The 55235-nt window shown below is 70.2% G+C and carries 61 protein-coding genes and 2 tRNA genes (2 of these 63 cut by a window edge); 36 read left to right on the top strand and 27 right to left on the bottom strand.

Translation table 11 applies throughout. The features are described from left to right. Window positions 1-302, top strand: the 3' end of a protein-coding gene (locus J2Y42_RS16855; protein WP_309860790.1) for a DeoR/GlpR family DNA-binding transcription regulator. It extends 484 nt beyond the left edge of the window; the window shows 302 of its 786 coding nt (coding positions 485-786); its start codon lies beyond the left edge, outside the window; it ends in the stop codon at window positions 300-302. 16 nt (window positions 303-318) lie between these two features. Further along, complete coding sequence (locus tag J2Y42_RS16850; RefSeq protein ID WP_309860788.1) at window positions 319-1254, top strand: aldose 1-epimerase family protein; 936 nt, start codon at window positions 319-321, stop codon at window positions 1252-1254. On the opposite strand, the gene J2Y42_RS16845 is transcribed toward J2Y42_RS16850, so the two are convergent. Further along, a complete protein-coding gene (locus J2Y42_RS16845) occupies window positions 1233-1937 on the bottom strand; it encodes an SDR family oxidoreductase (protein WP_309860785.1) in 705 nt (234 codons plus the stop codon). The two genes, J2Y42_RS16850 and J2Y42_RS16845, sit on opposite strands and share 22 nt — an antisense overlap. Window positions 1938-2028: 91 nt before the next feature. On the opposite strand from J2Y42_RS16845, the gene J2Y42_RS16840 reads away from it, so the two are divergent. Further along, on the top strand, window positions 2029-2604 hold the full coding sequence (locus J2Y42_RS16840) for a TetR/AcrR family transcriptional regulator (RefSeq protein ID WP_309860782.1): 576 nt from the start codon (window positions 2029-2031) through the stop codon (window positions 2602-2604). An 81-nt stretch (window positions 2605-2685) separates the two neighbouring features. Here J2Y42_RS16840 and J2Y42_RS16835 read toward each other — a convergent pair whose 3' ends face one another. Next, complete coding sequence (locus J2Y42_RS16835; protein WP_309860779.1) at window positions 2686-3780, bottom strand: ionic transporter y4hA; 1095 nt, start codon at window positions 3778-3780, stop codon at window positions 2686-2688. 105 nt (window positions 3781-3885) lie between these two features. Between J2Y42_RS16835 and J2Y42_RS16830 the strand changes: the two genes are divergently transcribed. After that, window positions 3886-4491, top strand: a complete 606-nt coding sequence (locus J2Y42_RS16830) for a DUF4232 domain-containing protein (RefSeq protein ID WP_309860777.1) — start codon at window positions 3886-3888, stop codon at window positions 4489-4491. 12 nt (window positions 4492-4503) lie between these two features. Here J2Y42_RS16830 and J2Y42_RS16825 read toward each other — a convergent pair whose 3' ends face one another. Then, window positions 4504-5052: a transporter gene (locus J2Y42_RS16825; RefSeq protein WP_309860774.1), complete on the bottom strand. Its 549-nt coding sequence runs from the start codon at window positions 5050-5052 to the stop codon at window positions 4504-4506. A 90-nt stretch (window positions 5053-5142) separates the two neighbouring features. On the opposite strand from J2Y42_RS16825, the gene J2Y42_RS16820 reads away from it, so the two are divergent. Genes J2Y42_RS16820 through J2Y42_RS16795 form a run of 6 tightly spaced genes read left to right on the top strand, consistent with a single transcriptional unit; the run spans window position 5143 to window position 10156 of the window. Then, window positions 5143-6420 carry a chloride channel protein gene (locus tag J2Y42_RS16820; protein ID WP_309860772.1) on the top strand — a complete coding sequence of 426 codons (1278 nt, stop codon included), beginning with the start codon at window positions 5143-5145 and terminating at the stop codon, window positions 6418-6420. Window positions 6421-6474: 54 nt separating this feature from the next. Beyond that, complete coding sequence (locus J2Y42_RS16815) at window positions 6475-7104, top strand: hypothetical protein (protein WP_309860769.1); 630 nt, start codon at window positions 6475-6477, stop codon at window positions 7102-7104. Between the two features lie 44 nt (window positions 7105-7148). Further along, entirely contained in the window at window positions 7149-8042 is an 894-nt protein-coding gene (locus J2Y42_RS16810; protein ID WP_309860766.1) for a DUF6578 domain-containing protein, read from the top strand. A gap of 52 nt (window positions 8043-8094) precedes the next feature. Beyond that, entirely contained in the window at window positions 8095-9297 is a 1203-nt protein-coding gene (locus J2Y42_RS16805; protein WP_309860762.1) for an AAA family ATPase, read from the top strand. A 34-nt stretch (window positions 9298-9331) separates the two neighbouring features. Next, entirely contained in the window at window positions 9332-9691 is a 360-nt protein-coding gene (locus tag J2Y42_RS16800) for a hypothetical protein (RefSeq protein ID WP_309860760.1), read from the top strand. A 45-nt stretch (window positions 9692-9736) separates the two neighbouring features. Beyond that, complete coding sequence (locus J2Y42_RS16795) at window positions 9737-10156, top strand: hypothetical protein (protein WP_309860758.1); 420 nt, start codon at window positions 9737-9739, stop codon at window positions 10154-10156. Here the strand turns inward: J2Y42_RS16795 and J2Y42_RS16790 are convergent. Continuing rightward, window positions 10111-10569, bottom strand: coding sequence for a hypothetical protein (locus J2Y42_RS16790; RefSeq protein WP_309860755.1), 459 nt, complete (start codon window positions 10567-10569; stop codon window positions 10111-10113). The two genes, J2Y42_RS16795 and J2Y42_RS16790, sit on opposite strands and share 46 nt — an antisense overlap. Beyond that, window positions 10566-11102, bottom strand: a complete 537-nt coding sequence (locus tag J2Y42_RS16785) for a barstar family protein (RefSeq protein WP_309860753.1) — start codon at window positions 11100-11102, stop codon at window positions 10566-10568. Before J2Y42_RS16785 ends, J2Y42_RS16790 begins: the two co-directional genes overlap by 4 nt. Before the next feature lie 89 nt (window positions 11103-11191). On the opposite strand from J2Y42_RS16785, the gene J2Y42_RS16780 reads away from it, so the two are divergent. Further along, entirely contained in the window at window positions 11192-11686 is a 495-nt protein-coding gene (locus tag J2Y42_RS16780) for a hypothetical protein (protein WP_309860750.1), read from the top strand. Further along, on the top strand, window positions 11670-12212 hold the full coding sequence (locus J2Y42_RS16775) for a hypothetical protein (protein ID WP_309860747.1): 543 nt from the start codon (window positions 11670-11672) through the stop codon (window positions 12210-12212). Before J2Y42_RS16780 ends, J2Y42_RS16775 begins: the two co-directional genes overlap by 17 nt. A 138-nt stretch (window positions 12213-12350) precedes the next feature. Here the strand turns inward: J2Y42_RS16775 and J2Y42_RS16770 are convergent, their stop codons facing one another. The 3 genes from J2Y42_RS16770 to J2Y42_RS16760 all read right to left on the bottom strand — a co-directional run bounded on the left by J2Y42_RS16770 (window position 12351) and on the right by J2Y42_RS16760 (window position 15067). After that, on the bottom strand, window positions 12351-14591 hold the full coding sequence (locus J2Y42_RS16770; protein ID WP_309860744.1) for a CBM35 domain-containing protein: 2241 nt from the start codon (window positions 14589-14591) through the stop codon (window positions 12351-12353). A 204-nt stretch (window positions 14592-14795) separates the two neighbouring features. Next, window positions 14796-14942, bottom strand: a complete 147-nt coding sequence (locus J2Y42_RS16765) for a hypothetical protein (RefSeq protein ID WP_309860742.1) — start codon at window positions 14940-14942, stop codon at window positions 14796-14798. Between the two features lie 52 nt (window positions 14943-14994). Further along, window positions 14995-15067 (bottom strand) — tRNA-Lys (locus J2Y42_RS16760). 56 nt (window positions 15068-15123) lie between these two features. On the opposite strand from J2Y42_RS16760, the gene J2Y42_RS16755 reads away from it, so the two are divergent. The 3 genes from J2Y42_RS16755 to J2Y42_RS16745 all read left to right on the top strand — a co-directional run bounded on the left by J2Y42_RS16755 (window position 15124) and on the right by J2Y42_RS16745 (window position 17349). Continuing rightward, window positions 15124-15753 (top strand): DNA-directed RNA polymerase subunit beta, encoded by a 630-nt coding sequence (locus J2Y42_RS16755; RefSeq protein WP_309860739.1) that lies wholly within the window; start codon window positions 15124-15126, stop codon window positions 15751-15753. 244 nt (window positions 15754-15997) lie between these two features. After that, window positions 15998-16558 (top strand): ECF RNA polymerase sigma factor SigK, encoded by a 561-nt coding sequence (gene sigK, locus J2Y42_RS16750; protein WP_309860737.1) that lies wholly within the window; start codon window positions 15998-16000, stop codon window positions 16556-16558. Further along, window positions 16555-17349: an anti-sigma factor domain-containing protein gene (locus tag J2Y42_RS16745; protein WP_309860734.1), complete on the top strand. Its 795-nt coding sequence runs from the start codon at window positions 16555-16557 to the stop codon at window positions 17347-17349. The genes sigK and J2Y42_RS16745 overlap by 4 nt, the downstream gene beginning before the upstream one ends. Window positions 17350-17452: 103 nt before the next feature. Here the strand turns inward: J2Y42_RS16745 and pstB are convergent, their stop codons facing one another. The 9 genes from pstB to J2Y42_RS16700 form a co-directional block, all read right to left on the bottom strand. Next, window positions 17453-18232: a phosphate ABC transporter ATP-binding protein PstB gene (pstB, locus tag J2Y42_RS16740; RefSeq protein WP_018191823.1), complete on the bottom strand. Its 780-nt coding sequence runs from the start codon at window positions 18230-18232 to the stop codon at window positions 17453-17455. Window positions 18233-18267: 35 nt separating this feature from the next. Continuing rightward, window positions 18268-19359, bottom strand: coding sequence for a phosphate ABC transporter permease PstA (gene pstA / locus J2Y42_RS16735; protein ID WP_018191822.1), 1092 nt, complete (start codon window positions 19357-19359; stop codon window positions 18268-18270). Further along, on the bottom strand, window positions 19359-20306 hold the full coding sequence (pstC, locus tag J2Y42_RS16730; protein WP_309860727.1) for a phosphate ABC transporter permease subunit PstC: 948 nt from the start codon (window positions 20304-20306) through the stop codon (window positions 19359-19361). The genes pstA and pstC overlap by 1 nt, the downstream gene beginning before the upstream one ends. A 99-nt stretch (window positions 20307-20405) precedes the next feature. Further along, on the bottom strand, window positions 20406-21500 hold the full coding sequence (pstS, locus tag J2Y42_RS16725) for a phosphate ABC transporter substrate-binding protein PstS (RefSeq protein ID WP_309860725.1): 1095 nt from the start codon (window positions 21498-21500) through the stop codon (window positions 20406-20408). A 153-nt stretch (window positions 21501-21653) separates the two neighbouring features. Beyond that, complete coding sequence (locus J2Y42_RS16720; RefSeq protein WP_309860722.1) at window positions 21654-22520, bottom strand: L,D-transpeptidase; 867 nt, start codon at window positions 22518-22520, stop codon at window positions 21654-21656. A 137-nt stretch (window positions 22521-22657) separates the two neighbouring features. After that, window positions 22658-23446 (bottom strand): hypothetical protein, encoded by a 789-nt coding sequence (locus tag J2Y42_RS16715; protein ID WP_309860719.1) that lies wholly within the window; start codon window positions 23444-23446, stop codon window positions 22658-22660. A gap of 99 nt (window positions 23447-23545) precedes the next feature. Then, entirely contained in the window at window positions 23546-24484 is a 939-nt protein-coding gene (locus J2Y42_RS16710) for an NUDIX domain-containing protein (RefSeq protein WP_309860716.1), read from the bottom strand. Then, the gene (locus J2Y42_RS16705; protein ID WP_309860714.1) at window positions 24481-26691 is read right to left on the bottom strand and encodes an RNA degradosome polyphosphate kinase; all 2211 of its coding nucleotides are present in this window, start codon (window positions 26689-26691) and stop codon (window positions 24481-24483) included. The genes J2Y42_RS16710 and J2Y42_RS16705 overlap by 4 nt, the downstream gene beginning before the upstream one ends. A gap of 111 nt (window positions 26692-26802) precedes the next feature. Further along, on the bottom strand, window positions 26803-27555 hold the full coding sequence (locus tag J2Y42_RS16700) for a DNA-binding response regulator (protein WP_396427170.1): 753 nt from the start codon (window positions 27553-27555) through the stop codon (window positions 26803-26805). Window positions 27556-27660: 105 nt separating this feature from the next. On the opposite strand from J2Y42_RS16700, the gene J2Y42_RS16695 reads away from it, so the two are divergent. The 6 genes from J2Y42_RS16695 (at window position 27661) to J2Y42_RS16670 (ending at window position 33862) form a co-directional block, all read left to right on the top strand. After that, window positions 27661-28014 carry a hypothetical protein gene (locus J2Y42_RS16695; protein ID WP_309860711.1) on the top strand — a complete coding sequence of 118 codons (354 nt, stop codon included), beginning with the start codon at window positions 27661-27663 and terminating at the stop codon, window positions 28012-28014. 137 nt (window positions 28015-28151) lie between these two features. Further along, the gene (locus J2Y42_RS16690; RefSeq protein WP_309860708.1) at window positions 28152-28748 is read left to right on the top strand and encodes an FABP family protein; all 597 of its coding nucleotides are present in this window, start codon (window positions 28152-28154) and stop codon (window positions 28746-28748) included. A gap of 12 nt (window positions 28749-28760) precedes the next feature. After that, on the top strand, window positions 28761-29894 hold the full coding sequence (locus J2Y42_RS16685) for a glycine cleavage T C-terminal barrel domain-containing protein (RefSeq protein WP_309860706.1): 1134 nt from the start codon (window positions 28761-28763) through the stop codon (window positions 29892-29894). A gap of 79 nt (window positions 29895-29973) precedes the next feature. Further along, window positions 29974-30816 carry an ABC transporter ATP-binding protein gene (locus J2Y42_RS16680; RefSeq protein WP_309860703.1) on the top strand — a complete coding sequence of 281 codons (843 nt, stop codon included), beginning with the start codon at window positions 29974-29976 and terminating at the stop codon, window positions 30814-30816. Continuing rightward, window positions 30813-31790, top strand: coding sequence for an iron-siderophore ABC transporter substrate-binding protein (locus tag J2Y42_RS16675; RefSeq protein ID WP_309860700.1), 978 nt, complete (start codon window positions 30813-30815; stop codon window positions 31788-31790). Before J2Y42_RS16680 ends, J2Y42_RS16675 begins: the two co-directional genes overlap by 4 nt. Next, window positions 31787-33862, top strand: coding sequence for an iron ABC transporter permease (locus J2Y42_RS16670; protein WP_309860697.1), 2076 nt, complete (start codon window positions 31787-31789; stop codon window positions 33860-33862). Before J2Y42_RS16675 ends, J2Y42_RS16670 begins: the two co-directional genes overlap by 4 nt. Window positions 33863-33890: 28 nt before the next feature. Here J2Y42_RS16670 and J2Y42_RS16665 read toward each other — a convergent pair whose 3' ends face one another. Beyond that, complete coding sequence (locus J2Y42_RS16665) at window positions 33891-34712, bottom strand: class I SAM-dependent methyltransferase (RefSeq protein ID WP_309860694.1); 822 nt, start codon at window positions 34710-34712, stop codon at window positions 33891-33893. Window positions 34713-34781: 69 nt separating this feature from the next. Here J2Y42_RS16665 and J2Y42_RS16660 point away from each other — a divergent pair, with 69 nt between their 5' ends. Together J2Y42_RS16660 and J2Y42_RS16655 are read left to right on the top strand one after the other, a co-directional pair. Further along, the gene (locus J2Y42_RS16660) at window positions 34782-35531 is read left to right on the top strand and encodes a phosphoglyceromutase (protein ID WP_018191805.1); all 750 of its coding nucleotides are present in this window, start codon (window positions 34782-34784) and stop codon (window positions 35529-35531) included. A gap of 53 nt (window positions 35532-35584) precedes the next feature. Beyond that, window positions 35585-36058 (top strand): 2'-5' RNA ligase family protein, encoded by a 474-nt coding sequence (locus tag J2Y42_RS16655; RefSeq protein ID WP_309860691.1) that lies wholly within the window; start codon window positions 35585-35587, stop codon window positions 36056-36058. 75 nt (window positions 36059-36133) lie between these two features. Here the strand turns inward: J2Y42_RS16655 and phoU are convergent, their stop codons facing one another. Next, window positions 36134-36790, bottom strand: coding sequence for a phosphate signaling complex protein PhoU (gene phoU / locus J2Y42_RS16650; RefSeq protein WP_309860688.1), 657 nt, complete (start codon window positions 36788-36790; stop codon window positions 36134-36136). A 193-nt stretch (window positions 36791-36983) separates the two neighbouring features. Here phoU and J2Y42_RS16645 point away from each other — a divergent pair, with 193 nt between their 5' ends. Continuing rightward, window positions 36984-38135 carry a cell wall metabolism sensor histidine kinase WalK gene (locus J2Y42_RS16645; RefSeq protein ID WP_018191802.1) on the top strand — a complete coding sequence of 384 codons (1152 nt, stop codon included), beginning with the start codon at window positions 36984-36986 and terminating at the stop codon, window positions 38133-38135. Beyond that, window positions 38132-38815, top strand: a complete 684-nt coding sequence (locus J2Y42_RS16640) for a response regulator transcription factor (RefSeq protein WP_018191801.1) — start codon at window positions 38132-38134, stop codon at window positions 38813-38815. The genes J2Y42_RS16645 and J2Y42_RS16640 overlap by 4 nt, the downstream gene beginning before the upstream one ends. 91 nt (window positions 38816-38906) lie before the next feature. Here the strand turns inward: J2Y42_RS16640 and J2Y42_RS16635 are convergent, their stop codons facing one another. Further along, window positions 38907-39413 carry a hypothetical protein gene (locus J2Y42_RS16635; protein ID WP_309860684.1) on the bottom strand — a complete coding sequence of 169 codons (507 nt, stop codon included), beginning with the start codon at window positions 39411-39413 and terminating at the stop codon, window positions 38907-38909. A gap of 139 nt (window positions 39414-39552) precedes the next feature. On the opposite strand from J2Y42_RS16635, the gene J2Y42_RS16630 reads away from it, so the two are divergent. From J2Y42_RS16630 to rlmB, 4 genes are all read left to right on the top strand, one after another. Beyond that, window positions 39553-40035 (top strand): CarD family transcriptional regulator, encoded by a 483-nt coding sequence (locus J2Y42_RS16630; protein WP_018191799.1) that lies wholly within the window; start codon window positions 39553-39555, stop codon window positions 40033-40035. A gap of 87 nt (window positions 40036-40122) precedes the next feature. Then, window positions 40123-41280 carry a 2-C-methyl-D-erythritol 4-phosphate cytidylyltransferase gene (ispD, locus tag J2Y42_RS16625; protein ID WP_309860680.1) on the top strand — a complete coding sequence of 386 codons (1158 nt, stop codon included), beginning with the start codon at window positions 40123-40125 and terminating at the stop codon, window positions 41278-41280. 88 nt (window positions 41281-41368) lie between these two features. After that, window positions 41369-42802: a cysteine--tRNA ligase gene (gene cysS, locus J2Y42_RS16620; RefSeq protein WP_309860678.1), complete on the top strand. Its 1434-nt coding sequence runs from the start codon at window positions 41369-41371 to the stop codon at window positions 42800-42802. Then, the gene (rlmB, locus tag J2Y42_RS16615; protein WP_309860676.1) at window positions 42799-43815 is read left to right on the top strand and encodes a 23S rRNA (guanosine(2251)-2'-O)-methyltransferase RlmB; all 1017 of its coding nucleotides are present in this window, start codon (window positions 42799-42801) and stop codon (window positions 43813-43815) included. The genes cysS and rlmB overlap by 4 nt, the downstream gene beginning before the upstream one ends. Before the next feature lie 76 nt (window positions 43816-43891). Here rlmB and J2Y42_RS16610 read toward each other — a convergent pair whose 3' ends face one another. Together J2Y42_RS16610 and J2Y42_RS16605 are read right to left on the bottom strand one after the other, a co-directional pair. Then, the gene (locus tag J2Y42_RS16610) at window positions 43892-45196 is read right to left on the bottom strand and encodes a DUF4032 domain-containing protein (protein WP_309860674.1); all 1305 of its coding nucleotides are present in this window, start codon (window positions 45194-45196) and stop codon (window positions 43892-43894) included. A gap of 101 nt (window positions 45197-45297) precedes the next feature. Beyond that, complete coding sequence (locus J2Y42_RS16605; RefSeq protein ID WP_309860673.1) at window positions 45298-46392, bottom strand: sn-glycerol-3-phosphate ABC transporter ATP-binding protein UgpC; 1095 nt, start codon at window positions 46390-46392, stop codon at window positions 45298-45300. Window positions 46393-46729: 337 nt separating this feature from the next. Here J2Y42_RS16605 and J2Y42_RS16600 point away from each other — a divergent pair, with 337 nt between their 5' ends. From J2Y42_RS16600 to J2Y42_RS16590, 3 genes are all read left to right on the top strand, one after another. Then, window positions 46730-47626, top strand: a complete 897-nt coding sequence (locus J2Y42_RS16600; protein WP_309860670.1) for a thioredoxin domain-containing protein — start codon at window positions 46730-46732, stop codon at window positions 47624-47626. A gap of 52 nt (window positions 47627-47678) precedes the next feature. Continuing rightward, window positions 47679-47751, top strand: a tRNA-Thr gene (locus tag J2Y42_RS16595). Window positions 47752-47794: 43 nt separating this feature from the next. Further along, complete coding sequence (locus tag J2Y42_RS16590; RefSeq protein ID WP_309860668.1) at window positions 47795-48094, top strand: hypothetical protein; 300 nt, start codon at window positions 47795-47797, stop codon at window positions 48092-48094. A 66-nt stretch (window positions 48095-48160) separates the two neighbouring features. Here J2Y42_RS16590 and J2Y42_RS16585 read toward each other — a convergent pair whose 3' ends face one another. Beyond that, window positions 48161-48604: a hypothetical protein gene (locus J2Y42_RS16585; protein ID WP_309860666.1), complete on the bottom strand. Its 444-nt coding sequence runs from the start codon at window positions 48602-48604 to the stop codon at window positions 48161-48163. A 156-nt stretch (window positions 48605-48760) separates the two neighbouring features. Between J2Y42_RS16585 and J2Y42_RS16580 the strand changes: the two genes are divergently transcribed. Beyond that, window positions 48761-49354: an alpha/beta hydrolase-fold protein gene (locus J2Y42_RS16580; RefSeq protein ID WP_309860664.1), complete on the top strand. Its 594-nt coding sequence runs from the start codon at window positions 48761-48763 to the stop codon at window positions 49352-49354. 21 nt (window positions 49355-49375) lie between these two features. On the opposite strand, the gene J2Y42_RS16575 is transcribed toward J2Y42_RS16580, so the two are convergent. The 3 genes from J2Y42_RS16575 to J2Y42_RS16565 are packed head-to-tail and all read right to left on the bottom strand — an operon-like array spanning window position 49376 to window position 51659. Further along, window positions 49376-49759 carry a PLD nuclease N-terminal domain-containing protein gene (locus J2Y42_RS16575; protein ID WP_309860662.1) on the bottom strand — a complete coding sequence of 128 codons (384 nt, stop codon included), beginning with the start codon at window positions 49757-49759 and terminating at the stop codon, window positions 49376-49378. Window positions 49760-49782: 23 nt separating this feature from the next. Then, a complete protein-coding gene (locus J2Y42_RS16570) occupies window positions 49783-51318 on the bottom strand; it encodes a carboxylesterase/lipase family protein (RefSeq protein ID WP_309860660.1) in 1536 nt (511 codons plus the stop codon). After that, window positions 51315-51659: a YciI family protein gene (locus tag J2Y42_RS16565; protein WP_309860658.1), complete on the bottom strand. Its 345-nt coding sequence runs from the start codon at window positions 51657-51659 to the stop codon at window positions 51315-51317. Before J2Y42_RS16565 ends, J2Y42_RS16570 begins: the two co-directional genes overlap by 4 nt. Before the next feature lie 190 nt (window positions 51660-51849). Between J2Y42_RS16565 and J2Y42_RS16560 the strand changes: the two genes are divergently transcribed. Beyond that, entirely contained in the window at window positions 51850-52797 is a 948-nt protein-coding gene (locus tag J2Y42_RS16560) for a siderophore-interacting protein (RefSeq protein WP_309860656.1), read from the top strand. A 27-nt stretch (window positions 52798-52824) separates the two neighbouring features. Here J2Y42_RS16560 and lepB read toward each other — a convergent pair whose 3' ends face one another. Next, complete coding sequence (gene lepB / locus J2Y42_RS16555; RefSeq protein ID WP_309860655.1) at window positions 52825-53559, bottom strand: signal peptidase I; 735 nt, start codon at window positions 53557-53559, stop codon at window positions 52825-52827. Window positions 53560-53809: 250 nt separating this feature from the next. Here lepB and J2Y42_RS16550 point away from each other — a divergent pair, with 250 nt between their 5' ends. Together J2Y42_RS16550 and J2Y42_RS16545 are read left to right on the top strand one after the other, a co-directional pair. Continuing rightward, window positions 53810-55129: a M23 family metallopeptidase gene (locus J2Y42_RS16550; protein WP_309860654.1), complete on the top strand. Its 1320-nt coding sequence runs from the start codon at window positions 53810-53812 to the stop codon at window positions 55127-55129. Between the two features lie 57 nt (window positions 55130-55186). Beyond that, window positions 55187-55235 carry the 5' end (the start) of a maltokinase N-terminal cap-like domain-containing protein gene (locus tag J2Y42_RS16545; RefSeq protein WP_309860653.1) on the top strand. The gene runs 1289 nt beyond the window's last position, so only the first 49 of its 1338 coding nucleotides appear in the window; the start codon lies at window positions 55187-55189; the stop codon falls past the right edge of the window.

Below are 55235 nucleotides of genomic sequence, written 5' to 3'. Positions count from 1 at the left end.
AGCCGCTCGCCGCCGTTCTCCTGGGCCGTGTGCACGCCGACATCGCCTTCATCGGCTGCACCGGCGTGCATCCCACCGGCGGCATCACCAACGTGAACCTGCCCGAGGCCGACCTCAAGCGCGTCATGGTCGGCTCGGCCGAGCGCGCGATCGTGGTGGCCGACGGCAGCAAGCTCGGCCGCACGCATCTCGGCCGGATCGCCGCGGTGGATGAGGTGGCGGAGCTGGTCACGGGCGAGTCGGCTGCACCGGAGGCGGTGGCGGCCCTGCGGGATGCGGGACTGCCGGTGATCGTCGCCTGAGGCCTAATCTGTTGCCATGCGACCCGCCACCGGTGAACAGTACGAACTCGACTTCGGCGACCTGAGCGCCACCATCGTGCAGGTGGGAGCCGGCATCCGCTCCCTGCGCTTCGCCGAATCCGACCTCACCGAGCCCTACCCCGTCGAGGAGCAGCCGCCCTCGGCGTGCGGGATCGTGCTCGTCCCGTGGCCCAACCGGGTCGCGGACGGCCGGTGGGAGTTCGAGGGACAGTCACGGCAGCTCGATCTGACCGAACCGGCGAAACGGAACGCCATCCACGGCCTGCTGCGACGGCGTCCGTACGAGCTGGTGGAGCAGTCCGACTCGATGGTCACGCAGGCCGCGACCGTCTATCCGGAGCCCGGGTACCCGTTCCTGCTCGACACCACGGTGACGCACGAACTGCACACCGAGGGGCTCCAGGTGACCCACACGATCAGCAACGCGGGCGAGACGGCGGCACCGGTGGCCGTCGGCGCGCACCCCTACCTCCGCATCGCGGACGTGCCGCCGGACCAGCTGGCCGTCACGGTGGCGGCGCGCACCCGGTTCGAGACCGACGACCGCAGCAACGTCACGGGCGAGTCGCCGGTCGCGGGCACGTCGTTCGACCTCTCGGCGGGCCGGCGGGTGAGCGAGCTGGAGCTCGACACCGGGTTCGCCGACCTGCCCGACGGGCCGGTGGAGCACATCCTCGCCGCCGACGACGGTCGCCGCGTCGTGCTGTGGGCCGATGAGGCGTTCCGCTACGTGCAGGTGTTCACGCATCGGTCCTTCGCGACCAAGCCCGGGGGAGTGGCGCTCGCGATCGAGCCGATGACCGCCCCGGCGAACGCCCTCAACTCGGGCCGCGGCCTGCGCTGGCTGGAGCCGGGCGAGAGCTGGTCGGTGAGCTGGGGCGTCCGCCCGGAAGGATTCGGCGGAGAGGCCTACCTGGCCAGCTGGGGGTAGAGCACGCGGACATCCTCGTGGAGGTGCGACTTGACCTGCTGCGCGACCTCTCCGACGATCGCCTCCGCTCCGCCCTCCTGCACGGTGTCGAGGGCCTCGTCGGCGACCTGGCGCGGCGGAACCTTGACGCCCGTCGCGTCCGCCGCCATCTCGGTGTCGACGTAGCCGACGTGAACGCCGACGATCTGGATGCCCGCGGGCGCGAGCTCCACGCGGCTTGAGTTGCTGGCCGACCACAGGGCCGCCTTGGTCGCGCTGTAGGAGCCGAAGGCGAGCCAGCTGAGGGCGGAGTGCATGTTCACGATGGCGCCTCCGCCGTTCGCCTCGAGGGCGGGGGCGAAGGCCCGGGTGACGAGCACCGGTCCCCAGAAGTTGGTGTCGAACTCGCGGTGGATCTCGTCGAGGTCGCCGGTGACGAGCGACTCGTTGACGGCGATGCCGGCGTTGTTGACGAGGACCGTGACGTCGCTCGCGATCTCGGCCGCCCGCCGGATGCTCTCCGCGTCCGTCACATCGAGGGCGAGGGGGACGACACGCGGGTCGTCGCTCGTGACGGTCTCGGGGCGGCGGGCGGCGGCGTAGACCTTCGTGGCCCCGCGTTCGAGGAGTGCTGCGACGAAGGCGGCGCCGAGGCCGCGATTGGCGCCGGTGACGAGGGCGACGCGGCCGGTGATGTCGGTCATGAGAGGGTCCTTCCGAAAGTAAACCGATCTGTGTACTTGCAATGTACACAGATCGGTTTACTTTTTGCAACCGCCCGATTATGATCGAGGCGTGTCCACAGCCACCGCACCCTCCCGGCCGAAGCCGCGCGATCGCGTACTCGCTGCCGCCGCGCGCCTGTTCGTGCGCGAGGGCGTCAACGCGGTGGGTGTGGACCGGCTCGCGCAGGAGGCCGAGGTCTCCAAGCGCTCGATCTACCAGCACTTCGACGGCAAGGATGCGATCGTCGCCACCATGCTCCAGGAGTACGGGCCGAGCGTCGTCACCGGATACTTCGAGAGCGACGAGGAGGCCGCCCCGCGTGACCGCGTGCTCCACGTCTTCGACGCCCTCCACGCCGCCGCGGCGGCCGGCGACTTCTACGGCTGCCCCTTCGTCAACGTTGCGACCGAGCTGCGCGACCGCGCGCATCCCGCCGCCGTCGTCGCGCGCGGGTTCAAGGACGAGCTGACCGCCTACTTCGAGCGCCAGGCCGCGGCCGCCGGGGCTGCTGACCCCCGCACCCTCGCCATCCAGCTGACCCTCCTGTTCGACGGCGCCTCAGCAAGTGCGGCCATGCGCGGAGGCACACCCGACGCCGCCCGCCTTGCCGCCGCCCAGCTCTTCGACGCCGCGACCGCCGCCTGACCCGCGCACATTCGTGCCGAATGTGCGTTCTGGCGCCGCCATACCGCACATTCGGCACGAATGTCGCGGGCTGCGACCGAGCTACGGCGCGATCGACAGGAAGATGAACGCCGCGAACAGCACCAGGTGGATGCCGCCCTGCAGCCGCACCGCGCGTCCCTGCACGATGGTGAGGATGCTGACCAGCACCGTCAGCACCAGCAGCACGATCTGACTCGACCCGAGCCCGAGGTGCAGTGCGCCCGGCAGCCAGATCGACGCGACGGCGATCGCCGGGATCGTGAGCCCGATGCTCGCCATCGCCGAGCCGAGCGCCAGATTGAGGCTCGTCTGGGTGCGGTTGCGCGATGCCGCCTTGGCTGCGGCGATTCCCTCCGGCAGCAGCACGAGCAGCGCGATGACGACGCCCACGAACGACTGCGGCAGCCCGATCCCGGTCACCGCCCGCTCGATCGGTGTCGACTCCAGCTTGGCCAATCCGACGACCGCGACCAGCGACACGAGCAGCAGCCCGAGGCTGATCAGGGCGGCGCGCTTGGTCGGCGCCTCGGCGTGGTCGTCCTCGGTCAGAGGCTTACCCTTTCTGCCCACCGGGAGGAAGAAGTCGCGGTGCGCCACCGTCTGGGTGAAGACGAACATCCCGTACAGGGCGAGGGAGGCGATCGCCGCGAACACCAGCTGCGGTCCGGAGAACACCGGGCCGGGCGCCGACGTGAAGCTCGGCAGCACCATCGTCAGGGTGGCGAGCGCGGTGACCGTCGCGAGGGCCGCTCCACTGCCCTGCGCGTTGAAGGCGGTGGACTCGCGGCGGGATGCGCTCAGCAGCAGCGAGAGCCCGACGATGCCGTTCATCGTGATCATCACGGCCGAGAACACGGTGTCGCGCGCGAGCTCGGGGGAGTCCTTGCCTGTGGTCATGAGCGTGACGATCAGCGCCACCTCGATGATGGTGACCGCGACGGCGAGGACGAGCGAACCGAACGGCTCCCCGACCCGGTGGGCCACCACCTCCGCGTGCTGGACGGCCGCCAGCACCGTCCCGGCCAGGACCACGGCGATCACGACCACGGCGATCGTGTTGAGCTCCACCGCCCAGAAGGCCACCAGGACCACGACACCGATCGCCGGCACCCCGATCGTCCACCATCGTGCGAGCCAGGTGCCGAGCGCTGTCATGCATCCATCCTGCCAGGCCGCCCTCCGAGGCCCTCGGGCGGACTCCGTCACCGTCGTCCGGCGGGTCCTGCGGCTCCAGCCGCCGTGCACCGGTTGGATGGGCGCATGACCGGGAACACGACCTTCCGCGCCGTCTCCGCGACCGCCGTCGCCTTCACGTTCGCCATCCTCCTGGCGGGATGCGTCTCGCCGAGCCCGGCGCCGACCGGATCGCCCTCCGCATCAACGACCTCGACGTCGCGGCCGACCCCGACCTCCACAGCGACCGCGACGCCCATCGACGGGCAGTGCGACACGGGCGACCTCTCCGGCACGATCGCCCAGGGCGGAGGCGGGGCGGCGGGAAGCGTCGAGGTGACCCTCGTGCTCACGAACAACGGTTCGGGTGAATGCTCGCTGCAGGGATGGCCGGGGGTGTCGTTCGTCGGAGACGGAAACGGCACGCAGCTGGGTGCCGCGGCCCAGTTCGACCGCAGCACGCCGCATCCCACCGTCGTGCTGAAGCCGGGTGCGACCGCGCAGGCGCCGCTGCGCATCACCCAGGCGCTGAACTATCCCGAGGCCGACTGCGCCCCGAAGCAGGCCGACGGCTTCCGGGTCTACCCGCCCGGCTCGACCGAGTCGCTGTTCGTGAAGGATGCGGGCGCGACGGCGTGCACGAAGGATTCGGTGTCGCTGCTCACGGTCGGAGCGCTGGTCGCCGGCAGCTGACCGGCGTCCGAGTCAGTCGCAGACCCGGGCGAGAGGTCCGTCCCAGGCCCCCCGAAGCTCCGCCGCCGCTCCGTTGGCAGCGGCGAGTGCCGCCCCGGGGTCGCGGGCGAGGGCGCGTCCGTCGACGGCGCCCCGCAGGTCGTCGAGCGTCCGGTCGACCGGGTCGAGCGCGCGAGCGACCGCGTCCGTGGCGATGTCGCTCGTTTCCGCGCGGAACCTCGTCACCGCATCCTGGATCGCCGATCCCGCCTCGACGGGATGCGCCCCGAGCGCCGCCAGGTGCGCATCCAGCGCGGCGTCGAGGGCGTGGCGTGCGCTCCGGATCGTCGTGCAGTCGCGCCCCCGCTCGGCCGACGCCTCGGAGAACAGCGGGAACTCCGTACCCGCCGCGACGGCCAGCATCGCGATCGCCGCGACGCAGCCGAGGGTCAGCGCGGTCGCGCCCGGCCACAGGCGCACGGCCCATGCCACCACGCCGCGCCGGATGCCGCGCGACGGGAGAGGCGTCGTGCGCCGACGGTCGGCGTCGACATCCGGCACACCCGGGCGCGAGAGGGTCACGGTCGTAACGCTAGGGGCGCTCGGTGAACACTTCGTTGCACGATTTCCACCGACGAGCCCGCGGGAAGTGCTGCGGATACGCTGGGTGCCGTGCCTCCCGCCCGACCCGCGACCGGTTCCGCGACCCCGCGGTGGGTCGTGCGCCTCGTCATCGTCACCGCCCTGGTCGGGGTGGGAGCGGGAATCGGCGGCGGACTCGTCTCGCTGGGCCTGCACGCCCTGCAGCACCTCGCCTTCGGCTACTCGGAGGGCGACTTCTTCGAGGGCCTGCTGAACGCGCCGCCGGTGAACCGCGTCGTGGCGCTCGCTGTCGCCGGCGTCATCGGCGGCGTCGGCTGGTGGGCGCTCCGCCGCTGGGGGCGACGGTCGCCGATTCACGCCGTCGTCTCGGTGGAGCAGTCGGTGAACGGACGCCGCATGCCTCCGGTCGTCACGCTCCTGAACGCTGCTCTGCAGGTGGTCATCGTCGGGCTCGGCGCCTCCATCGGCCGCGAGGTGGCGCCGCGGGAGGTCGGAGCGCTCTGGGCGGGATGGCTCGCCGAGCGCGCGGGACTCTCGGCACGCGAGCGGCGCATCCTCGTCGCGTGCGGGGCGGGGGCGGGCCTCGCCGCGGTCTACAACGTCCCGTTCGGCGGCGCCGTCTTCGCCGTCGAGATCTTGCTGGCCGAGATCAGCTTCGCGACCGTGCTTCCCGCGTTCGCGGCTTCCGCGATCGCCGCGCTCGTCGCCCGCATCTGGGTTCCGGCGAACCCGCTCTATGTACTCCCGGAGCTGCACCTGAGCCCCACGATCGTCGTCTGGTCGCTGCTCGCCGGCCCGCTGATCGGCTGCGCGGCCGTCGGTTTCGTGCGCGCAGCGCGGTTCGCGCAGGCGCATCGACCGCGCTCGTGGGGCATCCTGATCGTGATGCCGCTGACCTTCGTCGCGGTCGGCGTCGTGTCGCTCTGGCTGCCCGCGATCCTCGGCAACGGCCGCGCGCTCGGCCAGCTCGCGTTCGCGGCGACGCTGCCGGTGCTGCTCATCCTGCTGACCACGGTCGTCAAGGCGGCGGCGACGCTGGGAACCATCGGAGCGGGCGCGGCGGGCGGCACCCTGACTCCGTCGCTGGCCACCGGCGCCGGGCTGGGACTCGGGGGCGGTGCCGCCTGGAACCTCCTCTGGCCGGGCGCCGAGCTCCCCGCCTTCGCCCTGATCGCCGCCGCCGCCTTCCTCGCCGTCACGATGCGCGCGCCGGTGACCGGACTGCTCCTCACCATGGAGTTCACCGGCCAGGGACCCGACCTGCTCGTGCCCGTGATGCTGTGCACCGCTGGGGCGGTCGCCGTCGGCTACCTGCTCGAGCGCACGCGGGTCACCGGCGTCGCGTGAGTTTTCCTCGCGTTTCGGGCTGATCGGGGATACCGTGGCGCCGGGAGGCGCAGAATGACGCGGATCGAGGAGAACGACCGCTGGGCCGCTGCGGAGCGGCTCGCGGCGGGTGAGGTCGACGAACGCCTGACGCGACGTCGCGGCACCACGCTGTTGTGGATCGTCGCACTGCTTCTCGTCGGTGTCGCGGCAGGTGTCGTCATCGCTCTCCTGCTGCCGTCGCGCCCGCAGCATACGGCCTCTGAGGGCATCGGGCCGCGCGTCGTCATCGGCTGGGGCATCAGCGGGTTGGGGTTCGTGGTCGCCGTGGTCACGTTCGTCTGGGGGAGACGCACCGGCCACTACGTCCCTCGGTGGCGGGCGGTGCTGAGCCCTCTCTCGCGGGAGGAACGGAAGTCCGCCGTCCGCCAGTTCCGCGGCAAGGAGGCGCTCGACACGCGGCACGCGACCGTCATCGTCGCGGCCGCACGGCAGTCGCAGCGGGCGACCTGGGGGTACGTGCCGCTGGTGATCGCCCTGACGCTCATGATGGTGGGATCGGCGATCTCGAGCGGGGTGTTCTGGGCGACCTGGTTGTTCGCGGCGGCCATCCTGCTCTTCGCGGCGTCCGCCATCGTGAGCCTGATCCGGTATCGAGAGGTCGCGGCGTTCCTGGACGCGCACGAGCGGACGCTCGGCGACTGATCCGAAAGCTCGTCGGGGCTGGCGCCTCCCGGTACCGTTGCTCCATGGACGCCACCTCCGCGATCGACGTTCTCGTGTTCAGCGCCGAGTTCGGCTGTTGCGGCATCCCCTTCGCAGCGGGCGAGGACGTGACGCTGACGGTTCGGGCCCCGGTTGACGATCTGCCGGCACCGGATGGTGTGCCCACCTATCTCCACGAACTCCATCCGTATGACGACCGTGTGCCTCTCGCCGATGTCACCGGGCGCGTCGAGCGGATCGTCGCGTGGTACGAGCGCATGGTGCCGGTCGCCGGTGCTCACTACCGCACAAACGACCCCGACGATCGGATCGAGCGCGACGTCGACCGGGTGCCGACCGACGACCACCCGGCGGGTTATGGCGGCCCGGACTACCGGGTGCGCATTCGCATCCCGTCGGATACGCGTCTGCCCGATCCCGCTCCCGAGCTGCCGCCTGCTCCCGACATCGACGCCCCGCCGCCGCCGCGGATACTGCCCCTGCTGACGACGCTGGTCGCGGACGTCGCGTCGGAGTTCGGAGACGCGGTGGATGTGCTCCGCGGCCGCGAGGACGCCTCCGTCACGCTGCAGCCGCGTCGGGAAGGGGCGGCCGCTGTGCGGTGGAACGCCTACCTCGATCAGCTCACGGCGGAGATCGAGCATGCGGAGTGGACGCTGACCGACGACGAAGCCGGCGTCGCCGTCCTCCGCGACCTCGTGGCCGCGGCCGCGGCCGGGCGCTTCTCCGAGACGGAGGAGGACTGGACGATCGTCTCCGTCGCGACGACAGCAGATGGGCGCGCGTACGAGGCGACGACGACCGTCTCGCGGTTTCCCCTCGGCGGCGACGTCGTCATGCTGGGAGGTTCCGACCACGAGCGGATCGAGCGCGCCCGGTCCGGAAGTCCTTTCCTTCCGTGGAGCGACGAAGTCTGATGGCAGGTCGCGCGCATCCACTCGCGTCGGCGGCCCCCGATACGATCCCGGAGTGATCTCCACCGTCGCCGTCTCCGGCTACCGCTCGTTGCGCGACCTCGTCATCCCGTTGGGGCGGCTGACCGTGGTGACGGGCGCGAACGGGGCGGGCAAGTCGTCGCTCTATCGGGCGCTGCGCCTGCTGGCCGGGTGCGGGCGGGATGAGGTGGTCGTCGCGATCGCGCGCGAGGGCGGTCTCGACTCCACGCTGTGGGCCGGTCCCGAGCGGCTGGGCCGGGCGATGCTCCAGGGCGACGCGCCCGTCCAGGGAACCGTCCGTCGTGACCCGGTCGCGCTCCGGCTGGGCGTGCAGCTCGACGATGGTGGCATGGGACTCGGCTACGCCCTCGACCTCGGACTGCCACAGCCGAGCAAGGACACCGCGTTCGGCCGCGATCCCGAGCTGAAGCTGGAGACCGTGTGGACGGGCCCTGCACCTCGACCGTCGAGTCTGGCGGCCGAGCGGCGCGGCGGCCACGTCCGCGTGCGCGGCGACGACGGCGACTGGACGGAGCTGGGCAAGACCCTGCGCACGTTCGAGAGCATCCTTACCGAGGTCGTGGATCCTGTCCGCGCCCCCGAGGTGCTGAGGGTGCGCGAGAACCTGCGCGCGTGGCGCTTCTACGACCACTTCCGCACCGACACGGCGGCCCCGGCGCGGCTACCGCAGCTCGGAACCCGCACGCCGGTGCTCGCCGCCGACGGCACGGATGTCGCGGCGGCCATCCAGACCATCCGCGAGTCGGGTGGCGGCGACCCCTTCGACGCGGCCGTGGATGCGGCGTTCCCCGGCAGCCGGGTCGAGATCGTGGTCGACGGCGCCCAGTTCTCGGTGGCCGTCCGGCAGCCCGGGCTGCTCCGCCCGCTCGCCGGTGCGGAGCTGTCGGACGGCACCCTGCGCTTCCTGCTCTGGGCGGCCGCGCTGCTGTCACCGCGTCCGCCGCAGCTGCTGGTCGTCAACGAGCCGGAGACCAGCCTGCACCCGGACCTGCTGCCCGCCCTCGGCTCCCTCATCGTCGCCGCGTCGGCCAACGCGCAGCTCGTGGTCGTCACGCACTCTCCCGAGCTGCAGGATGCGATCCAGCGTTCCGCGGCCGACCGCGACCTCGTCGACGACGTGAGCCGCATCCACCTGGAGAAGCAGCTCGGCGAGACCCACGTGCGCGGCCAGGAGGGCCTCCTCGACCGTCCCAGCTGGCACTGGCCCACCCGCTGAGCGGTCGCCGCGGCTCCGGTGTAGATTCTGGCGTGTGAGCGACCCCGGCCGGCGGCAGAGTCCTGACCGCGCGGTCCCGCGCCCGCCGACGCCCAGGAAAGAGAGCCGTGCGACGGGACTCGCGCAGCCGGGCGGATGGCTGGCAGGTGTCACGATGCCCCCGCGGCCGGTGAGCATGTGGGGGATGGCCTGGCGGCTGACCGCGCGGTGGACGGCCACGGTGGTCATGTCCGCCTTCCTCGGCGCCGCGATCTGGTCCGTCGCGGCGACGCCGTCGTCCCAGCACTGGCTCGTGCTGCTCGCGGTCGTCGGCGGCTGGCTCTACAGCGTTCTGGTGACCGTCGTCCTCACCGTGGTGCTGGTGCGAGCTCCGCGTGCGACGCGCCGCGGGTGAACGCCGCGCACGGCGGGCTCTGGCCGCTGCCGGTATCCTTCACGCGTGTCTGGATTCGCGACCTACGTCGAGAACGTCGTGCGGCCGTACCCGGGGACGGGCAGGAAGCGCGACCCTGCTAGCTTGCTCCACGGCTATGACGCGATCATCGCCAACGTCGCAGGCGGCTATAACGACTACGTTGCCGAGTACTTCAACGATCTCGCGCCCAGAGACTTCATCGAAGAGGTCCTCCGCGATCCCGCCGCTCAACGGTTCCCGGAGTTCGAAGAGTTCGCTCGCCAGGTCGATGACTTGGATGAGCAATTCCGGCGGCTGCTCACTCCGACACCGGTTGCGCCCGGCAAGAGCTGGTGGACCACGCACCTGCCACTACGTGCCGGGCGCAGGTTCAACGACGAGACGTGGACGCTCTTCGACTACCGAGCCGAACCCGCCGAAGACGGGGGCGGCACCTGGTACTGAGTGCGATGGTGGTCAACTGACCCGCTTGGAAACGGGGGATCACCCCACCAGCCCACACCGCCGGCATCGAACACGAGTCGGTCGGCGAAGCGCCCCAGCGGCTCGGCGATGCTGAAGTCGGCGATGTCCATCCCGAACTCCTCCGCCGTCGGTTGATCGGTGTACGCACCGGAGTATTGCTCGCCGGTTGCCGTGACACGCAGCCCCGCCGTGGGACCCCAGGGCGATCCGTAGATGACGCAGAAGCCGTCGTCGAACGCCCACGCGTCGACGACGGTCACCTCTTCCGCGGAAGTCGGGCCGCCCGAACGGAGACGCTCGAGACAGCTCAGCAGAGCGGTCTGACCCCACGAGCGATTGTTCAGGGTCCGCAGCTCGTCGATCGCTGTGCTGTGAGCGGGGGTCACGCTCACGACGCGGCCCCATCCACGCGGTCGGAGAGGAGCCACTCGCGTGGGTTCCACGGGGGCTCCGCGCCACCGACCGATCCGATGTCCAGCCGCGGGTCGTCCGACCGGATCACGCACAGGATCCTGTTGCCGAGGAGTGCTCCGAGACGAGCCGTGTCGACGAGGATGTCGAGCAGGATCCAACAGGCGGCCGGCATCGTCGCGCGGAACCGATCGAGGTGGTCGAGTTCGATGACGAGCCCTGTGTCGGCCGCCGTCCATCCGTACGCCTGCTCGGCGACGTCCTGAAGGCAGTCGGCCAGCGCGGAGAAGTTGCGCCCGTAGTAGGCGGGGAAGTCGAGGGCGGTGCTCAGCACGTCGTGGAGGTCGGCTTCGTCGGTCCAGGATGCGGTATCCAGTCGAACGACGCGGTAGCCGGCCGACCGGAAGAAAGCGAGCGACTCATCGACCACGGCTGCCGAGTGGAACTTCGTCACGAATCCGTTCCGGACCAGCTGGAATCCCGGATACTGATCGTCCGCCTCCCATGCAGCCACGAGAGAAACCTACCTCGCACGAGACATCGTCGCTCACGCGACAGCCACTGCTCCAAGAGTCATCGCGGCTCCGGTGTAGATTCTGGCGTGTGAGCGACCCACGAACCTCCGACCGGACAGAGGAGGAGGCGACGACACTGTCGGGTCATGCCACCCCCAACCGGCGGAGATGGGGACCCTTCGTCTGGTACTCGATCGCTTGGTGCACCGGACTCGGCGTGCTCATCCACGCGACGGCGACGGCGCCGCCGTTGGGGTGGACTCCGCCCCTGGTCGCGGGTTTCTATCTGTTGTTCCTGTTCATCTGGACGATCCCCACCTCGATGCTGCTCGGCTTGGCACTCGGGATCGGTCTGCGCTGGGCGATCGACTGGTCTGAGCGGCGGGCGCCCGCGTGGTGGCGCTCCGGGATCGCGCTGTCACTCGCCTACGGTCTGCTGGCAGCGGGAGGCTTCGCCCTGATCTTCTCCCGGTTGTGGACGAACGGTGGGGGCCTGTTCGCGGCGGGAGCGGGCTTCTGCGTGGGCGTGGCGATGGTGCTCGTCCTTCGGAAGACGCTGGACACTCGTGCAGCGCATCACTGATCCCGATCGCCTGCAGGCCGTCGTCGGCCTGAGGGACGCTGCCGCCGACGGCCCCTACGACCTCCGCGCCGAGTGGCTGTCCGCTACGGGTTCCTCCGTTCTCGCGCAGGAGGCCGCGGCGCGGATCGACCCCGACCAGATCGAGCGCATCATCAGAGCGAGTGCCGCGCACGGCATCGGGCGCTACGTCGCCGTGTCAAACGACGATGCGTTCGTCGACCCGACGACGATGGCCTTCGAGGTCGACGTGACGGGATCGGACCTCGACGCCTGCAGCGACGAATTCTTCGGCCTCAACATGATGCTCTTGGCGCCGGACCGCGCCGTCGCGCTGCTCGCCACCGTCGACGACTACTCGATCCTTGCGGGCCCTCGAGCCTTCATCCTCGGCTACGAACCCGACATCGATCGGGCGCTCGAGGAGTTCAGGTCGTTTGCGCTTCAACAGATCGAGGACCTCCGCCCTGCTGCTCTTCGGGCGCTCGAGACTTTCGAACGCCGTCAGCCGATACGATCGGTCGACTGAACGCTCCGCGGCGGGCGGACCTTGTCCTGCGCCGCCGTCGATTGAGCGAAGGGCCGGACCCGGTCTCCCGGGTCCGGCCCTTCCGGGCGGCGCCTGTCATGCTGGGGGCGATAGGCGCCACCCGAGAAGCGGTGTCCGTTACCGAACGACCGCCCCCGCGGGGGAGGAGAACTGCGCATAGTCGAGTTCCGCGTAGTTCTGATTCGCCTGGTGGGCGATCGTGACCGTGTTCGTGCCGGCGTTGAGCTGCACCGTCGCGGTCGCCACCGGGAAGGATCCGCCGTTCGCACCCCACGGCCCCGTGACGGGAAGGGTCAGGTTCGTTGCGGCTCCGCCGTTGACGGAGAGCCCGACCACCGCATCCAGCGTCCCGTTCTGCGTGTAACCTCCGTCGTTGGCGTAGCCCAATTGCAGCCGGTAGGTGCCGGCGGCGGGGACGTTGGGATGGATGGTCACCGAACTGGTGGAGGAGTCGAGTCCGCCGACGAAGCTTCCGCCGGACGCGTTCGACGAGGCGATGACGTTGCCGCCGGAGACCGTTCCGGACTCCGCCTCCAGCCGCTGCACGAACGTCGCCGCGGGCGGATTCGACGGCTGCGACCAACCGGGGACGGCGGCGGTCGTGGACAGGGAGATGGAGTCGAGTTCGGCGTAACCGCTGCCGCCGGCGAAGTAGGGTGATCCCTTCGCGAGCCGGATCATGTTGTATCCGGCGGTGAGGTGGAGGGTCGGTCCGGAGACCGTCGCGAACTTCCCTTGGGCGCCCCAACCGCCGGTCGCGGGATAGCTGACCGTGCTCCAGGCGCCGCCGTCGTAGGCGACGCCCTGGGTGGAGGTGGCACCCGTGCCGTTGGCGTAGCGGATCGACAGACTGTAGTCGGCCGCGACCGGGACGTTGACCAGGAAGTCGACGAAGCTGTCGTTCCGCATGTCGCCGCTGTTGTCCAGGCCGCCGACGTATCCGCCGTTGGATGCGGCGGAGGAGGAGTAGCGGATGCCGTTGACCACGGAGGCGTTCTCTGCCTCGTACGTCTGCTGGTACGAGGTGACCGGTCCGCTGGTCGGCGTGACGACGATCTCGTACGCCGCGCCCGGGTCCTGCCCGGTGAGCGGGACGCTGATGGCTCCGTTGGTGACCGTAAGGGTCCCCGACCAGATGGTCGTCGGAGCGGACACCGCGTGCAGGCGGCCGGAGTCCGGCGTGGAGAGCACGGTCACCGCGACCGATGAGCCGAAGCCGCTGAGGTTCTTCACCGATACGGAGTTGTCGCCGGTTGCGCCGCCCACGACGGCCGTGAGGATCTTGCGGGTCGTGTCCAGCGACGCGATGCCGTCCTGCAGGCCGTTCTGGGCCACGGACACCATGTTGCCGGTCATGTCGCCGTACCACTTGTAGAGCCAGTAGGTGCCGGTCGGCTGCCCGTTGACGAAGAGGCCGTTCATCGTGCCGGACTCGTACCAGTAGGCGCGTTCGGCATCGCGGACGTCGGTGGCGCGCTCGAAGGTCGCGAGGTAGCGCAGCGATGCCGCGGGCACATCCACTTGGTCGGGCCAGGCGTACTCGTTGATCGACACCGGGCGCGGCGAGATGCCGAGTGAGCTCTCGATCCCGCGGAGGTCGGCCAGTTCGCCGGGAAGGGCGTCCGAATTCCACAGATGCCAGCTGATGACGTCCGGCAGGGTACCCGCGTTCTTGGCGGCGGTGAGGAAGCTGGTCATCCAATCGTGGTTATAGCTGGAGATGCTCGGGCCCACGATCGGAGTGACGGTGTCGTACCTCTTGACCTCGTTATAGATGCGCGACCAGCCGTCGTTGAACGGACCTGCCGCCGAGGTGTTCCAGGTGCCGTCCGGCTCGTTCCACAGCTCCCACCCGTTGATGTTGGTCGTGGAGGTGGCCGAGACGCGCGCCTGGACCATCGTGTCGACCTTCGACAGGTAGTCGCTCCAGCTGACCCACTTGTACGGCCAGTCCGGGTAGATATCCGGCATGCGGACGGTCTCCTGGCCGCCCGCCGAGATCAGCGACGGCGCGACCTTGAGCGCGTCGCCGGATGGAGTGGTCGCCCCGTTCCCCAACTGCTGGACGCCCGGTGCCGGCTGGGTGAACTGGTTGACGTGCAGCGGCAGCAACGACGCGGGATCGGGTGTGCTCGCCGTCGCGAGACCGTACAGGCCGCCTGCGCCGACATGCGTGACGGGACGCACGACCGACGCCGCGTCGATGGTGAGGGTGTTTGCTCCGATGGCCGCGACGGCAGGAAGTGCTGCTCCGGCAGCGACCAGAGAAGCGGCTGCAACTGCAGCGACGGACACGCGCAACAGCGGGGACCGGCGGCGAGATCGCCTGCTCGCGACAGTCGAGTGGGTGAGTGACATGGTCGGATGCTCCTTCGCATCAGAACGGTGACGGACTTCGGCACCGCATTGTCGAACCGGTTCGACAGCCACCCTAGCGCAAACACTTTGCACCGCCAATAGATGTTGTTTCGCGCAACATTTGGGTTGCCGTCCGCCTCATTGCGAGCCTAAACGCGCCGTTATGTCTCCCAGTGTCGAACCGGTTCGAGCGACGAGCTTCGATCACTCCTCGACTAGGGGGCGCTCGATGGCGTCGCCTCTATGCGCGCTCTTGATCGCATCCATCAGGCGCCGTGCGTTCCTTGGTGAGCGCAGCAGGTAGGCGGTTTGGCAGCAGTCGCGCTCGTCTTTCGGCGCGGTGATGGCCATGGTTCCTCCGGGTAGTTCACGATCCCGAACCACTGCAGTGTGCTGATGAGGGTGGGCCCGGTGGGGCTCGAACCCACGACCCGCGGATTAAAAGTCCGATGCTCTGCCAACTGAGCTACAGGCCCTCACCTCCAATCTAGCGTGGATTCACCCGGTCCCGTGGCGGGGGCAGAATAGGGGGATGTCTGACCGCTTCCACAAGCCTGCGCTGTTCACGAGTGGGATGTTCGAGGCCTTCATGGGCGGGGAGGATCCCGCGCAGATCAGCAGGGTCGCGCACGAGACCGCCCGTGCCCTGCTGGCCCGGGTGCGCGAGAATCCGGACCCGGAGGTGGTGGATCGCCTGGTCGCGTTCACCGACCAGCACGGCATCGACGCGCTCGCCGAACTGTGGTCGCGGTCCAACGCCAAGAGCCTGCCGGGTGCGCTGTGGCGCATCTACCTCATCCGGCTTCTCATTCGCCAGGATGCGGAGGGCACCGCGTACCTGTTCCAGCGCGGCACCGAGGTTCTCGGGTCCATCGACGCGGTCGTGGCGGGAGCTCCCAACCCGGCGGGACCAACGGAGATCACCGAGCTCGCCGACCGCATCCTCCGAGGCCTGTTCGAGGGCGACTTCGCTGTGGCGCTCGACCGGGCGGCCGCGTTCTGCCGGGTCGCAGCAGCCGGGGCCGCCTCCGTCGCCGACGACCGTGACGTGCTCGACCCGGAGCGGGCGAGCGAGTTGACGACGCGGGCTCTGCGCTTCACCCGCACCGCGGAGGAGCTGACCGCGTGCGCCCGGCTGTGGCGGTCGGGATCGCTGGACTGACCCGGTCAACCCCTAGCCGCGGCATCCGCGTTCTCCCGCTGCGAACGCCACGCCGAGAAGCGCGGCGAACCGCTCCTGTACACTGGATGTCGCCGGGCCGCAGTAACCCCGGGCTCCAAAACTAGCCGCTTCGAGCGGCCTCGCGCCGAGAGGCGTTCTGCGGCCCGGCACTCTTCTGCCAGGAGAAGCCCGCTCGAGCATCGGCGGGACGACTCCCGGCAGGCCGGATGAGAGCGGAGACGACGTGGACGACGCCCCTGCGGTCGACCTCGACGCCCTTCTCGTCCGCACCGCCGCCGGCGACCAGGAGGCGTTCTCGCGCTTCTACGACCTGACCGCTGCGCGCGTCCTCGGGCTCATACGCCGCCTCCTCATCGACGGCGCGCAGTCGGAGGAGGTCGCCCAGGAGGTCTTCCTCGAGGCGTGGCAATCCGCTCCGCGGTTCGATCCGAATAAAGGTCGAGCGCAGACGTGGATCATGACCATGGCCCACCGGCGCGCTGTCGACCGGATCCGCGCGTCGCAGGCGTCGCGTGACCGGGACACGGTGGTGGGCATCCGCGACCTCCCGACCGCCTACGACCAGGTGGCCGAGACGGTGGAGGTCCGGGTCGAGCACGAAAGGGTGGAGGTGGCCATGGCGAAACTGAGTGAGCCGCAACGGCGGGCCGTCACCCTCGCCTACTACGGGGGACTCAGCCAGTCCGAGGTCGCAGCCGAACTCGGAATCCCGCTCGGCACAGCGAAGACTCGGCTGCGCGATGCGATGATACGGCTGCGAGAAGAACTGGGGGTGACGACATGACCCGCGAGGACGACCGCGACACCGGGCGCCTCGGCTACCGCCTGGGGGCGGACGACGAGCAGGAGGCCCGCGCCTTCGAGGACGTCGCCGCCGAACTGGCGCTCTCGGCCGAGCCCGTCCAGCCCCGCCCCGAGCTCAAGGCGGCGCTGTTCGCGCAGCTGCAGAACACCCCGCAGCTGCCGGCTCAGGATGTCGCCCAGCCGACGGCGCAGCCCGTCGCGGCGGAGGCCGAAGCGCACGATGCCACGCCGACCGTTGACGCAGCCCCGGCATCCCCGGTGGCTCCCGAGACGCCCCCGGGCCGCGCAGAGCGCGCCGCACAGCGCCGCTGGTTCCAGCGCCCCGCGCTCCTCCTCAGCGCCGCGGCCGCCGCGATCGTACTGTTCGTGGGCGGAGCGTTCGTCGGCTCGACCCTCTCCGGCGGCAACTCGTACCAGTCCCAGCAGGCGTCCGCGCTGGCCGAGATCAACGCGGCCCCCGACGTGCAGCGGGCGACCGCGCAGGTCGAGGGCGGGGGAACGGCCACCCTGGTGTGGTCGGGCGAACTGGGGCGTTCCGCGCTCGTCGCCAACGACCTCCCCGCGCTTCCCGGCGACAAGACCTACGAGCTCTGGTACCTCCGCGACGGCAAGGCCATCCCGGCGGGCACGATGAGCTCCTCCGACTCCGGATCGACCTGGCGGGTGCTCACCGGCGACATGGCTGCGGGCGACGCAGTCGGAGTCACCGTGGAGCCGCGCGGGGGATCGGACAAGCCGACGAGCCCGCCGATCGTCGCCATCCCCTCCTGACCGGGTCCTCGCCGCCGGAACGCGAGCACGAACAGAAGAACGCCGCCGATCGCATGATCGGCGGCGTTCTCGCGTTCGGTGCGACCGCGGGGTCGCGCGTGGATCAACCGAAGCGGCCGGAGACGTAGTCCTCGGTGGCCTGCACGGTCGGGTTGGAGAAGATCTGGTTGGTGTCGTTGTACTCGATGAGCTTGCCCGGCTTGCCGGTGCCCGCGATGTTGAAGAACGCGGTGCGGTCCGAGACGCGCGACGCCTGCTGCATGTTGTGGGTCACGATCACGATCGTGTAGTCGTTCTTCAGCTCCTCGATGAGGTCCTCGATCGCGAGCGTCGAGATCGGGTCGAGGGCCGAGCACGGCTCGTCCATCAGCAGGACGTCGGGGGAGACGGCGATCGCGCGGGCGATGCACAGACGCTGCTGCTGGCCGCCGGAGAGTCCGGAGCCGGGGAGGTTGAGGCGGTCCTTGACCTCGTTCCACAGGTTGGCGCCCTGCAGCGAGCTCTCGACCAGGTCGTCGGCCTCGCTCTTCGACATCCGGCGGTTGTTGAGCTTCACGCCGGCGAGCACGTTGTCGCGGATGCTCATGGTCGGGAACGGGTTCGGACGCTGGAACACCATGCCCACCTGGCGGCGCACGAGGACGGGGTCGACGCCCGGGCCGTACAGGTTGTTGCCGTCGATGAGCACCTCACCCTCGACGTACGCGCCGGGGATGACCTCGTGCATGCGGTTGAGGGTACGGAGGAACGTCGACTTGCCGCATCCCGACGGGCCGATGAAGGCCGTCACGGAGCGGGGCTCGATGGTGAGCGAGACGCCCTCGACGGCACGGAACTTGCCGTAGTAGACGTTGAGGTCGTTGACTTCGATGCGCTTGGACAATTGATTCCTTGGCTGTCGGGTGGTGGGGTGCGGGTTCAGCGGCCGTACTTGGGAGCGAAGGCCTTGGCGATGATGCGGCCGGCCAGGTTGAGCAGCATCACGATGATGATCAGCGCGAGGGCGCCTGTCCAGGCGCGGTCGATCTGAGCCTGCGCGTGGAGGCCGGCGGCCTGCGTGTACTGGGTGTACACGAACACCGGGAGGGTCATCATCCGGTCGTTGAAGAGGTCGTAGTTCATGCTCGTCGTGAAGCCGGCGACGATGAGCAGCGGCGCCGTCTCGCCGATGACACGGGCGATGGCGAGCATGACGCCGGTGACGAGGCCGGCGAGCGAGGTGGGCAGCACCACCTTGAGCACGGTCAGCCACTTCGGGACGCCGAGGGCGAGGGATGCCTCACGCAGCTCGTTGGGCACGATCCGCAGGATCTCCTCGCTGGACCGCACGACGACCGGGATCATCAGCACCGACAGGGCGACGGCTCCCATGAAGCCGTTGCGGATGCCGGGGCCGAAGAACAGGGCGAACAGGGCGTAGGCGAACAGGCCCGCGACGATCGAGGGGATGCCGGTCATCACGTCGACGAAAAAGGTGATGCCGCGCGAGAGCATGCCGCGCCCGTACTCCACCAGGTAGATGGAGGTCAGCAGGCCGATGGGCACGGAGATGACCGCCGCCATGAGGGTGATCTCCAGCGTTCCGACGATCGCGTGGAGCGCGCCGCCGCCGTCGCCGATGACGTTGCGCATCGACTCCGAGAAGAAGGCGATGTCGAAGCGGGCGAGGCCCTGCGAGACGACCGTCCAGCCGAGGGAGATCAGCGGGAGGAGGGCGATGATGAACGCGGTAGCGACGAGCGAGGTGACCAACCGGTCCACGGCCTTGCGGGAGCCCTCGACCAGCAGGGATGTGGTGTAGATCGCGACGTCGAACAGCACGGTCCCGAAGAAGATCGCGCCGACGATGTTGAAGTCCTTCGTCGCGCCGCTCGCGGCGAGCATCGCGAAGATCGCGGCGAAGACGACCCACGAGACGACGAGCATCGTCCACGGCGCCCAGCGGGGCAGCTTGCCTGCGGTGTAGGAGTTGGCGAGGGGGCGCGGGGCGGTAGCGGTGGTGGTGGCCATCAGTTCGCTCCAGAGAAGGCCTTGCGGCGGCTGACGATGTAGCGGGCGAGCATGTTGATGAGCAGGGTCACCACGAACAGCACGAGACCTGAGGCGATGAGCGCGTTCACGCCGAGGCCGGTCGCCTCGGGGAACTGCAGCGCGATGTTCGCCGCGATCGTGTTCGGGCTCTGCGCCTGCAGCACCGCGAACTTCACGATCAGGGCCGGCGAGAGCACCATCGCGATGGCCAGCGTCTCGCCGAGGGCGCGGCCGAGGCCGAGCATGATGGCGGAGATGATGCCGCTGCGGGCGAAGGGGAGGACGGCCATCTTGACCATCTCCCAGCGCGTCGCGCCGAGGGCGAGGGCGGCCTCCTCGTGGAGGCGCGGGGTCTGCAGGAAGATCTCGCGGCAGATGGCGGTCATGATCGGGATGACCATGACGGCGAGCACCAGGCCGGCGGTGAGGATGGTGCGGCCGGTGCCGGAGACCGGCGGCGCGAAGAAGGGGATCCAGCCGAGGTTGTCGCCGAGCCAGACGTAGAAGGGCTGGACGAACGAGGAGAGGGTCGCGATGCCCCACAGGCCGAAGACGACGGAGGGGACGGCGGCGAGCAGATCGATGATGTAGCCGAGCACCGATGCGACGCGGCGCGGTGCGTAGTGCGAGATGAACAGCGCGATGCCGATGGACAGCGGGGTCGCGATCAGCAGCGCGATCAGCGCCGCCCAGATGGTGCCGAAGACGAGCGGCCAGACCCACGACCAGAAGTTCGTCGCGTTGTTGGGCAGCTCGCCTGCCTGAGCGAACAGAGCCGGGATGCTCTGCACGACCAGGAAGATCGCAACGGCGGCGAGGGTGGCGAGGATCAGCGATCCAGCCACGATGGTGCTGGTCGAGAAGACCCGGTCGCCGAGGCGGACCTTCGCCTTCGGCCTGATGGCTCCTACGGTTCCGGCGGTCATTCGTTGCTTTCTCTCATCGGGTGCGCCGTGGGGGACGGCTGAGGACGGGAGCACCGCTCGGCCCGGGCTGCGGGGCAGCCCAGGCCGAGCGGCGTGGTGTTACTTGATGCTGGCGACGGCCTTGGAGACCTTGTCGGCCAGGTCGCTCGCGAGCGGGGCCGAGCCGGCCTGCTCCGCAGCGGCCTTCTGGGCGTCGCTCGAGATGATGTAGTCGACGTAGCCCTTCACCAGGTCAGCCTTGGCGGCGTCCTTGTACTCCTGGCACGCGATGATGTAGGAGACCAGGACGAGCGGCCAGGCGCCCTTCTTGGTGTCCTTGCGGTCGATCTGGATGGCCAGGTCGTTGGCCTCGCGGCCGTCGGCGATGGGGGAGGCGGCGACCACGGCGGCAGCACCGTCGGCGCTGATCTTCTCGTAGTTGTCGCCGACCTTCAGCTGGGCGATGCTGAGGCCCGCCGAGCCCGACTCGTCGATGTACGTGATCGAGTTCTTCGCGTTCTTGGTGGCGTCCGCGACACCCGAGGTGCCCTTGGCGGCGTCACCGACCTGGAACGGGAAGGTCTGGGAGGCCGGGGCCGTCCAGACGTCGGGGGCGTTCGCGGCGAGGTACTCGGTGAAGTTCTGGGTGGTGCCCGAGTCGTCGGAGCGGTGAACGACCGTGATCGGGGCCGACGGGAGCGAAGCGCCCGAGTTCTGGTCCTTGATCTTGGCGTCGTCCCACGTGGTGATCTTGCCCGAGAAGATGCCGGCGATGGTCGCAGCGTCGAGCTTGAGGTCCTTCACGCCGTCGACGTTGTACGCGATGGCGATCGGGGAGATGTAGACGGGGAGGTCGATGCCCTTGCTGTTCGCGGCGCAGCCGGCGAACGTGGAGGCGAGCTCCTCGGTCTTCAGCGCGGCGTCGGAGCCGGCGAAGTCGGCAGCACCCGAGATGAAGCTCTTGCGGCCGGCGCCGGAGCCCTGCGGGTCGTAGTTGATGGTGGCCTTCGGGTTGGCCTCCTGGAAGCCGGCGGCCCACACCGTCTGCGCCGCGCCCTGGGCGGACGAGCCGATGCCGTTCAGCGTGCCGGACAGGTTCGAGGCCTTGGCCGTCGTGGTCGACGGCGTGCTGCCCTCGTTCGCCGCGCAGGCGGTGAGAGAGATGGCGGCTGCGGCGAGGAGTGCCACGGGAGCGCCGATGCGCTTGAGATTCACAGTTGTCCCTTCGGGGATCAGTAACAACAGGACGGGGTCGGTGCGACCCGCGTGAGACGCTATTCCCGGTGTCTGTCCAGAGTCCCCCGCAGTGGTAAACGGGAGGTTAACGCCGGGCGTCCTCTTGTCCTCGTGCTCCTGTGAATCCGCGGATCAGCCGGTGATCTGCACCGGCGTCCCGAGGGGGAGGGCGTCGACGGCGGCGATGGCCTCGGCGGACAGTCGCACGCAGCCGTGCGACACGGCGCCGGACGCCGTCGACTGGTAGTGGATGCCGATGAGCCCGCCGTCGGAACCGTCGTAGGGCTCGTCTGCCGCGGTCGCGTGCAGTGAGGTGAGCTGGATGCGGTGCTCCTCCTGACCCTGCGCCGGGTCCAGGTAGCGGGCCTGCAGGTAGCCGGTCCCGGTGGGAGTGGGCGTCGAGTCGGTGCCGACGCCGACCGGGAACTCCTGCAGGGTCCGGCCCGCGCCATCCAGGATGCTGAGCGTCTGCTCCTCCGTCGAGATCACGACGCGCTTGGTGAGGGTGGCGGACACGCGCAGCAGCCGGGTCGGCACCCAGGCGGCACTCTGCGCGGGCGCGGGATCGTCGGCGGTCGCTTTCGACGGGAGTTGCTTGCGTGCCGGGGTGAGGATGAGGGACCAGTCGCCGCGCGTCTTCACACGGACCACCACGGTCGGCTCGCCGAGGAAGTTGTTGGCCGGGATGAGCGCGACCGGCGTACGGAAGTCGGCGCCGTAGGCGGCCGTGTCGAAGGCCAGCCGGAACGCGGTGCGGATCTCGGCCTTCTCCGGCGCGGCGATGAGACCGGGGATGACCGCGTCGAAGGAGGCGGTGGGGAGGGCGCGCAGCTCCGACGGGGAGAGACCGGGCGGCAGCGCGGGCCCGGCCTCGGTGGATGCGGTGGGCCGCGGCGAGGCGCTGTGGGTGGGCTTCGCGTCGCCGGGGGCGCAGGCGGAGAGGGACGCGAGCAGGGCGGCGCTGCAGAGCAGGGCGGGGAGGATGCGGCGGTTCGTCATGGTGTCTCTGTCGTCGGGTCTGGATCGGGTCGGGTCGGGTCGGGTCGGCACGGAGTGTCTGGGATGGGGCACCCGAGAACCGCGAGTGGCGGCGCGGACCGATCGGGTCCGCGCCGCCACGAGTCGTCAGGGCTGGATCAGCCGCTGACGACGGGCAGGCGCGACGGGCCGGAGGCTGCCGCGGTCGCAGCGCCGCCGAGCGACGGCACAGCGGAGCCGCCGGCGCCGACGTCCTCGCCGGTGACCTGGATGGTGACGCTCTGGCTGACGCCCGACTGCTGGCCGGCCACCGTCACGGTGAGCGGACCGGCGGTCGCGACGCCGCCCGCGAGGTAGAAGCCGAAGACGACGGAGCCGTCCGCCTCGACCGTGTACGGGCCGAGGTCGAGGGCGTCACCCGCGTAGTCGACCGTCACGTTCACCTGCTCGCCGGGGGTGTATCCCGAGGCGAGGATGGAGATGCCGCTGTTCGGATCGGTCAGCTGCGCGGTCGTGATGGTCGAGACGCTCGAGACGATGCTCTTCGGCAGCGTCGCGGGGTTCACCGTGAGCGGCACCGTGTTGGAGGTGTCGCCGAGGTTGCTCGTCGCGGTCACCGAGAGGGTGTCGCCCGCGGCCGGGAGGGGCAGCGTGACGATCGGCGTGTAGGTCTCCTGGAAGGAGCCGGAAGCGTCGGCCGTCACATCGTGCAGGTCGATCGCGGTGTGGTCGGCCGTCTCCACGGTGATGGTCACGACCGCGTCTGCGGTGAAACCGGAGCCGGCGACGTTGAGGCCGGCGCCCCAGTCACCCGCGGTGAACGTGGTGTTGGCGAGCGTCAAGGTGCCGGTCGCGGCATTGGCCGGAGCGGCGGCGAAGAATCCGCCGGCGACCACGGCAGCTGCTGCCGTGAGCGCGCCGAAGCGGATGCGCGTTGAGCTGGTCATTCATTTCCTCTGATGGAACGGAGACGTGCCGAATGGCACCCCCCGACACTAACAGGGTGATATCTCAGCTGCAACTATGGAAGATGGGTGTGCGGTGTGCTAACCCTCCACCGGCGCATATGTCTCGATCGAGACGATTCCGGACGCGGGATTCGTCGCCGACAGGTGCACGACCGAGAAGCCGCCGGTGTCGAGATCGGCGGCATCGTCGAGATAGGCGCCCGGCATCGTCCCGGTCGCCAGCGCGATCTCGCGCATGATCTCCGGAAGCACGGGGCCGTGACTGCAGAGCACGGCGGTCTTGCGGGAACGCACGCGCTTGCCGATGACGCCCCGCACATCGCCGCGGCCCTCCTCGTAGGCGTCCTGGCTGATGCCGTGGTCGCGGTGGGGCTTGATGCCGGTCGCGGCCGCGAGCGGGGCGACCGTGGTGACGCAGCGCACGGCGTCGCTGGTGACGATCCGTTTCGGACGCCAGGTCTGCAGGGTCGCCACGTCGGCTGCGGCCTGTTTGACACCGCGTTCCGTGAGCGGCCGCGAGGCGTCGGAGCCGTCCCAGCGTTCGCGCGGTGCCGCCTTGCCGTGCCGCAGCGCGATGAGCGCGAACGTGGACGTGATGCCCTGGTGCACGAGCGCGTCGAACGCGTCGAGGATCTCCACATCGCGCTCGTAGGTGAGGTAGCCGCGCGCCTTCTTGATCGTCACCCACTCGATGGCGGCGATCTCGCTGTTCGGCACGAAGGTCGAGCGCAGGATGGCCTTCTCGGACACTTCAGCCGCCCAGTAGTGCACGATCTTCTCGCGGCCGCTGCTGAGGGGATAGGTCGAGACGCCGAGCGGGACGCCCAGGCCGATCTTCAGCCCGGTCTCCTCCTCGATCTCGCGCACGGCCGTCTGGGGCAGCGTCTCGCCGGGGTCGACTTTGCCCTTGGGGATCGTCACGTCGCCGTACTTGGTGCGGTGCACGACGAGCACGACGATCCGATCGTCCACGACGCGCCAGCAGAGGGCGCCCGCGGCGTAGATGGCCGGGCTCACCGCCTCGTTCCCGTACGGGTGCTGCGCGGGCGATGGCTGTACTGCTGGATGAGCTTGTTCTGCAGGTCGACCAGCGGCTTGCCGTTCTCGTCGAGGTGGTGCCGCGTCCACACGCCGTCCTGGTCGAGCTTCCAGGTGGCGGTGCGCTCGTCGAAGGCGAGGTCGAAGAGGTCGCTCAGCTCGCGCAGGTGCTCGGGGTCGGTGAGGCGCACGAGCGCCTCGACCCGGCGGTCGAGATTGCGGTGCATCATGTCGGCGCTGCCGATGAACACCTGCGGATCGCCGCCGTTGACGAACGAGAAGACGCGGGAGTGCTCGAGGTACCGGCCGAGGACGGAGCGCACGCGGATGTTCTCCGACAGTCCCTCGCGGCCCGGCACGACCCCGCAGATGCCGCGGACCCAGAGATCGACCGGGACCCCGGCCTGACTGGCGCGGTAGAGCGCGTCGATGATGGCCTCGTCGACGATCGAGTTCAGCTTGATCCGGATGCCGGAAGGCCGACCGGCCTCAGCGTTGACGCGCTCCGTCTCGATGCGCTTCAGCAGCCCCTTCCGCAGGTGCAGCGGGGCGACGAGCAGCCGCTTGAACTTCTTCTCGATCGCGTAGCCCGAGAGCTCGTTGAACAGGCGCGTCAGGTCTTTGCCGACCTGGTCGTCGTCGGTGAAGAGCCCCAGGTCTTCGTAGATGCGGGACGTCTTCGGGTTGTAGTTGCCCGTCCCGATGTGGCTGTAGCTCTTGAGCACGCCTTTCTCTTCGCGGATGACGAGGGCGAGCTTGCAGTGCGTCTTGAGGCCGACCAGCCCGTAGACGACGTGGACGCCGGCCTTCTCGAGCTTCCGCGCCCAGGAGATGTTGTTCTGCTCGTCGAAGCGGGCCTTGATCTCGACCAGGGCGAGCACCTGCTTGCCGGCCTCGGCCGCGTCGATGAGGGCCTCGACGATCGGGCTGTCGCCGGAGGTGCGGTACAGCGTCTGCTTGATCGCGAGGACATGCGGGTCGGCGGCCGCCTGCTCCAGGAAGGCCTGGACGCTGGTCGCGAACGACTCGTACGGGTGGTGGACCAGCACATCCTGCCGGGCGATCGCCGCGAAGATGTCGGGCTTGGCGTTCGGCTCGCTCGGCATCAGCTGTGCGGGAGTCGTCGGCACGTGGTTCGGGTAGTGGAGGTCGGGGCGGTCGATCTTGGCGAGGTCGAAGAGGCCTCCGAGGTCGAGAGGAGCCGGGAGGCGGTACACCTCCTGCTCGGTCACATCGAGCTCGCGCACCAGTAGACCGAGAGTGACCGGGTCGACATCGTCGGTCACCTCCAGCCGGATCGGCGGACCGAAGCGTCGACGCAGCAGCTCGCGCTCGAGCGCCTGGATGAGGTTCTCCGTCTCGTCCTCGTCGATCTCGACGTCTTCGTTGCGGGTGACCCGGAAGACATGGTGGTCGAGGATCTCCATGCCGGGGAAGAGGTCGCCGAGGTGGTTGGCGATGAGCTCCTCGAGGGTGATGAAGCGCACCTGGCCGACGGTCTCGCGCTGGTCGATGCGGACGAACCGCGGCAGCATCTGCGGCACCTTCAGGCGGGCGAACTGCTCCTTGCCCGTGCGCGAGTTGCGGACGCGAACGGCGAGGTTGAGCGAGAGCCCCGAGATGTAGGGGAACGGGTGCGCCGGGTCGACGGCGAGCGGCATCAGCACCGGGAAGATCTGCTGCGAGAAGATCTCGCGCAGCTGCACCTTGTCGGCGTCGTCGAGCTGGTCGTAGGTCACGACGGTGATGCCCGCATCGCGCAGGGCGGGGAGGACGAGGTCGTGGTACGCCCGCGCATGGCGCAGCTGCAGCTCGTGCGCCTTCTCGGAGATGTCGGCGAGCACGTCCTGCGGGGCGCGGCCGACGTTCGTCGGCACCGCGAGACCGGTCGCGATGCGGCGCTTCAGCCCCGCGACGCGCACCATGAAGAACTCGTCGAGGTTGCTCGCGAAGATGGCGAGGAAGTTCGCCCGTTCGAGCACCGGCAGCAGCGGATCCTCCGCCAGCTCCAGCACGCGCTGGTTGAAGGCGAGCCAGCTCAGCTCGCGGTCGAGGTAGCGGTCGTCCGGCAGCGTCGGGTCGGGCTCATAGATGAAGGGAGCGAAGTCGTCGTCGAAGTCGCTGCCCAGGCTGCCGCCCAGCCCCGTGTCGAGAAGGCCGTTCTCCAGAGTCGTGCGCTCGTCCATCCCCCCATCATGGCACCGCGGGCAAGCCGTGGTGACGGGCCTGCGTAAACGGTGGATAAACGCTGTCTGTGGAGGAATCCGCTCAGGAACCTCGTGCGCGGACAGCCGGGGTCAGGGGCGGACGGACGTGGGGAGGCGGTCGTTCTCGTCCTCGTACACATTGAACCGGTATCCGACGTTGCGCACGGTGCCGATCAGCGACTCCAGGTCGCCGAGCTTGGCCCGCAGGCGCCGAACGTGGACGTCGACGGTTCGCGTTCCTCCGAAGTAGTCGTATCCCCACACCTCGCTGAGCAGCTGCTCACGTGTGAAGACGCGCGAGGGATGCGTCGCGAAGAAGCGGAGCAGCTCGAACTCCTTGAACGTGAGGTCGAGCTGGCGGCCGTGCGCCTTGGCCGAATAGCTCGCCTCATCGATCGTGATGCCGGAGGCCTGGATCTTCGACTGCGAGTGCTCCTGCGTCTGGCGGCCGATGGCCAGACGGATGCGCGCATCCAGCTCGGCGGGGCCCGCGGAGTCGAGCACGACGTCACTGACGCCCCAGTCGGCGCTGACCGCGGTGAGCCCGCCCTCGGTGAGCACCAGGACGAGCGGGACAGTGACGCCGGTCGTCGTGAGGATCTTGCAGAGCGACTTCGCGCTCGCCAGGTCGCGCCGCGCATCCACGAAGATGAGGTCGCAGCTCGGGGCGTTGACCAGAGAGGCTGGCTCGGCCGGGATCTGACGCACCCGGTGGCTCAGCAGCGCGAGGGACGGCAGCACCTCCGCGCCCGGACCGGCGGCGTCGGAGACCGAGGAGGGAGCCCCTGGGGTGCGGGGCGCGGTGGGGTTCGGCGCAGAGGTCAGGATCAGAAGCTGCGCCACACATTCCTCCTCACCCGCCGGGAAACCGTGCCGCAATGCTACCGGAAACAGCCGCCCGCCCTGTCCGGCAGCCGCCGCGGGCTCACGCCGGGGCACAATGGGAGGGTGAGCGACGACACCCCGGACACCCCTCCGATGCATGTGATGGGCCCGGCCGCCGCGGCCGGCCCGGTGCAGCCGCCGCTGCCGCGGTGGGCCACACTCACCAGCGTCGGCGCGGTATGGGCGGTCTCGTTGCTGCTCGGCATCCTCATCGGCACGGTGGCGCGGCCGGCCGAATACGCCTCCTGGCTGTCCCTCGCGCTGGGCGTCTCGGTGCTCCTGGGATTCGTCGCGCAGCTGGCGACGCAGCAGAAGGATGGGTTCATCGACCGGCTGGCGGTGACCTTCGTCGGCAGCTTCATCATCCTGGGACTGTTCGGGGGCATTCTTGCCCTGGTGTCGGCGGCTGCTGGGTAGACTGGCAGCATGCTGGTCGCTCTCGAACTCTTCTTCATCGGCCTTCTGGGCCTGGCCACCCTCGCCATCCTCGGCGTCTCGGGCCTGGTGGTCTACAACCTCTTCCGCGGTCAGCGCTGAGCCCTGAGGCCGTAGCCATGATCGAGATCCCCACCGATCTCCCCGCCGAGCTCGTCCCTCTCTCCTGGCTGATCGGCGTCTGGGAGGGCACAGGCGTGCTCGACTACGCCATCGACGAGGAGCACACCCAGCTGGAGTTCGGCCAGCGCGTCAGCTTCAGCCACGACGGCCTGGGCTACCTCAACTACTCCGCGACCTCGTGGGTGCTCGACGAGCAGAACACGCCGCTCGCCGCCGAGACCGGCTATTGGCGTCTGCGCCGCAAGCTGGTCGAGGGCGACGCGGGTCCGGCGATGCTTCCCGGTGTCGGCGCCCGACCGTTCAACACGGCGCAGTCCGTCGAGACGCTCCGCAACTCCCACGGCGCCTTCGACATCGACGTCGCGATCATCCATCCGGACGGCGTGAGCGAGATCTACGTCGGCCAGGTGGCCGGTCCGCGCATCGACCTGGCGACCGACGCGGTGCTGCGGACGGCCGGGGCGAAGGAGTACACCGCGGCGACCCGCCTCTACGGTCTGGTGGACAATCACCTGCTCTGGGCGTGGGACATCGCCGCCCTGGGCCAGGAGCTGCGCACGCACGCCTCCGCCCGGCTCGCCAAGGTCGACTGAGAGGCGCCGTCCATGCCCGACCAGCCGGAGCCCGATCAGCGCTCACCGTTCCTCGATCTGCCGGGCGCCGTCGACACCGACGGCACGGGCGTTCCCACTCACTACGGCAGCCCCCTCGCCGAGCAGCGCGCCCTCGCGGAGCGCGGCGCGATCGTCGACCTGTCCGACCGGGCCGTTCTGACCATCCAGGGTCCGGACCGTCTCAGCTGGCTGAACTCGCTCACGAGCCAGGCGCTCACCGGGCTGCGGCCGGGGGAGTCGTCGGAGACCCTGCTGCTGGATGTGACGGGTCGCGTCGAGCACGCCGTCCGGCTGGTCGACGACGGCGAGACCCTGTGGCTGCTGGTGGACCGACCGGAGGCGGAGGGTCTGCTCGGCTGGCTCGACTCCATGCGTTTCATGCTGCGCGTCGAGCTCGCCGACCGCACGGCCGACCTCGCCACGATCGGCACGCTGGGCGACCCGCCACTGCCGCTGGCGGCGCCCAACGCCGTTCCCCTGGTCTGGCACGATCCCTGGCGCGCCGTGACGCCGGGCGGTCACCAGTACGCGCACGGCGAGCATCCCGGAGCGGGATGGTCGTGGAGCGAGCGCCTCGTCCCGCGCGACGCGCTGCCCTCGATCGTCGCCCGCGTCCGCTCGGGCGAGCTGTCGGTCGCCGGAACGCTGGCCGCCGACGCCCTGCGCATCGCGGCCTGGCGGCCGCGCTTCTCGACGGAGGTCGACGAGCGGACCATCCCGCACGAGCTCGACTGGCTGCGCACGGCGGTGCACCTGAGCAAGGGCTGCTACCGCGGGCAGGAGACCGTCGCCAAGGTGCACAACCTGGGCCACCCGCCGCGGCGCCTGGTGATGCTTCATCTGGACGGGTCGGAGGGTGTGCTCCCCGCATCCGGAGCCGTCGTCTCCGCCGCCGACCGCGAGGTGGGTGCCGTGACCTCGTCCGCGGTGCACTACGAGCTGGGGCCGATCGCGCTCGCCGTGGTGAAGCGGTCGACCGACCCCGACGCCACGCTGACTGTCGAGGCGGACGGCGTGCAGGTCGCCGCCGGGCAGGAGATCGTCGTGCCGCCGGAGGCGGGCTCTGCAGCGCAGGTTCCGCGGATCCCGCGTCTGGGTGCCGTCACCCGCACTCCGCGTTCCTGAGCGGCTGACGCGACACCGCTGGGCCGCAGGATCCGACTGCCGCTTGGCCGCCGAGTTAGGTTAAGCTAACCTAACTTTCGTGACTGCGACCGCCGGCCTCCTCGCCTCCGACGTGACCATCGCCTACGACGGCGTCGACGTCGTCCACAGTGCCGACCTCCTTCTCCCGCGCGGCCGCGTGACCGCCCTCATCGGCCCGAACGGCAGCGGCAAGTCGACGCTCCTGCGTGCGATCGCCCGGCTGAAGGATGCGCGCAGCGGCTCGGTGCTGCTGCGCGGCGCGGCGGATGCCGAAGCGACAGACATGGTCGACGCTCTCGCCCTCTCCCGTCCGGAGTTCGCCCGCCGCGTGACCCTGCTCGCCCAGAGCCGTCCGACGCCCGCGGGCCTCAGCGTCCGGGAGGTCGTCGGGTTCGGGCGCCACCCGTACCGCCGTCGCTTCCGCTCGACGGACCCCGAGGGCCGTGCCGCCATCGACCGCGCGCTCGAGCTGACCGGCGTCGCGGCGTTCGCCGACCGGGGTGTCGAATCCCTCTCCGGAGGTCAGTTGCAGCGCGTGTGGCTCGCGTGCTGCCTCGCACAGGAGACGGATGTGCTGCTGCTAGACGAACCGACGACGTACCTCGACCTGCGCTACCAGGTGGAGATCCTCGACCTCGTCCGCGAGCTGGCCGACCTGCACGGCGTCACCGTCGGCCTCGTGCTCCACGACCTGGACCAGGCCGCCGCCGTCTCCGACCGCGTCGTGCTCCTCCGCTCCGGCCGCGTCGTCGCCGCCGGTTCCGCCGCCGAGGTGTACGACCCCGAGCTCCTGACCGACGTCTACGGCATCCGCATCGACGTCGAGACCGATCCGATCTCCGGCGTCCCGCGCACGCGGGCCGTCGGCGCCCACCACCTCCGAACCGAAAGGACCCGATGAACATCCGACGACACCTGCCCGTGGCAGCCCTGGCGGTCGCCGCCGCGATCGCGCTGAGCGGTTGCGGCACGACCGAACCCGCCAGCGGCGAGACGAACGGCGGGGCCGCCCTGACGGTCACCGACGCCCGTGGCGAGAAGGTCCGCCTCGACGGTCCGGCGAAGAAGGTCGTCGGCACCGAGTGGAACGTGGTCGAGATGCTGCTCACCCTGGGCGTCGAACCGGTGGGCGCCGCGGATGTGAAGGGCTACAGCGCCTGGGACACCGCGGAGAAGCTGCCGAAGGGCGTGAAGGACATCGGGACGCGCGGGGAGCCGAGCGTCGACACCGTCGCAGCGCTCAAGCCGGACCTGGTGGTGGCGACGACCGACCTCTCCGACTCCGCCATCGATCAGCTGGAGCGCGTGGCGCCGGTGCTGGTGGTCCGGTCGGCCGACGCCTCCCGCCAGTTGGAGCAGCTGACCGACAACGTGAACCTGATCGCGAAGACGACCGGCACGGAGGGTCGCGCGAAGACCGAGCTGGCGTCGTTCGACACGGCGGTCGCCGACGGCAAGAAGAAGCTCGCCGACGCAGGTCTGTCGGGTGCGAAGGTCGCTTTCGCCGACGGATGGGTGCAGGGCAACAGCGTCTCCGTCCGTCCATACGCGGCCGGGTCGTTGATCTCGGACGTGAACGAGAAGCTCGGCCTCGCCAACCCGTGGACGTTGAAGGGCGACGAGGCGTACGGTCTCGCCGCGACCGATGTGGAAGGTCTGACCTCCCTCGGAGACGTGCAGTTCGCCTACATCGCCAACGATGTCGATGGCAGCGACCCGTTCCAGGGGGCGCTGAAGGACAACGCCGTGTGGACGTCCCTGCCGTTCGTCACGGCGGGCGATGTGCACCGCCTGCCCGACGGCATCTGGATGTTCGGAGGCCCCGCGTCGATGAAGCAGTACGTCGCGGCGCTGGTCGACGCCCTCACGAAGTGACACAGGCCCTCGCCGTCCGCCGGGCGACCGGTGGACGGCTCGCCCTTCTGGCCTGCGCGGCCGCGGTCGCGGTGGTGGCGCTCTCCCTCATCCACCTCTCGCAAGGGACCGCCGTGCTCGGGCCGGACGCCCTCTGGCGTGCTCTGACCGGGGGAGTGGGGGCGGGGGAGTCGGGTGCAGCGCAGGCGGATGCCGTGCTCGCCGCCTCCCGGCTGCCCCGCCTCGCGGCCGGGCTCGTGGTCGGCGCGACCCTGGGTGCGGCGGGGGCGGCCCTGCAGTCCGTCTCCCGGAACCCCCTGGCCGCCCCCGACACGCTCGCGGTGAACGCAGGTGCCTACCTAGCCGTCGTCGCCGTCGCCGCCTTCGGTATCTCCCTTCCGGTGCTGCCGGCCGGAGCGATCGCCTTCTGCGGCGGTCTGATCGCGGCGATCGTCGTGCTGGGGCTGTCGCGCGGCGGAGCCGGCCCGGTCCGGCTGGTTCTGGCGGGTTCCGCGCTGACTCTCGCGCTGAGCGGGGTCAGCGGGATGCTGCTGCTCTTCTACTCGCAGGAGACGACCGGCCTGTTCGCATGGGGCAACGGGTCGCTCGTGCAGACCGGGATGGACGGGGTGCTGCAGCTGCTGCCGCTCGCCGTCGTGGCCTTCGCCGGTCTGCTGGTGCTCTGCCGGCGGCTCGACATCCTCGCGCTCGGTGATGACGGCGCCGTCTCGGTCGGGGTGAACCCGCGCACCACCCGCGCGGTGGTCGTGGTTCTCGCGGTGCTCCTCTCGGCGGTGGCGGTGACCATCGCAGGGCCGATCGCGTTCGTCGGGCTGTGCGCGCCTGCGATCGTGCGGCTGCTGGCGTCGCGGGTGCCCGGGCTGGCTCGTCATCGGGCGTTCCTGCCGGCCTCCGCGGTGGCGGGGATGCTCGTCGTCCTGATCGCCGACGTGCTGCTCCGCGCGGTGTTCGGCGGCCAGGCGGGCGTCGCGGTGCCGACCGGGATCGTGACAACGGTCTTCGGCGCCGGCGTGCTCGTGTTCCTGGCCTACCGGTCGCGCGACACGTCGTCGAACACCGCGACGAACGCCGCCGTGAAGCTCCGCAGCAGGCGCGCCTTCGTGATCACGCTCGTCGTCTGCTGCATTGCTCTCGTCGCCGCAGTGGTCGCCGCTGTCCTCCTGGGGGATGCGCGACTCCTGCTCGGCGACGTCTGGAACGGCATCACCGGCCGGGCCGGACGCGTGGTGTCGTTCGTGCTCGACACGCGCCTTCCGCGGGTCGCCGCAGCACTCCTCGCGGGTGCGGCCCTCGCCCTGGCGGGCACGATCGTGCAGGCGGTGTCAGGCAACCCGCTCGCCGAACCCGCCATCCTCGGCGTCGTCGGGGGAGCGGGCGTCGGAGCGATCGCCGTCATCACGGCCGTCCCGCTGGCGAGCTTCTGGCTGGTCGGCGGAGCAGCGCTCGCCGGTGCGGCGGCCGCCGCCGTGCTGGTGTTCGGCCTCGCCGCACGGCGTGGGCTGGAGCAGAACCGTCTCATCCTGATCGGCGTAGGCGTCTCGTCCGGCGCGACCGCCCTGACCAGCCTGTTGATCGTGCTGACCGATCCGTTCAACGGCGCGAAGGCGCTGGTCTGGCTGTCCGGTTCGACCTACGGGCGAACGTTCCCCCAAGTGCTGCCGGTGCTGGTGGTGCTGCTGGTCGCGGTGCCGCTGCTGGCTGCGGCCACTCGGGAGCTCGACATCGTCGGACTGGACCCGGACACCCCGCGGGTGCTCGGCGTCCGGCTCGGCCGTGCCCGGCTCGGGCTGCTGGCGATTGCCGTCGCCCTCACCGCCGCAGCCGTGGCGGCCGTCGGCGTGATCGCCTTCGTCGGGCTGGTCGCTCCCCATGCTGCCCGGTCGCTGGTCGGACAGCGGCACGCGCGCGTGCTGCCGGTCGCCGCGCTGCTCGGGGCGATCCTCGTCAGCGTCGCCGACACGGTGGGCCGGACGTTGATCGCGCCCGCGCAGATCCCGGTCGGTCTGGTCACCGCCGTGATCGGGGCGCCGTACTTCCTGTGGCTGCTGTGGAGGTCGCGGGCGGAGGCGTGAGGTGGGCTGCGGGGCGCGGCCCGTCGCCTCAAGGGTTCGGTGCCACCGCATCCCACGCCACGGTCAGCTCGCCCAGCCGCCAGCGCGCCCGGCCGGCGGCGACCGGCCAGCCTGCGTCGCGCATCCCCTGGGCGACCGCGATCCAGCGCTGGCTCGGGCCGTAGGCGGCGAGGGGCGAGTGGATGCGCCACAGCCGGTCGAGATCGGCCAGGAAGTCGTGCACGCGCTCGCCCGGAACATTGCGATGGATGAGCGCCTTCGGGAGCCGCTCGGCGACGATCGAGGGGGCGTCCAGACCGCGAAGCCGCAGCGAGACGGTCAGCGTGCGCGGGCCGGCGGTGTCGAGCTCCACCCAGCTGGAGATGCGCCCGATCTCGTCGCAGGTGCCCTCGACCAGGATTCCGCCCGGCTGCAGGCGCGCGCGCATCCGCTCCCAGGCCTCGGCCACATCCGCCTCCCGGTACTGCCGCAGCACGTTGAACGCGCGGATCACCGCGGCTCGCCGGCCGTCGGGCAGCGGCACCTCGAAGCCGCCCAGAGCGAACCGGATGCGCGCATCCGGCGCGAAGCCCGTCCGGCCCTCGCGCACCGCGGCCAGCTGCTCGTTCGCCGTGCGCACCCGGCCCGGTTCGATCTCGAGGCCGACGACCTCCACATCCGGTCGCACCCGGGCCAGCCGCTGATGCAGCTCCAGGGCGGTGACCCCGCTGGCGCCGTAGCCGAGGTCGACCACGACCGGGTCGGAGGTGCGGCGGAGCACCGGCTGCGCGGCGATCCAGCGGTCGACGCGGCGCAGCCGGTTCGTGTTCGTCGTGCCACGGGTGACCGTGCCGACCGCGCCGGAAGCCATGCCTCCATCCTGGCAGCGGGCGGGTTCCCGTCGCGCTCGCCGACATCGGCGACGCGATAGATTGGGGGCATGGCCGCTCCCTACACCCTGATCCTCCTGCGCCACGGCAGCAGCGAGTGGAACGAGAAGAACCTGTTCACCGGCTGGGTCGACGTGCGACTCAGCGAGACCGGCGTCGCCGAGGCGAAGCGGGCGGGCGAACTGCTCCGCGACTCCGGGCTCGAGCCCGATGTGCTCCACACGTCGGTCCTGACGCGCGCGATCCAGACCGCGAACTACGCGCTCGATGTCGCCGACCGGCTGTGGATTCCCGTCGAGCGCTCCTGGCGGCTCAACGAGCGCCACTACGGCGCGCTGCAGGGCCTCGACAAGGCCGAGACGCTCGAGAAGTACGGTCCGGAGCAGTTCCAGCTGTGGCGCCGCTCGTTCGACGTGCCGCCGCCACCCCTCGCCGACGACAGCGAATTCTCGCAGGTCGGCGACCCGCGCTACGCGGGCCTGGGCGACGACCTTCCGCGCACCGAGTGCCTGAAGGACGTCATCGCCCGCATGCTGCCCTACTGGGAGTCGGACATCACGCGCGACCTCGCCGAGGGCAAGACGGTGCTCGTCACCGCGCACGGCAACTCGCTGCGCGCCCTGGTGAAGCACCTCGACGGCATCTCCGACGAGGACATCGCCGGCCTCAATATCCCGACCGGCATCCCGCTCGTCTACAAGCTCGGCGAGGACTTCACGCCGCTCGAGCCGTCGTACTACCTCGACCCGGAGGCAGCGGCCGCCGGTGCCGCCGCGGTCGCCGCGCAGGGCAAGAAGTAGCCACGACCAGCACCTTCGTCGTCGTCGCGTTCCTCCGGGGACGCGGCGACGACGTGTCTCCGGGGTCGTTTCGGGAGACGTTTCCGGCTGGCGACTGGCCGCTGCATGTCACCATCGTGCCGCCGTTCGACACCGAGCTCGACGTGGATGCGGTCGCCGCGCTCATCCCGCGTGTTCCGCCCATCCCGGTCGTCGCTGCAGCCCGCGAGCGGTTCGGCGCGCATCGCACTGTTCCGGTGACGGTGCTGCGCACCTCCGAGCCGCTGCATGCGCTGCACCTCGCGGTGGTGGATGCGCTGGAGGCCGCCGGCACCGTCATCCGCGACCAGCGCCACCTGCGAGACGGCTACCGTCCGCACGTCACCGACCAGACCGCCGGCCGTCTGCACCCCGGCGAGCACGTCCTCCTGACGGAGCTCTCCGTCGTCGCCCGCGCTCCGCACTCCGCCCGGACCGTCGCCGCGCGCATCCCCCTCCGCCCCTCCGCCCCTGACCCCTACCCCCAGACCCAAGCCAACAGCTCCTGAGTTTTTCGCGCGAAACGCCGGAGCGCGAGGCGAAAAACTCAGGAGCTGTTGGCTGGGGAGGGGGGAGTGAGGGGGTTAGGAGGCGAGCTCGGGAGCCCAATCGCCGGTGGCGAGGTACTGCACCTTCTTGGCGATCGAGACCGCGTGGTCCGCGAAGCGCTCGTGGTAGCGGGAGGCGAGGGTCGCGTCGACCGTGTCGACAGCCTGGCCCTTCCACGTCTCGCCGAGCACCTTGTCGAAGACGCTGATGTGCAGCTCGTCGATGTCGTCGTCGTCGTTGCGGATCTCGTCCGCGAGGCGGAGGTCCTGCGAGCGGAGCAGCTCGGCCAGCTTCTGCGCGATCTGCACGTCGAGACGACCCATCTCGGAGAAGGTCGAACGGAGGCTCTTCGGCACGACCTTGTCCGGGAAGCGGTACCGGGCCAGCTGCGCGATGTGCTCGGCCATGTCGCCCATCCGCTCGAGCGACGCGCTGATCCGCAGGGCACTCACGACGATGCGCAGGTCGCGGGCCACGGGCTGCTGCCGGGCGAGGATCTGGATGGACAGCTCGTCGAGCAGCACCGTCAGCTCGTCGATGCGGTGGTCGTTCGCGATGACGTCCTCGGCGAGCGTCACATCCGAGTCGTTGAACGCCTGCGTGGCGTTCTGGATGGAGCGGACGACCAGCTCGGCGATCTCGACGAGGCGGTCCTGAACTTCCGCCAGCTCCTGCTGGAAGACTTCGCGCATGGGGTGTGGTCCTTCCTGGCGTGCGCGGGCACGCGGGATGTCGGGGCCTTCTGACCCCGTATTGCATGTTCGCCGTGGCAGGTTAACAAACGGTGCCCCCCGGCTGAACACTGTCTAACGTACCCGCGAAAACACGCGGCCGGTGGCGGGATGCGTCCATGCGCGTGCATCGTGATCACCTACGCTTGGGGCCATGGACTCCACCTGGTTGGTGCTGCTGTCGCTGGGCCTGGGGCTCGCCGTCGGCGCCGGTTTCGTGTGGATCCTGCACATCGCCGCGCGACGCGGCCATCACGCCGCCGAGGTGGTCAACCCGGCGGTGCCGGACGGCGTCGACCAGGTGCTGGACGCGCTCGAGTCCGCCGGCGTCGTGCTCGACCCGTCCAACAACGTCATCAAGGCGTCGCCCGGCGCCCACGCCATCGGCCTGGTCTGGAACGGCGCCCTCGTGCACCCGCACCTCGTCGACCTGGTGAACCGGGTGCGGCGGAGCGGAGAGTCCCTCACCGAGGAGTGCGAGCTGTCGCGCGGACCGTTCGGCGACGCGGGCATCCATCTGAGCGTGCGGGTCGCGCGGCTGGGCTCGCGCTACATCCTGCTTCTCGCGGAGGACCGCACCGAGTCGTTCCGGCTGGATGCGGTGCGCCGCGATTTCGTCGCGAACATCAGCCACGAGCTCAAGACGCCGATCGGAGCCGTCAGTCTGCTCGCCGAGGCGCTCGACGGCGCCTCCGACGATCCGGAGCAGGTGCGCCGCTTCGCCCTGCGGCTGTCGGAGGAGGCGCAGCGCCTCGCCCGCATCACGCAGGACATCATCGAGCTGAGCCGGCTGCAGGCGACGGATGCGCTGGGCAACGCGACCGAGCTGTCCGCCAGCAAGGTCGTCAAGGCCGCCATCGACCAGAACCGCGTGGCCGCAGAGACCCGCAACATCGAGATCGCCATGCGCGGCGACAAGGACGCCCAGGTCATCGGCAACGAGAACCTGCTGGTCACGGCTGTCCACAACCTGATCTCGAACGCCATCCAGTACTCGCCCGACGACTCCCGCATCGGGATCGGCGTGCGCAACACCGGAGGCGTTGTCGAGATCGCGGTGACCGATCAGGGCGAGGGCATCCCCGAGGAGGACCTCGACCGGGTGTTCGAGCGCTTCTTCCGTGTCGACCAGGCCCGCTCGCGCAACACCGGCGGCACCGGGCTCGGCCTCTCCATCGTCAAGCACGCCGTGCAGAACCACGGCGGCGAGGTGCGCGTCTGGTCGCAGCCCGGCCGCGGTTCCACGTTCACGATCCGGTTGCCCGAGGCATCCAGCGTCCGACCCCCGTTAGGAGACAACCAGTGACATCCATCCTGCTCGTCGAGGATGAGGCCTCGCTCAGCGAGCCGCTCGCGTACCTGCTCAAGCGGGAGGGCTACGAGGTGGAGGTCGCGGAGGACGGCCCGTCCGCGCTGGCCGCCTTCGACCGCGACGGCGCCGACCTCATCCTGCTCGACCTCATGCTCCCGGGCATCCCGGGCACCGAGGTGTGCCGCGAGATCCGCACCCGCTCGAACGTGCCGATCATCATGCTGACCGCCAAGGACTCCGAGGTGGACATCGTGGTGGGGCTCGAGCTCGGCGCCGACGACTACGTCACGAAGCCGTACTCGTCGCGCGAGCTGCTGGCGCGCATCCGTGCCGTGCTCCGCCGCCGCGTCGACGAGGAGGAGCAGCAGGACGACGGCGTGCTCGAGGCCGGAACGGTGCGGATGGATGTGGACCGCCACACGGTCGCCGTCAACGGCGCGGAGATCTCCATGCCGCTGAAGGAATTCGAGCTGCTCGAGCTGCTGCTGCGGAACGCCGGACGCGTGCTGACGCGCGGCCAGCTGATCGACCGGGTGTGGGGCAGCGACTACTTCGGCGACACCAAGACGCTCGACGTGCACATCAAGCGCATCCGCTCGCGCATCGAGGAGAGCCCGTCGGAGCCGCGGATGCTGGTGACCGTGCGCGGGCTGGGCTACCGCTTCAACGCCTGAGGCGTCTCCCGGGCCGCTCGTCCCGAATACGAAGAAGCCGCCCCACGCGATGCGCGGGGCGGCTTCTGCTGTCTGGGGTGCCGGCCGGTAATCAGCCCGCGGCCGGCAGGATGGTCGGCGGCACGAGGCTCGCGTACTCGGGCAGCTGGCCGTCGAGCACCGGGACCTTGAGGTTGACGCCGGTCTGGTCGCCGTACTGGAAGTAGACGGGGAACAGGGCGCCGGGCTTGGTGGTGAACTCCGGGATCAGGACGTTGCCGGTGCCGCCGTTCTCCGGGTCCTGGCCGAGCTGCTTGACCTGGCCGGGCTGGACGGTGACGTACGCCGCGCTGGAGCTCTGGTCTCCGGCGCTGATGGCGACCCGGTGGCTCTTGCTGTCGGTGTTCACGAGGGTCACGACGAGGTTGCCGACCGTTCCGTCTTTCGCGTCGGTGACGATGATCGCGTTGCGGACGTCGATCGAGCCGACATTCCCGCTCACGCCGTCGCTCGCGTCGTAGTGCTTCGTGGTGGCCTGTGGGGCGATGAAACCGCATCCCGCGGTGCCGAACGCGACGGCCAGGGCGAGGGCGACGGACGCCGCGACTCGAGCTTTCACTGAATGACCCTCCCGGTGATTTTCCCCTGCAACTCTATCCCATCCGGAGGGGTCGTCCGGGGCCTCGGGAGGCGTGAGGGCGAACCTTAGCATGTGCCTCATGTGGTATCCTATTCATTGCTGAAGGGACAACAAATCTATGCTTTTCGAGGTTGGCGAGACCGTCGTCTATCCGCACCACGGTGCCGCAACGATCACCGAAGTCAAGAAGAGAATCATCAAGGGTGAAGAGAAGCTGTACCTCAAGCTCAACGTGACGCAGGGCGACCTGACCATCGAGGTCCCCGCCGAGAACGTCGATCTGGTCGGTGTGCGCGACGTCATCGGCCGCGAGGGTCTCGACCGCGTCTTCGAGGTGCTGCGCGCTCCGTTCACCGAGGAGCCGACCAACTGGTCCCGCCGCTACAAGGCCAACCTGGAGAAGCTCGCTTCCGGCGATGTCATCAAGGTCTCCGAGGTCGTCCGTGACCTGTGGCGTCGCGACCAGGACCGCGGTCTCTCCGCCGGTGAGAAGCGCATGCTCGCCAAGGCCCGCCAGATCCTGATCTCCGAGCTCGCGCTCGCAGAGAAGACCGACGACGAGAAGGCCTCCAGCCTGCTCGACGAGGTGCTGGCCTCCTAGGCGCTCCCGACGAATTCGAAGGCCCCGTCGCTCCGTGCGGCGGGGCCTTCGTCGTACGCGGAGCAGGCCGCCGGGTACGCTCGACGCGTGGACAGCATCCCCGGACCGCGCGTCGCGGTCGTCGTCGTGGCAGCAGGATCGGGCACGCGCCTGGGCGCCGAGCTCCCGAAGGCTTTCGTGCCGTTGCACGGCCTGACGCTGCTGGAGCGGTCGCTCCATGCCATTCGGGGCATGCGGCACGCGGTCGACCCGATCGTCGTCGCGCCGTCCGACCGCCTCGACGAGGCCGAAGCGCTGGCGCGACTCGCGATCGGCGGGCCGGTGACCGTCGTGGCCGGCGGGTCGACCCGGCAGTCGTCCGTCGCCGAGGGGCTGGCCGTGGTGGATGCGCGAGCCGACATCGTCCTCGTTCACGACGCCGCCCGGGCACTCGCGCCGACCGAGCTGTTCGACGCGGTGGTGGATGCGGTGGTCGAGCGCGGATACGGCGTGATCCCCGGATTGCCAGTCAGCGACACGGTGAAGCGCATCGGTGGCGACGGGCAGGTGCACGAGACCGTCGACCGGTCCGCGCTGTCGGCGGTGCAGACACCGCAGGGCTTCCCGCGCGAGCAGCTGCTGACGGCGTACGCGCTGGCCGAGAGCGACGAGACGGACGACGCCGGGCTCGTGGCCGCCGCCGGCTTCCGGGTGGATGTGGTGCCCGGCGACGCGCACGCCTTCAAGGTGACGACGCCGTGGGATCTCCGGCGGGCCGAGGAGCTGCTCGCGGGATCCACGACGCCGAGGATCGGCAGCGGGAGCGACACGCACGCCTTCGACGAAGGCGCGGAACTGTGGCTCGCCGGGCTGCACTGGCCGGGGGAGCCGGGGCTCGCCGGGCACAGCGACGGCGACGCCGTGGCGCACGCGATCGTCGACGCGCTGCTGTCCGCGGCCGGGCTGGGCGACATCGGCGGGGTGTTCGGGACGGGCGATCCGCGGTTCTCGGGCGCCCACGGGGAGGTGTTCCTCGCCGAGGCTCGGCGACTCGTGGAGGAGGCGGGGTTCCGGATCGGGAACGTGGCCGTCCAGGTGGTCGGCAACCGGCCGAAGTTCGCGCCGCGCAGGCAGGAGGCGCAGGAGCGCCTCTCGGCGATTCTCGGGGCTCCGGTGTCGGTCGGGGCGACCACGACGGACGGGCTCGGCTTCACCGGACGCGGCGAGGGGATCACTGCACAGGCGACCGCGCTGCTCCTGGGCTGAATCCGTCCACAACCCGGCACAGCGCGAGGTTTTCCCCAACTCGGTCATGGCGGAGCGACGGCCGGGGCGTGGCCCGTAGGCTTATGCCGTGACTCTTCGGCTCTACGACACCAAGGCGGGCGCTCTGCGCGACTTCGTCCCGTTGCGCGACGGCGAGGTCGGAATGTACGTGTGCGGGCCCACCGTGCAGTCGTCGCCGCACATCGGGCACCTGCGCTCGGCCCTCGTCTACGACCAGCTGCGTCGGTGGCTCAGCTACCGCGGGCTCGACGTCACGCTGGTGCGCAACGTCACGGATATCGACGACAAGATCCTGGTCAACGCGGCGGCCGGGCAGGCTGCGGGCGGCAGCGAGGAGTGGTGGGCGCTCGCCTACCGCTTCGAGCTGGAGTTCAGCGACTCCTACCGCGCGATCGGTGTCCAGCCGCCCACGTACGAGCCCCGCGCGACGGCCAGCATCCCGCAGATGCAGGAGATCATCCAGCGCCTCATCGACGCCGGTCACGCCTATCCGGCGGCGGACGGCTCAGGCGACGTGTACTTCGATGTGAAGAGCTGGCCGTCCTACGGCGAGCTCACCCGGCAGAGCATCGACAACATGGAGGCCGCGGCCGACGCCGACCCGCGCGACAAGCGCGACCCCCGCGACTTCGCCCTGTGGAAGGGCCGGAAGGACGACGAGCCCGCCTCGGCGTCGTTCGCGTCGCCGTGGGGTGACGGGCGCCCCGGCTGGCACATCGAGTGCTCGGCGATGTCGCGCCGCTACCTCGGACCGCAGTTCGACATCCACGGCGGCGGGCTCGACCTCCGCTTCCCGCACCATGAGAACGAGCTGGCGCAGTCGACGGCGGCGGGCGATGCCTTCGCGAACTACTGGGTGCACAACGGCCTCGTGAACGTGAACGGGCAGAAGATGAGCAAGTCGCTCGGCAACTCGGTCTACGCGGCCGATCTGCTGGGCGCCGCGCGTCCCCTGGTCGTGCGCTACTACCTCGGATCGGCGCACTACCGGTCGACCATCGACTACCACGACGGCTCCCTGAGCGAGGCCGAGGCCGCGCTCGACCGCATCGCCGGGTTCTTCGAGCGTGTGGAGCGGCGGCTGTCCGGCACCCGGTTCGCCGGGCACGGCGTCGAGGTCGTCCCCGACGCCTTCGCCGAGGCGATGGACGACGACCTCGCGGTGCCGCAGGCGCTCGCCGTGCTGCACGACACCGTGCGTTCAGGCAACGCGGCGCTGGATGCGGAAGACTTGGAGGCAGCGGCCACCGCGCGCGGGCACGTTCTCGCGATGACGGAGGTGCTCGGCATCAACCCGCTCTCGCCGCAGTGGCGGAGCGGTGGCTCGACCGCCGCGGACACCGCGCTCGGCGAGCTCATCGGTCGGCTTCTCGCCGACCGGCAGGCGGCCAGGGCCGCACGCGATTTCGCCGCAGCCGATCGCATCCGCGACGAGCTGGCGGCGGCAGGAATCACCATCGAAGACACCCCGACGGGGTCGCATTGGAGCATCGGATCATGAAGAACTCGGGTGGAAAGCCCCGCGCCGGAGCGGTGCGCAAGAGCAAGAAGGGCGCCCAGGTCGGCACCGGCGGCCATGGCCGCAAGGCGCTGGAGGGCCGCGGGCCGACGCCGAAGGCGGAGGACCGCGACTATCACCCCGCGGGCAAGGCCAAGGCGCTGCGCGAGCGCGCGGCGGCGAAGGCCGCGCGGAGCGGGCGCGACACCGCGCCGCGCGGTGCATCGGGCGCCTCGCGCCGGGCGAAGAGCGGAGACGAGAGCGAGATCGTCACCGGTCGCAACTCGGTGCTCGAGGCTCTGCGGGCCGACATCCCGGCGTCGACCCTCTATGTCGCCGCGCGCGTGGAGTTCGACGACCGCATGAAGGAGATCCTCTCCATCGCGACCGGCCGAGCCATCCCGATCCTCGAGGTCATGCGGCCCGAGCTCGACCGCCTCGCGGGCCGCGATGCGGTGCACCAGGGCGTCGCCCTGAAGGTGCCGCCGTACGAGTACGCGCACCCCGGTGAGCTGCTGGACCGCACCCTGCGCTCGTCGGAGACCCCGCTGTTCGTCGCACTCGACGGCATCACGGACCCGCGCAACCTCGGAGCGATCATCCGCTCGACGGCGGCGTTCGGCGGCCAGGGCGTCATCGTGCCGCAGCGCCGCTCGGTCGGAATGACCGCCGCGGCCTGGAAGACGTCGGCCGGGGCGGCCGCACGCACGCCCGTGGCGATGGCTCCGAACCTGACGCAGACGCTCAAGGAGTTCAAGAAGGCCGGAGTCTTCGTTCTCGGCCTCGACGGCGGCGGCGACGTCAGCCTCCCCGGACTCTCGTTCGCCGATCGGCCCGTGGTGATCGTCGTCGGCAGCGAAGGCAAGGGCCTGTCCCGCCTGGTGACCGAGACGTGCGACGCCGTCGTGTCGATCCCTATCACCGCGGCGACCGAGTCGTTGAACGCCGGCATCGCGGCGAGCGTCACGCTCTACGAGATCGCCAAGCTGCGCGCCGAGGCCCGCGCCGCGAAGTAACACGCGGCGTCAGACCCTCGACGGCGCTGGACTGTCGACGGCGCTGGACTGTCGACGCCGTCGGCCATCCAGGGCGTCAGACCTTCGACCGCCAGTCGTCGTCGTCCTCGTCGTCGTCCACCGCGGCACCGCTGCTCAGCACCGGAAGGCTGATGGTCTCGGTCGGCGGGGCGATGACGGTCGCCTCGTCGCGCCGGTGGCGCAGGATGTCGTTGATGTACGAGGTCAGGGCCTCCGCCAGAGGGACATCGCGTCCCTCCTTCTGCGACATGAACCAGCGGTGCTCCAGCAGCTGGTGGAAGACCTCCGCCGGCTCCAGCTTGCCCTTGAGGTCCGCGGGGATCGAGCGCACGACCGGCTCGAACACGCGCATCAGCCACTCGTGCGCCATGGCCTCCTCGTCCAGCCCCTCCTTGCCCAGGGTCGCCGCGTACGAGTCCAGGTCGTTGAGCAGGCGCCGGGCCTGGTTCTCGCCCGTGTCGAGCCCCGTGAGGCGGAGCAGGCGGCGCTGGTGGTGTCCGGCGTCGACGACCTTCGGCTGGATGCGCACCTTCGTGCCCTCCTCCGACGTCTTGATCGCCAGCTCCTCGATGTCGAAGCCCAGCTCGTTCAGCCGCTCGACGCGCTCGCTGATGCGCCAGCGCTCGGACGACGAGAACGACTCGCTGCCGGTCAGCTCCTTCCAGAGCTTCCGGTAGGCCGCCACGATGCCGTCGGAGAGGCTGATCGGGTCGAGCTCCTCATCCACCCGGCCGCCGGCCTCCAGGTCCATGAGCTCGCCGGCGATATTGACCCGCGCGATCTCCAGGTCGTTCTCGCGCTGCCCGTTCGAGAGGCCGCCCTCGTACAGCTGGCCGGTCTCCGCATCCACCAGGTAGGCGGCGAATGCGCCCGCGTCACGACGGAACAGGGTGTTGGAGAGCGACACATCGCCCCAGAAGAAGCCCACGATGTGCAGGCGCACCAGCAGCACGGCGAGAGCATCGACCAGACGGGTCGCGGTGTCCGGCCGGAGGGTCTGCGAGAACAGCGCCCGATAGGGGAGGGAGAACTTCAGGTGCCGGGTGACGAGGGCCGCATTCAGGGGGGTGCCGTTGTCATCCGTGCGGTTCTTGATCACCGCGACGGGATCGACGCACGGCACGTCGAGACGCTGCAGCGTCCGCAGCATGTCGTACTCGCGCTGCGCCATCTCCGCCGTCGTCTCCTTGATGGCGATGACGTAGCCGGAGAGGTTCGCGAACCGCACCAGGTGGCGGCTGATGCCCTTCGGCAGGAGGGCGATGTGCTCATTCGACCAGTCCTCCAGCGGAAGGTTCCACGGGAGGTCGAGCAGCGCCGGGTCGACGGTCGCTGCGGTGATGTTGACGGATCCGGCCACGGTGGTCCTCCGGTCGGTGGTGGGGCGGTGCTGGCTGGCGCAAAGCACTCTGCCGCAGCCCGATCCGGACTGCGGCAGAGTGAGGAATCGCTTCTTGGACCTTAGTCGACGACAGCTCCGCCGAGGCGCTCGCCCGACTCCGCGTGGAACACGTGGACGTGGCCCGGCTTCGGGGTGATGTAGACCGTGTCGCCCGCGTTCGGGTGGATACGGCCGTCGACGCGGCCGACGATGTCGGTGCGCTTGCCCTCGACCTCGGAGTGACCGTACAGGTAGCCGTCCGCGCCGAGCTCCTCGACGAGGTCGACCGTGACCTTGAGGCCGGTGCCCTCGGTGTTCGAGACGACGACGTCCTCCGGGCGGACACCGATGGTGACAGCCGAACCGGCGCTGGCGATGGTGTCGCGCTCGACCGGCACGACGGCCGAACCGAACTTGACGCCGCCGTCGGTGACGTCGGCCGTGAACAGGTTCATGGCCGGGCTGCCGATGAAGCCGGCGACGAAGACGTTGTTCGGCTGGGCGTACAGGTCGCGCGGGGTGCCGACCTGCTGCAGGACGCCGTCCTTGAGCACCGCGATGCGGTCGCCCATGGTCAGAGCCTCGGTCTGGTCGTGCGTGACGTAGACGGTGGTGACGCCGAGACGACGGGTCAGCGACGCGATCTGCGTACGGGTCTGGACGCGGAGCTTGGCGTCGAGGTTCGACAGCGGCTCGTCCATGAGGAACACCTGGGGCGAACGCACGATCGCGCGGCCCATGGCGACGCGCTGACGCTGACCACCGGAGAGCGCCTTCGGCTTACGGCCGAGGTACGGCTCCAGGTCGAGCAGCTTGGCGGCCTCGAGGACGCGCTGGGCGCGCTCCTCCTTGCCGACACCGGCGATCTTGAGCGCAAAGCCCATGTTCTCGGCGACGGTCATGTGCGGGTACAGCGCGTAGTTCTGGAACACCATCGCGATGTCGCGGTCCTTCGGCGGGACGTCGGTGACGTTGCGCTCGCCGATGAAGATGTTGCCGTCGTTGACCTCTTCGAGGCCCGCGAGCATGCGGAGGGACGTGGACTTGCCGCAACCGGAGGGACCGACGAGCACGAGGAACTCCCCGTCTGCGATCTCCAGGTCCAGTGCGTCCACGGCGGGGCGGGTCGAGCCCGGGTAGAGCCGGGTCGCCTTGTCGTAGGTGACTGTCGCCATTTTCTTCTTTTCTCCTTCACCGGCAGGTACGTGCCGGACGATCCGTTGTGAATGGATGAACGTGGCGTCTACGTCCGATGGGCGCCGATGCCACGTGGCCATAATATGGCATCGGCGGACATGCTCATGACCGGAGCCCCACCCGGACGTGCGGATGCTCGCCGCAGGCGCAGTAACCCGCGCGTTCCGCTGTACCCGCGCGTCCAGCCACCGTCTGGTCGATTCCCAGACAGGGGGTTTACGCTTTCCCGGTTGTGTGCGCCGGAGGTGCGCCACCCGCCGCGTCCCCTGCGCGGCCCGTTCGACCCGAGAGCAGTATCCGGAAGATATGAGCCCTATGACCGATCCCGACGACAGTCGCAACAGCGACGTCCGCGCGGCTGCGCGGGAGAAAGCACGACAGCTCCGCACCACCCAGCAGCGCAGGGATCGACGGAACCGCCTGCTGCTCTCCGGCGGCATCGTCCTCGGAGTCCTCGCCGTCGTGGCCATCGTCGCCGTCGTGATCGTCAGCGCGATCCGCCCGACCGTCCCCGGTCCGAAGAACATGGCCAGCGACGGCGTCGTCGTCGGCTCGGGCCTCAAGGTCAAGACGACGACCGCCCTCGCCGCCGACGCGAAGCCGGTCGCAAGCACGCCGGACCCGGCGGGCAGCACGGTCGACATCCGCATCTACGCCGACTACCTCTGCAAGCTGTGCGGCGACTTCCAGCGCACGAACCTCGAGCAGCTCGAGCCGCTGGTGAAGAACGGCGCGGTGACCGTGGAGATGCACCCGGTCGCGATCTACACCAGCCACTCCGCGGGCACGAAGTACTCGCTGCGCGCGGCCAACGCCGCCGCCTGCGTGGCCAACTACGACCCCAACGCCTTCTGGAAGTTCAACGCCTCGCTGTTCGAGAAGCAGCCGGCCGAGGGCGGCCCCGGTCTCAGCGACGACGTTCTGAAGAAGCGCGTGGACGCGGCGGGCGCGACCCGCACGGGCGAGATCGACTCCTGCATCGACGAGGGACGCTTCAAGTCCTGGGTGACCTCGGCGAGCGATCGGGCTCTCAGCGGCCCCATCCCGAACTCGGACGTCAAGAAGATGACCAATGCGCTCCTGGTGCTCGTGAACGGCAAGCCGTACACCGGGTCGCTGACCAGCGCGGACGACTTCAAGGCCTTCGTGCTGCAGGCGCAGGGCGACGAGTACTCGTCGACCGCGACGCCGACGCCCACCCCGTCTCCCTGATCCGGCGCGTCCGCCCGCTGCCCTAGGATGGGGTCGGCGGGAGACCGCCACCGCCGGCTTAGCTCAGTTGGTAGAGCACTCGCCTTGTAAGCGAGCGGTCGCGGGTTCGAGTCCCGCAGCCGGCTCCGTCGCGTCATATTCCGGGGCCATCGGACGTCTCTTGCAGGTGTGACCGATGACATCCGTACCGAGCTCCCGACCGCCCTCTCCTCCCGCGAGCACTACGTCCTCGGCGTGCCGGAGCGCGCGCAGCGCATGGAGGCCGACACCGTGGCCGCAATCGCGGCGGCCGTGGTCGGCGTCGTGTGCGTGCTGGCGTCCGCGGTCGGTGTGATCGCCCTGTATGTGGCCCCGCTCGGGGCGGGCGCTGTCGTGCTGTCGTCGGTGGTGGTCGGAGCTGTCGCGACGGCCCTCCTCGCGGGCGGCGCCTACGCCTGGTTCGCCGATCGGCGCGGCCGCGGCGTCTGAGTCGTCCGCGGGGATTTGGGCCGTTCGCGGGGCGCGGGCCGGGTGCCGCGCGCCCGGCGGGTGCGTTCAGTCGGCGCGCGCGGCGCCCGTCGCAGCGAGCAGGAGCCGATCGAGCGCGTCCGTCGGCGTGGTGGCGTAGCGGATGGCCACATCCCACACCCGCTCGTAGGCGGCCTCGCTGACGGCGAGCGACCGCGGGTCGCTGCGCTCCCACGACGGCTCACGAACCGGGAGGCGGAGCAGCCGCTCCCGGAGCAGGAACGCGATGTTGTCGGCGGGCGCGATGCCGCGCTGGCCGTCGCGGATGGACATGACGAGGTCGCCGATGGTCGTCGCGTGCCGCACCTGGGCGATGGTCATGCCTGCGAACCGGGCGAACTCATCCACCGTCAGCAGGTCGGGGAGCTTCGCCGCGTACTCCTGCGCGATGGCGCCGCGGAGCTGCATCCACGCGGCCTTCCGCTGCTCGACGCTGCCGGAGGCGCGCTCCGTCGTTGTGATCTCGGCCATTCTGTTTCCCCCGATCCTTGGGCGTATCGACGATGCCGTCCTACCCATAAGGGACGAGGTGTGCCGCGTCCGCATGACGCGGCGCACAGGACCCGCTCAGGTGCGGGGGCCGCGGGACACCTGGACGCGCCGCGGAGTCCGGGCATGAATGGAGTCATGTCTCCGACCAGCGTGCCCTCCCTGTTGTTCCTCCACGGGCGCTACGGCGTGCGCGACGACCTCGCCTGGATCGCCGAGCGCGCCCCTGCACCGTGGCGTCCCGTCCTGCTGCAGGGGCCCGTCTCTTTGGGGGACCGGTTCGAGTGGTTCTCGGTGGCCGACTGGGAGGGGGTGGGCGCGCTGTCGAGCAATGCCGCGCCTGCGGCCGACCGTCTTCTCGCGTGGATCGACGAGAACTGCGGCGACGCGCCGGTCGCCGCTGTCGGGTGGTCGCAGGGCGGCGCGACCGCTCTGCAGGTCATGCGGCGGTCGCCCGGCCGGCTCCGGTTCGTCGTCACGCTCGGCGGATTCACCACGATCGATGCGGAACGCGGGGATGCGGTGCTCGCCGGGCGTCGGCCGCCGGTGTTCTGGGGGCACGGCGCCGACGACGACGTCATCACGCCGAACGACATCGAGCGGATGCGCGAGTTCCTCCCCGGCCATTCGACCCTCGAGGAGCGGGTGTACCCGGGTGTCGGGCACGACATCTCCACGGAGATGGCGGACGACGCCCTGCGGTTCATCACCGAGCAGTCGGCCGAGCTGTAGCGGGGCGGCCGGCCCGTCGCTTCAGGCCGTCTCGCCCGCGTCGGTGCGCCGCCGCAGCTCCTCTTCCAGCCGCCGGATGCGCTGATCGCGTTCGGCTTCCGCGATCTCCCGCTCGAGCGCCGCGAGCTGCGCCTCCGTGCTGTTCGGTGCGAGGTCTCGCGCCGGGGCGGCCGCGGTCGGCTCGGCATGGACCGCCGGCATCCGGAGTGTCCGTCGACGGCCGGCCGACCCGTCGTACTCGCGGCCGACCGCGAACCACAGGATGCTGCCGATCAGCGGCAGCAGGATCACGACGAACACCCACGCCAGCTTCGGCAGGTGCCGCACCTGGTCGCTCGGCCGCAGGATGATATCCACCAGGGCGAACACGAACAGCGTCATGACGAGCAGCGGGACGACGAGCATGCCGCCGAGTCTAGAGGGAACGCTCAGCCGAAAGTCAGGACCTGCTCGCCCCACCCCGCACGCAGCCGGGCGTCGAGGTCGGGCACCACCCGGTCGCTCGCGCCGATGACGAGCGTCGCGCGGCGCTGCGGTTCGTACGCCGGCCAACCCGTGCCGGGCACGCCCGTGCGGGCGAAGTCCGTCCAGCGCCGACGCATCCGCTCGGAGACCGCTTCGGCGGTCCGTCGGCCACCGAGCAGGAACGACGGGTCGCGGGGGAGGGCGTCGAATTCGCCCCAGACGTACGGCAGGTCCGTCGCGTGGGACGCGCCGACGCCGGTGAGTCGGAGCAGGGGAGGGGCGAAGTCGAACCGGTAGAGGTGGGTGGGGGCGACGGCGCTGTGCCCGGCGGCGACCCAGAGCGCCGGCATCCGGAACGCGATGTCGGTGGCGACGCGGACGCCGCGTGCGGGACGCCGGCGGCCGTACAGCGAGAGCACCCGCTCGCGCTCGGGGAGGGATGCGCCGCCGCGCTCCTGCTCGGAGCGCATGGCGTCGAACATCCGGCGCAGCGCGGTCCGCCGGATCGGGAGCAGAGGCGACCGCATCAGGCGGAACAGTGTCGCCTCATCGTGTGTGCTCCCGATGAGGAGCGGAACGGGCATCCCGCGTCCGTCGCTGAGCACACGGATCGGGGCCTCGGGCAGGATGTCGTCGCCCACGATCGGGGCGAAGGCGAGCATCCCGGGGTGCTCCCGCGGGATCTCCGTGTAGACCGCCGCACCCGCATCCACGATCGTCTCGACGGGGACGCCGCGGAGCGCGCCGGGCGTCTGCGCGCCGGGGCCGAGCCGCTCGACGAACGCCCGGGCAACCGTCGCCGCGCGCTCCGGCCCGTACATCGACCCGGCGGGCGGGCTCTGCGCGATGGCGCGATGGAACAGTCCCGCCGCCGCGGGGGAGGCGAGCAGGGCGGTGACCAGCCCGGCGCCGGCGCTCTGGCCGAACACGGTCACCGAGTCCGGGTCGCCGCCGAACGCGTGGATGTTGTCGCGCACCCAGCGGAGCGCGAGGAGCACATCCCGCAACGCGACATTCGTCTCCGCGTTGTCGACCCCGACGCTCCGGACGTCGAGGAAGCCGAGCGCGCCTAGCCGGTGGTTCAGGGTGACGAGGACGACATCCCCGTCCGCCGCGAACCGGTCGCCGCGGTAGATGAGCTGACTGGATGCGCCCAGCGCGTACGCCCCGCCCTGCAGCCACACCATCACCGGGCGCAGGCCGCCGAACGGTGGCACGTGAGACGGGCGGATGACGTTCAGGAACAGGCAGTCCTCGTCCATCCGCGTCTCGCCGGGCGGCCCGAGCGGCACGGTGGGATTCGGGCGCTGCGGCGCCGCCGGCCCGAAGGCCACCGCATCCACGACGCCGCTCCACGGGGCAGCGGGGACGGGCGCGCGCCAGCGGAGCCGGCCGGTCGGCGGCTCGCCGTACCGGATGCCGCGCCACACGGACACGCGGCCGTCATCGCGTCCGCGGACAGCGCCCGCGGACGTGACGACGACCGGCCGACCGTTCACGCCGGAGCGGTCTCGTCCCACTGCATGAACGGGCGCAGTTCGAGCTGGCCGTTGCGTGCCATCGGGTGCCGCGAGGCGATCTCGATGGCCTCATCCAGGTCCTCGACCTCGAGGATGTCGAAGCCGCAGATCCACTCCTTGGTCTCGGCGAAGGGTCCGTCGGTGACGTAGCGTTTCCCGTCGCGCACGCGGACGACGCGCGATTCGGTCGGCGCCTGCAGCACTTCGCCGATGACGCGCTTGCCGCTGGCATCCAGCTCGTTCACCCAGATGTCGACATCGGACTCGTCCGACACGGTGTCCCGCTGGGAGTCGGTGACCACGAACATCATGTACTTCATCGTTCTTCCTCTCGATCGCGAACGCTTTCATACGGACGTCGAACGAGACGGCCCCTGCTCGACATTCTGGCCCGGGACGTCGAGATCGCGAAGGGATCGGGGCGGGGCGGACTCAGCAGATCGCCAGGGGGCGCGGGAGGAAGTTAGTGTAGCCTTACCTTAGTCCCGCCCCCTGCTTCGGAAGGCCGCCGTGACCATCCTCGCCCCCACCCGCACTGAGCGCCCCCGGCCCGCGTACCGGCCGTACCGCGCGGCCGTCGAGCGGATCCAGCGGCTGAGCCCGCACTTCACCCGCGTCACCTTCCGGTGCGACGACTTCACGCACTTCGGGACCGAGTGCCTGGATCAGCGGATCAAACTCCTCTTCCCGCTCGCGGACGGCTCGTACTCCGACCTCGGCATCGATGACGAGGAGGCCCACTTCGCGGGCGACTGGTTCGAGCGGTGGCGCGCCCTCCCCGACCACCTCCGCAACCCCTTCCGCACCTACACCGTGCGGGCGATCGATACCGACGGCTGCCGGCTCGACGTCGACTTCGTCGTGCACGCGGACGGCGGTCCCGCCTCCCGCTGGCTGCTCGGCGCGGCTCCCGGCGACGAGATCGTCGTGATCGGACCGGATGCGCGCAGCGAGCACCGCGGCGTCGGCATCGACTGGCGCCCCGGCGAGGCGCGCGAACTGCTGCTCGTCGGCGACGAGACCGCGACGCCGGCCATCGCATCCATTCTCGAAGCGCTGCCCGGTGGGTGCCGCGCGCGGGCGTTCATCGAGGTGCCGTCGGCGGACGACGCTCTCGAGCTCCGGCTGCCCGCGCATGCCTCCGTCACCTGGCTGCCGCGGGGCGAGGCGGTGACGGGCACCGAGCTCCTGCCGGCCGTGCAGCGGTGGCTCGCCGAGAACCCGCACGTCGTCGCTGCGGCGTCGGCGACCGCGTCGCAGAGTCTCGACGAGGTGGATGTGGACCGCGACATCCTCTGGGAGACTCCGGAGGACACGCATCCCGGCTTCTACGCCTGGATCGCGGGGGAGTCGGCGGCCGTCAAGACGCTCCGCCGCCTGCTCGTCCGCGACCACGGCATCGACCGCTCGCGCGTCGCCTTCATGGGCTACTGGCGCCTCGGCCGCTCCGAGAACTGACCCTCGCGCCCGCTCAAGCGGCTCGGGCTACTTGTCCTCGCGCTCGACGCCGCGGAAGACGTCGGGGTAGTCGTCGAGCCACGACCAGTGGCTGGCCGGCCAGCTGATCACGAACGCCTTGCCGACGACGTCTGAGAGCGGCACGAAGCCCTCGCCCGGATCGTCCATGTGGTAGCGCGAATCGGCCGAGTTGTAGCGGTTGTCGCCCATCACCCAGACCGAGCCCTCTGGCACCGTCACGTCGAACGACTTCTCGGACACCGCCTGGACTCCGGCGGGAAGCAGCACGTACGGCTCCTTGAGGGGAACGCCGTTGACGCTCATCTGCCCCAGAGCGTTGCAGCAGGTAATGTGGTCGCCCGGAAGGCCGATGAGGCGCTTGACGAGGTGCTGGTCGGAGTCCGACGCGCCCAGGCCCACGAAGTCGAGCACGGCGCCGACGCCCTGCTGGAACGCGTTGCCGGTCTCCGGCGGGGCCGGCGGGAGCCATCCACCCGGATCCTTGAACACGACGACATCGCCGCGCTGCAGGCCGAACACCTTCGGCTGGAGCTCGTTGACGATGATGCGGTCGTTGATCTGGAGGGTGTTTTCCATCGACCCGGAGGGGATGTAGAAGGAGCGCGCGACGAAGGTCTTGATCAGGAACGACACCAGCACCGCCACCACGAAGATGATCACCACATCGCGCAGCAACGTCTTCCAGCTGGACGTGCGCCGGGCGGATCGTCGCGGGCGCGCGGTGGCAGTACTGTCGGTCACAATCTCTCACCGTAACGTGCGGATGCTGTGAGCCGCATCCGACCTCGAACGGGTGTCTTGTTCCCCACCCCGAGCGGTGAGAGCATCTCACTACAGGCCGAACGGCGTATGCCGCCGGCCCGTTCTGATCATGCACGCATCGCTCGGACGACACAGGAGGGCGACGCGACCCGCGGGGCCGCGCCTGACTCCCGCGTGGGCGGCGCTGGTGCTGGTCGCCGGGAGTCTGCTGGGCGTCTCATCGCCCGCCATGGCTGACGAGTGCACCACCGAGTGCGCGCCCGCGGCGACGGACGGATCGGGTGCCCCCGGAGTGGATGCGACCGGCGGCGGCGCGCCTGCGACACCGGATCCGACGCCGTCGGGCGAGCCCGATCCGACGCCGGATCCCACTCCAGACCCGACGCCGACGCCGACGCCGGACCCGACACCCACCCCGGACCCGACGCCCACACCGACCCCCACCCCGTCAGCGCCTCCGTCCTCTCCGCCGGCGTCCACACCGCCGGCCGCGAACCCGCCCGCGGCCCCGGACCCGGCTCCGTCGGATGAGATCACTCTCAGTGTTCCCGACCTCCCGCAGTTCCCGACGGTCGACCCCGCCGACCTCGAGCGGGCCGTGCAACTGGCCAGCGACCTCGCCTCGGCGCAGGCGCAGCTGGCCGACGCGATGAGCGAATCGGAGACCGCCCAGCGCGAGCACGACCAGGCGCAGGCCGCGGCCGACGCCGTGCAGAAGCAGGCGGACGCCGCAGCCGAGCAGGCGCGCAAGAGCGCCGCGTTCGCGACCGCGCTGATCCGTTCGTCCGGCACGCACTTCCTGACCCAGGATCCGCTCAGCGCGGCCCTGCAGGGCTCCGGTGACCTGCTGACCAAGCTGGGCGCCGCCGACCGGCTCGCCGCCCTCTCGAAGGATCGCGACGCCGCCATCCGCGAGGCCTCCGCAGAGAAGAAGCTCGCGCAGAGCTGGGCCGAGAAGGCCCAGAGTGCGGCCCAGGCGGTCGCAGCGGTGGATGTGGACAGCAGCCAGCAGGCCGTGGCCGACGCGCAGGCCCAGGTCAATGCGGCCTCCGCAGCGCTCGCCGCCGCGCCGACGGTGATCGAGGCCGGCTCCGGCTGGCAGGTGCTCACCTCCGACCCGACCCTCGTCGCGAGCGGGTGGGCGCTCCCGGTGCAGGGCTCGCTCACCGACGTGTTCGGCCCGCGGCCGTCGCGTCCGCTCGGCACCGACCCGTTCCATCCCGGTGACGACCTCGGCGCCGCCTGCGGGACGACCATCTACGCGGCAGCGGCGGGCACGGTCGTCCGGGCAGGGCCCTACAGCGGGTACGGCAACTTCATCCTCATCGACCATGGCGGGGGCGTGCAGACCGCATACGGCCACATCCGCGACGGGGGCATCGGGGTGACGGCCGGACAGCAGGTCGCCGCGGGCCAGCCGATCGCGCAGGTGGGGTCGACGGGGCTGTCGACCGGCTGCCACCTGCACTTCGAGGTGCGGGTCAACGGCCTGCAGATCGACCCGCAGCCGTTCCTGGCCGCACGAGGTGTCGTGCTCGGCCGGCACTGATCCTCAGGATTCGCTGGACCCGGCGCGCAAACGGCGCAGCGGGCGTACGGTTCAGGCATGACCGAACTCACCGAGCTGGTCGGGACGTGGATGCGACGTCAGCGCT

Source organism: Leifsonia sp. 1010, from assembly GCF_031455295.1.
In the GTDB taxonomy this organism is placed as follows: domain Bacteria; phylum Actinomycetota; class Actinomycetes; order Actinomycetales; family Microbacteriaceae; genus Leifsonia.
Note: the sequence above shows the minus strand (reverse complement) of the source record. Positions and strands in the feature narration are given on the sequence as shown.

What these genes read in the sequence shown, in the direction of transcription:
- J2Y42_RS16850 (WP_309860788.1), top strand. Translation starts at nt 319, where the DNA reads ATGCGACCCGCCACCGGTGAACAGTACGAACTCGACTTCGGCGACCTG.
- J2Y42_RS16845 (WP_309860785.1), bottom strand. Translation starts at nt 1,937, where the DNA reads ATGACCGACATCACCGGCCGCGTCGCCCTCGTCACCGGCGCCAATCGC.
- J2Y42_RS16835 (WP_309860779.1), bottom strand. Translation starts at nt 3,780, where the DNA reads ATGACAGCGCTCGGCACCTGGCTCGCACGATGGTGGACGATCGGGGTG.
- J2Y42_RS16830 (WP_309860777.1), top strand. Translation starts at nt 3,886, where the DNA reads ATGACCGGGAACACGACCTTCCGCGCCGTCTCCGCGACCGCCGTCGCC.
- J2Y42_RS16815 (WP_309860769.1), top strand. Translation starts at nt 6,475, where the DNA reads ATGACGCGGATCGAGGAGAACGACCGCTGGGCCGCTGCGGAGCGGCTC.
- J2Y42_RS16810 (WP_309860766.1), top strand. Translation starts at nt 7,149, where the DNA reads ATGGACGCCACCTCCGCGATCGACGTTCTCGTGTTCAGCGCCGAGTTC.
- J2Y42_RS16770 (WP_309860744.1), bottom strand. Translation starts at nt 14,591, where the DNA reads ATGTCACTCACCCACTCGACTGTCGCGAGCAGGCGATCTCGCCGCCGG.
- J2Y42_RS16765 (WP_309860742.1), bottom strand. Translation starts at nt 14,942, where the DNA reads ATGGCCATCACCGCGCCGAAAGACGAGCGCGACTGCTGCCAAACCGCC.
- J2Y42_RS16755 (WP_309860739.1), top strand. Translation starts at nt 15,124, where the DNA reads ATGTCTGACCGCTTCCACAAGCCTGCGCTGTTCACGAGTGGGATGTTC.
- J2Y42_RS16745 (WP_309860734.1), top strand. Translation starts at nt 16,555, where the DNA reads ATGACCCGCGAGGACGACCGCGACACCGGGCGCCTCGGCTACCGCCTG.
- pstA (WP_018191822.1), bottom strand. Translation starts at nt 19,359, where the DNA reads ATGGCCACCACCACCGCTACCGCCCCGCGCCCCCTCGCCAACTCCTAC.
- pstC (WP_309860727.1), bottom strand. Translation starts at nt 20,306, where the DNA reads ATGACCGCCGGAACCGTAGGAGCCATCAGGCCGAAGGCGAAGGTCCGC.
- J2Y42_RS16720 (WP_309860722.1), bottom strand. Translation starts at nt 22,520, where the DNA reads ATGACGAACCGCCGCATCCTCCCCGCCCTGCTCTGCAGCGCCGCCCTG.
- J2Y42_RS16715 (WP_309860719.1), bottom strand. Translation starts at nt 23,446, where the DNA reads ATGACCAGCTCAACGCGCATCCGCTTCGGCGCGCTCACGGCAGCAGCT.
- J2Y42_RS16705 (WP_309860714.1), bottom strand. Translation starts at nt 26,691, where the DNA reads ATGGACGAGCGCACGACTCTGGAGAACGGCCTTCTCGACACGGGGCTG.
- J2Y42_RS16690 (WP_309860708.1), top strand. Translation starts at nt 28,152, where the DNA reads ATGATCGAGATCCCCACCGATCTCCCCGCCGAGCTCGTCCCTCTCTCC.
- J2Y42_RS16685 (WP_309860706.1), top strand. Translation starts at nt 28,761, where the DNA reads ATGCCCGACCAGCCGGAGCCCGATCAGCGCTCACCGTTCCTCGATCTG.
- J2Y42_RS16675 (WP_309860700.1), top strand. Translation starts at nt 30,813, where the DNA reads ATGAACATCCGACGACACCTGCCCGTGGCAGCCCTGGCGGTCGCCGCC.
- J2Y42_RS16665 (WP_309860694.1), bottom strand. Translation starts at nt 34,712, where the DNA reads ATGGCTTCCGGCGCGGTCGGCACGGTCACCCGTGGCACGACGAACACG.
- J2Y42_RS16660 (WP_018191805.1), top strand. Translation starts at nt 34,782, where the DNA reads ATGGCCGCTCCCTACACCCTGATCCTCCTGCGCCACGGCAGCAGCGAG.
- phoU (WP_309860688.1), bottom strand. Translation starts at nt 36,790, where the DNA reads ATGCGCGAAGTCTTCCAGCAGGAGCTGGCGGAAGTTCAGGACCGCCTC.
- J2Y42_RS16645 (WP_018191802.1), top strand. Translation starts at nt 36,984, where the DNA reads ATGGACTCCACCTGGTTGGTGCTGCTGTCGCTGGGCCTGGGGCTCGCC.
- J2Y42_RS16630 (WP_018191799.1), top strand. Translation starts at nt 39,553, where the DNA reads ATGCTTTTCGAGGTTGGCGAGACCGTCGTCTATCCGCACCACGGTGCC.
- rlmB (WP_309860676.1), top strand. Translation starts at nt 42,799, where the DNA reads ATGAAGAACTCGGGTGGAAAGCCCCGCGCCGGAGCGGTGCGCAAGAGC.
- J2Y42_RS16605 (WP_309860673.1), bottom strand. Translation starts at nt 46,392, where the DNA reads ATGGCGACAGTCACCTACGACAAGGCGACCCGGCTCTACCCGGGCTCG.
- J2Y42_RS16600 (WP_309860670.1), top strand. Translation starts at nt 46,730, where the DNA reads ATGACCGATCCCGACGACAGTCGCAACAGCGACGTCCGCGCGGCTGCG.
- J2Y42_RS16585 (WP_309860666.1), bottom strand. Translation starts at nt 48,604, where the DNA reads ATGGCCGAGATCACAACGACGGAGCGCGCCTCCGGCAGCGTCGAGCAG.
- J2Y42_RS16580 (WP_309860664.1), top strand. Translation starts at nt 48,761, where the DNA reads ATGTCTCCGACCAGCGTGCCCTCCCTGTTGTTCCTCCACGGGCGCTAC.
- J2Y42_RS16575 (WP_309860662.1), bottom strand. Translation starts at nt 49,759, where the DNA reads ATGCTCGTCGTCCCGCTGCTCGTCATGACGCTGTTCGTGTTCGCCCTG.
- J2Y42_RS16565 (WP_309860658.1), bottom strand. Translation starts at nt 51,659, where the DNA reads ATGAAGTACATGATGTTCGTGGTCACCGACTCCCAGCGGGACACCGTG.
- J2Y42_RS16550 (WP_309860654.1), top strand. Translation starts at nt 53,810, where the DNA reads ATGGCTGACGAGTGCACCACCGAGTGCGCGCCCGCGGCGACGGACGGA.